Source organism: Pelagimonas varians (assembly GCF_003208435.1).
Taxonomy (GTDB): Bacteria; Pseudomonadota; Alphaproteobacteria; order Rhodobacterales; family Rhodobacteraceae; genus Pelagimonas; species Pelagimonas varians.
Genome location: NZ_QKMF01000007.1, coordinates 1 through 55,942, shown reverse-complemented (window position 1 = coordinate 55,942; position 55,942 = coordinate 1). Strand labels below are relative to the sequence as shown.

General features: G+C 55.2%; 56 protein-coding genes, 1 tRNA gene and 1 pseudogene (1 of these 58 cut by a window edge). 40 read left to right on the top strand and 18 right to left on the bottom strand.

Going from position 1 to position 55,942, the window contains the following annotated elements; translation table 11 throughout:
* The 4 genes from C8N36_RS11130 to C8N36_RS11115 all read left to right on the top strand — a co-directional run.
* A protein-coding gene (locus C8N36_RS11130; protein ID WP_097804628.1) for an ABC transporter ATP-binding protein crosses the window boundary here: on the top strand, positions 1-1,665 show its 3' portion. It extends 180 nt beyond the left edge of the window; the window shows 1,665 of its 1,845 coding nt (coding positions 181-1,845); its start codon lies beyond the left edge, outside the window; it ends in the stop codon at positions 1,663-1,665.
* A 66-nt stretch (positions 1,666-1,731) separates the two neighbouring features.
* The gene (locus tag C8N36_RS11125; RefSeq protein WP_170125854.1) at positions 1,732-2,616 is read left to right on the top strand and encodes an endonuclease/exonuclease/phosphatase family protein; all 885 of its coding nucleotides are present in this window, start codon (positions 1,732-1,734) and stop codon (positions 2,614-2,616) included.
* Positions 2,617-2,689: 73 nt separating this feature from the next.
* Complete coding sequence (argE, locus tag C8N36_RS11120) at positions 2,690-3,847, top strand: acetylornithine deacetylase (RefSeq protein ID WP_097804630.1); 1,158 nt, start codon at positions 2,690-2,692, stop codon at positions 3,845-3,847.
* A gap of 178 nt (positions 3,848-4,025) precedes the next feature.
* Positions 4,026-5,189, top strand: a complete 1,164-nt coding sequence (locus tag C8N36_RS11115) for a M20 aminoacylase family protein (RefSeq protein WP_097804631.1) — start codon at positions 4,026-4,028, stop codon at positions 5,187-5,189.
* 111 nt (positions 5,190-5,300) lie between these two features.
* Here C8N36_RS11115 and rsgA read toward each other — a convergent pair whose 3' ends face one another.
* The gene (rsgA, locus tag C8N36_RS11110) at positions 5,301-6,329 is read right to left on the bottom strand and encodes a ribosome small subunit-dependent GTPase A (RefSeq protein WP_097804632.1); all 1,029 of its coding nucleotides are present in this window, start codon (positions 6,327-6,329) and stop codon (positions 5,301-5,303) included.
* A 245-nt stretch (positions 6,330-6,574) separates the two neighbouring features.
* On the opposite strand from rsgA, the gene C8N36_RS11100 reads away from it, so the two are divergent.
* The 3 genes from C8N36_RS11100 to mltG all read left to right on the top strand — a co-directional run bounded on the left by C8N36_RS11100 (position 6,575) and on the right by mltG (position 10,008).
* On the top strand, positions 6,575-7,375 hold the full coding sequence (locus C8N36_RS11100; RefSeq protein WP_097804634.1) for a glycosyl transferase: 801 nt from the start codon (positions 6,575-6,577) through the stop codon (positions 7,373-7,375).
* A gap of 212 nt (positions 7,376-7,587) precedes the next feature.
* Positions 7,588-8,850 carry a beta-ketoacyl-ACP synthase II gene (gene fabF, locus C8N36_RS11095; RefSeq protein WP_097804635.1) on the top strand — a complete coding sequence of 421 codons (1,263 nt, stop codon included), beginning with the start codon at positions 7,588-7,590 and terminating at the stop codon, positions 8,848-8,850.
* Positions 8,851-8,856: 6 nt separating this feature from the next.
* Positions 8,857-10,008 carry an endolytic transglycosylase MltG gene (mltG, locus tag C8N36_RS11090; protein WP_097804636.1) on the top strand — a complete coding sequence of 384 codons (1,152 nt, stop codon included), beginning with the start codon at positions 8,857-8,859 and terminating at the stop codon, positions 10,006-10,008.
* A gap of 88 nt (positions 10,009-10,096) precedes the next feature.
* Here the strand turns inward: mltG and C8N36_RS11085 are convergent, their stop codons facing one another.
* From C8N36_RS11085 to soxR, 3 genes are read right to left on the bottom strand one after another with little or no spacing between them, the layout of a single operon-like run.
* Positions 10,097-10,789: an alpha/beta hydrolase gene (locus tag C8N36_RS11085; RefSeq protein WP_097804637.1), complete on the bottom strand. Its 693-nt coding sequence runs from the start codon at positions 10,787-10,789 to the stop codon at positions 10,097-10,099.
* Positions 10,786-11,130, bottom strand: a complete 345-nt coding sequence (locus C8N36_RS11080) for an MmcQ/YjbR family DNA-binding protein (protein WP_097804638.1) — start codon at positions 11,128-11,130, stop codon at positions 10,786-10,788. Before C8N36_RS11080 ends, C8N36_RS11085 begins: the two co-directional genes overlap by 4 nt.
* Complete coding sequence (gene soxR, locus C8N36_RS11075) at positions 11,127-11,600, bottom strand: redox-sensitive transcriptional activator SoxR (RefSeq protein WP_245910788.1); 474 nt, start codon at positions 11,598-11,600, stop codon at positions 11,127-11,129. The genes C8N36_RS11080 and soxR overlap by 4 nt, the downstream gene beginning before the upstream one ends.
* 84 nt (positions 11,601-11,684) lie before the next feature.
* Between soxR and C8N36_RS11070 the strand changes: the two genes are divergently transcribed.
* The 6 genes from C8N36_RS11070 to C8N36_RS11045 all read left to right on the top strand — a co-directional run bounded on the left by C8N36_RS11070 (position 11,685) and on the right by C8N36_RS11045 (position 17,916).
* Positions 11,685-12,074, top strand: coding sequence for a VOC family protein (locus tag C8N36_RS11070; protein WP_097804639.1), 390 nt, complete (start codon positions 11,685-11,687; stop codon positions 12,072-12,074).
* Between the two features lie 42 nt (positions 12,075-12,116).
* Positions 12,117-12,998 carry a DMT family transporter gene (locus tag C8N36_RS11065; RefSeq protein ID WP_097804640.1) on the top strand — a complete coding sequence of 294 codons (882 nt, stop codon included), beginning with the start codon at positions 12,117-12,119 and terminating at the stop codon, positions 12,996-12,998.
* Positions 12,999-13,199: 201 nt separating this feature from the next.
* Positions 13,200-14,672, top strand: coding sequence for a cysteine--tRNA ligase (gene cysS / locus C8N36_RS11060; RefSeq protein ID WP_097804641.1), 1,473 nt, complete (start codon positions 13,200-13,202; stop codon positions 14,670-14,672).
* Between the two features lie 129 nt (positions 14,673-14,801).
* Complete coding sequence (gene cimA, locus C8N36_RS11055; RefSeq protein ID WP_097804698.1) at positions 14,802-16,418, top strand: citramalate synthase; 1,617 nt, start codon at positions 14,802-14,804, stop codon at positions 16,416-16,418.
* Positions 16,418-17,137 (top strand): class I SAM-dependent methyltransferase, encoded by a 720-nt coding sequence (locus C8N36_RS11050; RefSeq protein ID WP_170125853.1) that lies wholly within the window; start codon positions 16,418-16,420, stop codon positions 17,135-17,137. Before cimA ends, C8N36_RS11050 begins: the two co-directional genes overlap by 1 nt.
* The gene (locus C8N36_RS11045; protein WP_097804643.1) at positions 17,134-17,916 is read left to right on the top strand and encodes a squalene/phytoene synthase family protein; all 783 of its coding nucleotides are present in this window, start codon (positions 17,134-17,136) and stop codon (positions 17,914-17,916) included. Before C8N36_RS11050 ends, C8N36_RS11045 begins: the two co-directional genes overlap by 4 nt.
* A gap of 31 nt (positions 17,917-17,947) precedes the next feature.
* On the opposite strand, the gene C8N36_RS11040 is transcribed toward C8N36_RS11045, so the two are convergent.
* The gene (locus C8N36_RS11040) at positions 17,948-19,231 is read right to left on the bottom strand and encodes an MFS transporter (RefSeq protein WP_097804644.1); all 1,284 of its coding nucleotides are present in this window, start codon (positions 19,229-19,231) and stop codon (positions 17,948-17,950) included.
* Positions 19,232-19,366: 135 nt separating this feature from the next.
* On the opposite strand from C8N36_RS11040, the gene C8N36_RS11035 reads away from it, so the two are divergent.
* From C8N36_RS11035 to C8N36_RS11020, 4 genes are all read left to right on the top strand, one after another.
* Entirely contained in the window at positions 19,367-20,056 is a 690-nt protein-coding gene (locus tag C8N36_RS11035; protein WP_097804645.1) for a precorrin-6A/cobalt-precorrin-6A reductase, read from the top strand.
* Complete coding sequence (locus C8N36_RS11030; protein WP_097804646.1) at positions 20,038-20,679, top strand: DNA-3-methyladenine glycosylase family protein; 642 nt, start codon at positions 20,038-20,040, stop codon at positions 20,677-20,679. Before C8N36_RS11035 ends, C8N36_RS11030 begins: the two co-directional genes overlap by 19 nt.
* Positions 20,676-21,341 (top strand): alpha/beta hydrolase, encoded by a 666-nt coding sequence (locus C8N36_RS11025; protein WP_097804647.1) that lies wholly within the window; start codon positions 20,676-20,678, stop codon positions 21,339-21,341. The genes C8N36_RS11030 and C8N36_RS11025 overlap by 4 nt, the downstream gene beginning before the upstream one ends.
* A 362-nt stretch (positions 21,342-21,703) precedes the next feature.
* Entirely contained in the window at positions 21,704-22,288 is a 585-nt protein-coding gene (locus C8N36_RS11020; RefSeq protein WP_097804648.1) for an HNH endonuclease, read from the top strand.
* A gap of 3 nt (positions 22,289-22,291) precedes the next feature.
* Here C8N36_RS11020 and C8N36_RS11015 read toward each other — a convergent pair whose 3' ends face one another.
* A complete protein-coding gene (locus C8N36_RS11015) occupies positions 22,292-22,966 on the bottom strand; it encodes a cupin domain-containing protein (protein WP_097804649.1) in 675 nt (224 codons plus the stop codon).
* Between the two features lie 5 nt (positions 22,967-22,971).
* Entirely contained in the window at positions 22,972-23,598 is a 627-nt protein-coding gene (locus C8N36_RS11010; RefSeq protein WP_097804650.1) for a glutathione S-transferase family protein, read from the bottom strand.
* Positions 23,599-23,700: 102 nt separating this feature from the next.
* On the opposite strand from C8N36_RS11010, the gene C8N36_RS11005 reads away from it, so the two are divergent.
* Positions 23,701-24,228 carry a TetR/AcrR family transcriptional regulator gene (locus C8N36_RS11005; protein ID WP_097804651.1) on the top strand — a complete coding sequence of 176 codons (528 nt, stop codon included), beginning with the start codon at positions 23,701-23,703 and terminating at the stop codon, positions 24,226-24,228.
* A gap of 42 nt (positions 24,229-24,270) precedes the next feature.
* On the opposite strand, the gene C8N36_RS11000 is transcribed toward C8N36_RS11005, so the two are convergent.
* Positions 24,271-25,926 carry a U32 family peptidase gene (locus C8N36_RS11000; protein ID WP_097804652.1) on the bottom strand — a complete coding sequence of 552 codons (1,656 nt, stop codon included), beginning with the start codon at positions 25,924-25,926 and terminating at the stop codon, positions 24,271-24,273.
* A 156-nt stretch (positions 25,927-26,082) separates the two neighbouring features.
* On the opposite strand from C8N36_RS11000, the gene C8N36_RS10995 reads away from it, so the two are divergent.
* Positions 26,083-27,687 (top strand): tryptophan halogenase family protein, encoded by a 1,605-nt coding sequence (locus tag C8N36_RS10995; RefSeq protein ID WP_097804653.1) that lies wholly within the window; start codon positions 26,083-26,085, stop codon positions 27,685-27,687.
* 125 nt (positions 27,688-27,812) lie between these two features.
* On the opposite strand, the gene C8N36_RS10990 is transcribed toward C8N36_RS10995, so the two are convergent.
* From C8N36_RS10990 to C8N36_RS10975, 4 genes are all read right to left on the bottom strand, one after another.
* Complete coding sequence (locus C8N36_RS10990) at positions 27,813-28,325, bottom strand: bactofilin family protein (RefSeq protein ID WP_097804654.1); 513 nt, start codon at positions 28,323-28,325, stop codon at positions 27,813-27,815.
* On the bottom strand, positions 28,315-29,628 hold the full coding sequence (locus C8N36_RS10985) for a M23 family metallopeptidase (RefSeq protein ID WP_097804655.1): 1,314 nt from the start codon (positions 29,626-29,628) through the stop codon (positions 28,315-28,317). The genes C8N36_RS10990 and C8N36_RS10985 overlap by 11 nt, the downstream gene beginning before the upstream one ends.
* A gap of 161 nt (positions 29,629-29,789) precedes the next feature.
* A complete protein-coding gene (locus C8N36_RS10980) occupies positions 29,790-30,620 on the bottom strand; it encodes a ferritin-like domain-containing protein (protein WP_097804699.1) in 831 nt (276 codons plus the stop codon).
* 73 nt (positions 30,621-30,693) lie between these two features.
* Entirely contained in the window at positions 30,694-31,158 is a 465-nt protein-coding gene (locus C8N36_RS10975; protein ID WP_097804656.1) for a peroxiredoxin, read from the bottom strand.
* A gap of 84 nt (positions 31,159-31,242) precedes the next feature.
* Here C8N36_RS10975 and C8N36_RS10970 point away from each other — a divergent pair, with 84 nt between their 5' ends.
* The 6 genes from C8N36_RS10970 to C8N36_RS10945 all read left to right on the top strand — a co-directional run bounded on the left by C8N36_RS10970 (position 31,243) and on the right by C8N36_RS10945 (position 39,659).
* Positions 31,243-34,527, top strand: coding sequence for a DUF3971 domain-containing protein (locus C8N36_RS10970; RefSeq protein ID WP_245910787.1), 3,285 nt, complete (start codon positions 31,243-31,245; stop codon positions 34,525-34,527).
* Positions 34,528-34,551: 24 nt separating this feature from the next.
* Positions 34,552-35,601: a tRNA preQ1(34) S-adenosylmethionine ribosyltransferase-isomerase QueA gene (gene queA / locus C8N36_RS10965; protein ID WP_097804657.1), complete on the top strand. Its 1,050-nt coding sequence runs from the start codon at positions 34,552-34,554 to the stop codon at positions 35,599-35,601.
* 104 nt (positions 35,602-35,705) lie between these two features.
* Positions 35,706-36,965, top strand: coding sequence for an MFS transporter (locus C8N36_RS10960; protein WP_097804658.1), 1,260 nt, complete (start codon positions 35,706-35,708; stop codon positions 36,963-36,965).
* Between the two features lie 118 nt (positions 36,966-37,083).
* Positions 37,084-37,668: a DUF924 family protein gene (locus C8N36_RS10955; RefSeq protein WP_097804659.1), complete on the top strand. Its 585-nt coding sequence runs from the start codon at positions 37,084-37,086 to the stop codon at positions 37,666-37,668.
* Positions 37,669-37,819: 151 nt separating this feature from the next.
* The gene (lpdA, locus tag C8N36_RS10950) at positions 37,820-39,214 is read left to right on the top strand and encodes a dihydrolipoyl dehydrogenase (protein ID WP_097804660.1); all 1,395 of its coding nucleotides are present in this window, start codon (positions 37,820-37,822) and stop codon (positions 39,212-39,214) included.
* A 16-nt stretch (positions 39,215-39,230) separates the two neighbouring features.
* The gene (locus tag C8N36_RS10945; protein WP_097804661.1) at positions 39,231-39,659 is read left to right on the top strand and encodes a DUF1801 domain-containing protein; all 429 of its coding nucleotides are present in this window, start codon (positions 39,231-39,233) and stop codon (positions 39,657-39,659) included.
* Between the two features lie 9 nt (positions 39,660-39,668).
* Here C8N36_RS10945 and C8N36_RS10940 read toward each other — a convergent pair whose 3' ends face one another.
* From C8N36_RS10940 to C8N36_RS10930, 3 genes are read right to left on the bottom strand one after another with little or no spacing between them, the layout of a single operon-like run.
* Positions 39,669-40,259, bottom strand: coding sequence for an HD domain-containing protein (locus C8N36_RS10940; protein ID WP_097804662.1), 591 nt, complete (start codon positions 40,257-40,259; stop codon positions 39,669-39,671).
* 42 nt (positions 40,260-40,301) lie between these two features.
* The gene (locus C8N36_RS10935) at positions 40,302-40,583 is read right to left on the bottom strand and encodes a hypothetical protein (RefSeq protein WP_097804663.1); all 282 of its coding nucleotides are present in this window, start codon (positions 40,581-40,583) and stop codon (positions 40,302-40,304) included.
* Positions 40,584-40,642: 59 nt separating this feature from the next.
* Entirely contained in the window at positions 40,643-41,296 is a 654-nt protein-coding gene (locus tag C8N36_RS10930) for an alpha/beta hydrolase (RefSeq protein WP_097804664.1), read from the bottom strand.
* Positions 41,297-41,491: 195 nt separating this feature from the next.
* On the opposite strand from C8N36_RS10930, the gene iscR reads away from it, so the two are divergent.
* The 12 genes from iscR to C8N36_RS10870 all read left to right on the top strand — a co-directional run bounded on the left by iscR (position 41,492) and on the right by C8N36_RS10870 (position 50,332).
* A complete protein-coding gene (gene iscR / locus C8N36_RS10925) occupies positions 41,492-41,959 on the top strand; it encodes a Fe-S cluster assembly transcriptional regulator IscR (RefSeq protein WP_097804701.1) in 468 nt (155 codons plus the stop codon).
* Between the two features lie 63 nt (positions 41,960-42,022).
* Entirely contained in the window at positions 42,023-43,066 is a 1,044-nt protein-coding gene (locus C8N36_RS10920) for a cysteine desulfurase family protein (protein WP_097804665.1), read from the top strand.
* 14 nt (positions 43,067-43,080) lie between these two features.
* Positions 43,081-44,601, top strand: coding sequence for a Fe-S cluster assembly protein SufB (gene sufB / locus C8N36_RS10915; RefSeq protein WP_097804702.1), 1,521 nt, complete (start codon positions 43,081-43,083; stop codon positions 44,599-44,601).
* A gap of 102 nt (positions 44,602-44,703) precedes the next feature.
* Entirely contained in the window at positions 44,704-44,886 is a 183-nt protein-coding gene (locus C8N36_RS10910) for a hypothetical protein (RefSeq protein ID WP_170125852.1), read from the top strand.
* Positions 44,887-44,900: 14 nt separating this feature from the next.
* Positions 44,901-45,104: a hypothetical protein gene (locus C8N36_RS10905; RefSeq protein ID WP_097804667.1), complete on the top strand. Its 204-nt coding sequence runs from the start codon at positions 44,901-44,903 to the stop codon at positions 45,102-45,104.
* Positions 45,105-45,162: 58 nt separating this feature from the next.
* A complete protein-coding gene (locus tag C8N36_RS10900; RefSeq protein ID WP_097804668.1) occupies positions 45,163-45,756 on the top strand; it encodes a hypothetical protein in 594 nt (197 codons plus the stop codon).
* Positions 45,757-45,778: 22 nt separating this feature from the next.
* Complete coding sequence (gene sufC / locus C8N36_RS10895) at positions 45,779-46,534, top strand: Fe-S cluster assembly ATPase SufC (RefSeq protein WP_097804669.1); 756 nt, start codon at positions 45,779-45,781, stop codon at positions 46,532-46,534.
* On the top strand, positions 46,534-47,814 hold the full coding sequence (locus C8N36_RS10890) for a SufB/SufD family protein (protein WP_097804670.1): 1,281 nt from the start codon (positions 46,534-46,536) through the stop codon (positions 47,812-47,814). Before sufC ends, C8N36_RS10890 begins: the two co-directional genes overlap by 1 nt.
* Positions 47,815-47,850: 36 nt before the next feature.
* Positions 47,851-48,330 (top strand): Yip1 family protein, encoded by a 480-nt coding sequence (locus C8N36_RS10885; RefSeq protein ID WP_306456915.1) that lies wholly within the window; start codon positions 47,851-47,853, stop codon positions 48,328-48,330.
* Complete coding sequence (locus C8N36_RS10880) at positions 48,327-48,908, top strand: YIP1 family protein (protein ID WP_097804672.1); 582 nt, start codon at positions 48,327-48,329, stop codon at positions 48,906-48,908. The genes C8N36_RS10885 and C8N36_RS10880 overlap by 4 nt, the downstream gene beginning before the upstream one ends.
* Complete coding sequence (locus C8N36_RS10875; protein WP_097804673.1) at positions 48,901-50,121, top strand: cysteine desulfurase; 1,221 nt, start codon at positions 48,901-48,903, stop codon at positions 50,119-50,121. The genes C8N36_RS10880 and C8N36_RS10875 overlap by 8 nt, the downstream gene beginning before the upstream one ends.
* A gap of 134 nt (positions 50,122-50,255) precedes the next feature.
* Positions 50,256-50,332 (top strand) — tRNA-Arg (locus C8N36_RS10870).
* 1,094 nt (positions 50,333-51,426) lie between these two features.
* Here C8N36_RS10870 and C8N36_RS24865 read toward each other — a convergent pair.
* Together C8N36_RS24865 and C8N36_RS10860 are read right to left on the bottom strand one after the other, a co-directional pair.
* A complete protein-coding gene (locus C8N36_RS24865) occupies positions 51,427-51,864 on the bottom strand; it encodes a recombinase family protein (RefSeq protein ID WP_211318236.1) in 438 nt (145 codons plus the stop codon).
* Positions 51,865-51,938: 74 nt separating this feature from the next.
* Complete coding sequence (locus C8N36_RS10860) at positions 51,939-52,181, bottom strand: hypothetical protein (RefSeq protein ID WP_097804674.1); 243 nt, start codon at positions 52,179-52,181, stop codon at positions 51,939-51,941.
* 709 nt (positions 52,182-52,890) lie between these two features.
* Here C8N36_RS10860 and C8N36_RS10855 point away from each other — a divergent pair.
* On the top strand, positions 52,891-53,412 hold the full coding sequence (locus C8N36_RS10855) for a hypothetical protein (RefSeq protein WP_141468059.1): 522 nt from the start codon (positions 52,891-52,893) through the stop codon (positions 53,410-53,412).
* Positions 53,413-53,969: 557 nt separating this feature from the next.
* Positions 53,970-54,917 (top strand): retron St85 family RNA-directed DNA polymerase, encoded by a 948-nt coding sequence (locus tag C8N36_RS10845; protein ID WP_170125851.1) that lies wholly within the window; start codon positions 53,970-53,972, stop codon positions 54,915-54,917.
* Between the two features lie 206 nt (positions 54,918-55,123).
* Here the strand turns inward: C8N36_RS10845 and C8N36_RS24860 are convergent, their stop codons facing one another.
* On the bottom strand, positions 55,124-55,768 hold the full coding sequence (locus C8N36_RS24860; protein WP_425451776.1) for a recombinase zinc ribbon domain-containing protein: 645 nt from the start codon (positions 55,766-55,768) through the stop codon (positions 55,124-55,126).
* Between the two features lie 65 nt (positions 55,769-55,833).
* Here C8N36_RS24860 and C8N36_RS10835 point away from each other — a divergent pair.
* Positions 55,834-55,942, top strand: a pseudogene (locus C8N36_RS10835) (IS5/IS1182 family transposase); the annotation flags it as partial.

The window sequence follows — 55,942 nt, the reverse complement described above, 5'->3', positions numbered from 1 at the left end:
TCCCTGTCTTTGATGCGCCTTGTCGAATATGGCGGTGGTGAAATTTCAGGCGGTCGCCTGCTTTTTGATCGCCGCAATGGCGAGCAGATTGATCTGACAACCGTTGACCAAAATAAAATGCGCGGGATTCGCGGCGACGAGATCGGGATGATCTTTCAAGAGCCGATGACTGCCCTGAACCCCGTGTTCACCGTTGGCCGCCAACTGACCGAGGGGCTCCGGGTGCATTTGGGTCTCAATAAGGATGATGCAAAAGAACGTGCGTTGGACCTTCTGCGCCAAGTGCGCATTCCGGAGCCAGAGCGCCGGTTGGATCAATACCCGCATGAATTGTCCGGCGGTATGCGCCAGCGTGTTGTGATCGCCATGGCTTTGGCCTGTAAACCGCGCCTTTTGATTGCGGATGAGCCGACAACAGCCTTGGATGTGACCATCCAAGCAGAAATTCTGGCGTTGATGGATCGTTTGAAACGCGAAACCGGCACGGCTGTGATGTTCATCACCCATGACATGGCGGTTGTGGCACAGATGGCGGACCGCGTTGTTGTCATGTTCCGTGGCAACAAGGTCGAAGAGGGGACAGTCGAAGAAATCTTCGAGAACCCGCAGCATCCCTATACTCAGGCGCTGTTGGCCGCGGTTCCCAAACTGGGCGAAATGACAGGCAAGGATCTGCCAGAACCCATGCGTCTGGTCGGGCAAGAGGACCATGTTCCTCAGCCCATCGTCGGTACCAATGAAACCTTGCTGAAAGTATCAAACCTGACCACACGCTTCGCGGTCAAGGGGGGCTTTTTCCGCCGCACCGTCGCCAATGTGCATGCGGTCGAGGATTTGTCATTTACCATCAACAAGGGCCAAACCCTAAGTCTGGTTGGCGAATCCGGCTGCGGAAAGTCCACGGCTGGCCGCTCGATTTTGCGTCTGGTTGAACCGCAGTCCGGTCAGGTTGAATTTGACTGCTGTGATGTGATGTCTTTGGACAACAAGGCCCTGCACAAAGTCCGTCAGGATATGCAGATGATCTTTCAAGATCCGTTTGCCTCGCTGAACCCGCAGATGTCACTGATTGATCAGGTTTCCGAACCGATGCTGAATTATGGCACCGCTTCGGGCAGTGAATTGCACGACCGCGTTGCCAATCTGTTTGACCGGGTGGAACTGCCGCGCAGCTTTATGCGCCGGTATCCGCATGAATTGTCCGGCGGGCAGCGTCAGCGGATCGCCATTGCGCGCGCCCTTGCCCTGAACCCGAAACTGATTGTCGCCGACGAAGCCGTGTCCGCTCTGGATGTTTCGGTGCAGGCTCAAGTCATTAATTTGATGATGGAATTGCAGGCGGAACTGGGGCTTGGCTATTTGTTTATCAGCCACGATATGGCGGTTGTTGAACGGGTCAGCCACCATGTTGGAGTGATGTATCTTGGCCGTATTGTCGAACTCGGACCGCGCCGCGCCGTGTTCGAAAATCCGCAACACGCTTATACCAAAGCTTTGATGAGCGCGGTTCCCATTGCAGATCCGCGCAAGCGGAAATCGGAAAAAGATCTGAATTTCAAACCGATTCCGTCCCCCATTCATCCGGTTGGCTATCAGGCCGGACCGTCTGAATACAAAGAGGTCAGTCCGGGGCACAAAGTCTTGATTTCGGATAGCGGATATTGAATATATTTCCGTGATCTAGTCACGGGGCATGACCAAATGCGCATTTTTCAAAAAGTCAGGGGGGCAATGACCTACCTGACCTTTTGTTTTGTACTCGCTAGTTGTGCGTCCTTGTCACCGCCACCGCAGGGCCCTTTGGTGCCCGATCGGGTGGCAGACAGTCTTCGGCTCGCATCGCACAACGTGCATTTCATCCGGTCGGATCGTGACAATGGTGCATGGTCGCTTGCGGATTGGGACCGCCGCAAAGAGGCGCTGGATGCGACGTTCAAGGCCATGGATGCGGATATCGTCGCCTTTCAAGAGATGGTCAGCATGGGGGCCACCGAAGACCGGTCTGTCAATCTGGCGCAAGAGTTTTTGCAAACGCGCAATTCTGACTATGCCATTGCTGCCACCGGTGACTGGCAGGTCTTTCCAACACGTCAGCCGATTTTCTATCGCAAAGACCGGTTGACGCTGCTGGATCAGGGGTGGTTCTATTTCGATGACCCGTCTGAGATCGCGCAGGAAACTGCGTCGCCCGCTTTTTGGATATACTATTGTTCATGGGCCAAGTTTTCGGACCGACAGAGGCGAAATTTCTACGTCTATAATCTTCATTTTCACTATCACGACTCAGACAAACGCCAAACTGCGGCGCATGCCCTTGCGCAGCGGATTGCGCCCGCCTTGGAACGCGGCGATCCGGTGTTCGCCATGGGCGATACCAATGCGCTGAGCGATGGTGTTGCTGTTCATATTCTGCGCAGGGCTGGTCTGAAAATAAGCGAAGCGGTTGGGGCAACCTTTCACTTTAATGCCGGTCTTGGCCTGTATGGTGCGATTGACCGGATCGGCAGCGCCCCGCAGATCGAACAAATTGGCGGACCGTGGGTGGTGCGCCAAAAATTTGAGGGGGACTGGCCCTCGGATCACTATCCAATTGTTGCGGATTTCCGGCTGCCTTAGGTTTTGCCCCCCCTTTGCGTGACACCGGCCTGCAAAGGCGTAAGGTGCGACCACAATGCGAATAAGGATTCCCATGACCGACACTTTGACACCGCGTGCGATTTTGGAGCGGTTGGTTGCTTTTCCAACGGTCAGCAGCGACAGCAACCTTGATCTGATTGACTGGGTTGAAACCTATCTGACTTCGCACGACATCATCTGTCATCGCCATTGGAATGACACGGGTGACAAGGCGGCGCTGTTTGCCCATGTCGGGCCAGAAATCGAGGGTGGGGTAGTTTTGTCAGGCCACACGGACGTGGTTCCGGTCGCAGGGCAAAACTGGTCCAGCGATCCGTTCACTTTGGTCGAGCGCGATGGCAGGCTGTTCGGGCGCGGATCGACTGATATGAAAGGGTTTGACGCCCACGCGATCTGGGCCATGGTCGAGGCGCAAAAGCGCGGCATCAACCGCCCATTGCAAATCGCGCTTAGCTTTGACGAAGAAATCGGCTGCACCGGCGCCGAAGGTCTGGCCAAAGCCATGCAGATATTGCCCAAGGCCAGCGACGTGATTGTCGGCGAACCGACAGAGCTGCGCACCGTTCTGGGACACAAGGGTTTTGTCAATTTTGAAGTGCATATCCAAGGGTTTGAGGTTCACAGCTCGATCCTTGCCACCGGTGTCAGCGCCATCATGTATGGTGCGAAATTGATCGAATGGTGCAATCAGGTGAACGAAACCCAAGCCGCAGCGGTGCCGCAGGGCATGGCCGCCCAGTTTGACCCGCCTTACACCAATGTTCATGTCGGAATGATCAGCGGCGGCACAGCCCATAACATCACGGCCAAAGATTGCCGGTTCGGTGTTGGCTTTCGCGTTGTCCCCGGTGAAACGCTTGATCAGTGGCGTGATGCCTTTGAAAAAGCCCGCCGGTCGCTTGAGATAACGATGCAGGCCGTGCGCCCTGAAACCGCGATTGTCGCCACCGAGACCTTTGGACTGCCTCCCTTTGCACCGGAACAAGACAACAGCGCAGAGCAATTGGTGCGTCAGTTAACGGGTGATAATTCTGATGGTTTTGTCAGCTATGGAACCGAGGCCAGTCACTTTCAAAACGCAGGCTACAATGTGGTGGTCTGCGGGCCGGGCAACATAGACGTGGCCCATCAACCAGATGAATTCATCACCCTTGCCCAGTTCACCGAAGGGCACCGGTTTATGGAACGGTTGTTAGATAGGTTGACCTAAGGTTAGGCATTGTTGCCGTTTAAAAATTGGGCACTGGGCGGGCGCGGGGGGCCGGGTTTTCAACGCAGGGGTAGACCACTTGCGTTGTTAAGAACAGGGTGTCACAGTGCATCCACCGGTCCCCGAGGGGGTCGTGGGCGCCGCTGGCGCAAACCCACCCGAATTCATGGAGCACTTCATGCCCGTTAAGAACCGTTTTGCCGAGTTGCAGGATGAAATTACCCTATGGCGCCGCGACCTGCACGAGAACCCCGAGATCTTGTTCGACACGCACCGTACATCGGCGCTGGTCGCTCAAAAGCTACAAGAGTTTGGCTGTGACGAGGTCGTCACCGGCATTGGCCGCACCGGCGTTGTTGGTGTGATCAAGGGGCGCGAAACCGGATCTGGCAAGGTTATTGGCTTGCGGGCGGATATGGACGCGCTGCCAATCTTGGAAGCAACTGGCCTGGACTATGCGTCGAAAACACCGGGCGCGATGCATGCGTGCGGTCACGATGGCCACACGGCCATGTTGCTGGGGGCTGCGAAATACCTGTCCGAAACCCGCAATTTTGACGGCACTATTGTTGTAATCTTCCAACCCGCCGAAGAAGGCGGCGGCGGCGGCAAGGAAATGTGCGACGACGGCATGATGGATCGCTGGAACATCCAAGAGGTCTATGGCATGCACAATTGGCCGGGGCACCCTTTGGGCAGTTTTGCGATCCGTCCCGGGTCCTTTTTTGCTGCAACAGACACCTATAGCATCACCTTCGAGGGCAAGGGCGGCCACGCGGCCAAACCGCATGAGACAATTGATACCACAGTGATGTCGGCGCACGCTGTATTGGCGTTGCAAACCATTGCGTCGCGCAATGCCGATCCGGTGGATCAAGTCGTGGTTTCCGTGACCTCGTTCGAGACCTCCTCCAAGGCATTCAATGTGATTCCGCAATCGGTTGAGCTGAAGGGCACGGTTCGCACCATGTCCAAGGAGATGCGCGAACTGGCTGAAAAGCGGATCAATGAGGTCTGCCAAGGCATCGCGACCACTTTTGGCGGCACGGCTGAAGTGACCTACAACCGGGGCTATCCGGTGATGGTCAATCACGAGGCGCAAACCGAATTTGCAGCAGATGTGGCCCGTTCGATCTCGGGGCAATGTGATGAGGCACCTCTGGTCATGGGCGGCGAAGACTTTGCCTTTATGCTCGAAGAGCGGCCCGGTGCCTATATTCTGGTCGGCAATGGCGACACTGCAGCTGTTCACCATCCTGAATACAATTTCAATGACGACGCGATTCCCGCTGGCTGCAGCTGGTGGGCTGAAATCGCCGAGAAGCGTATGCCAATCAGTTGATCAGACATTGAAGCGGGCGCACCTTTTGTGAAACTGGCGCGCCCCGAAGTTACAAAGACAAAAGGCGGCCCAATCAAAGGCCGCCTTTTGCATGTTCAATAGTCTGGGGTGTTACCGGCCCTTGCGCTTTTTCGCGCCGGTCATGGTTTTTTTCACCATTTTCGAGAACGCTTTGCCCCGAGCCCGCTGCCGCGCCACGCTTTCGGTGTTGATCGCATCCTCGCGCAGCAATTTGCGCCAGCGTTCCAAACGGTCCGTTTCCAACTCTCCGGCTTCGATGGCGGTGCGCACGGCGCAGCCCGGTTCCGATTCATGGTCGCAATTGTTGAACTTGCACTGGATTGCCAACTGTTCGATGTCATCGAAAACGGCACTGATGCCGTCCTCCATCCCTGCCAATTGCAATTCGCGCATGCCGGGGGTGTCGATCAGCCAACCGCCATAAGGCGTCGGAACCAAGGAGCGATGTGTGGTTGTATGACGTCCGCGCGCATCGTCTTCGCGAATGTCTTGGGTGATGGCGTTTTCGCCCGTGAGCGAGTTGCGCAATGTGGTTTTGCCAACCCCCGAAGATCCGATCAACGCAAGTGTTTGGCCGCCGCGGCACCAAGGGATCAACTGCGCCACGTCCTCCACATCTGTGGCATTCAGCGCAATCGCTGTCACCAGTGGTGAAATGCGTTCAGCTTGCCGTTGATAATCGCGGGCATCTTCTACGCGGTCGGCTTTGGTAAGTAATACCAAGGGCATAGCGCCAGCACTGCTGACCATGGCCAGATATCGCTCAAGCCGGGGCACGTTGAAATCGGCGTTGCAGCTAGTAACAATGGCGATGGTGTCGATATTGGCAGCGATGCGCTGTTGATACGACACATGGCCCGCCGCCTTGCGAGTCAGATTGGAAAACGGTTCAAGCCGGTGAAGTGCTTTGACACCATCGTTCAAAACCCAATCCCCGACGGCATATTCACCTGCGGATTCGGTTGGGATCAGCGATTTTTGGCCGTCTTCGGTCAGAACCAACAGCAGGTCACGTTGGACTTCGTAGATGCGGGCAGGGTGCAAATCTTTGGTATCTTCGCCGATTTGCCGTGCGAATTGATCCGACCAGCCAAGGTCGGAAAGAGTAAAATTGGTCAATGTTCTAGTCCCGTAAAGGCATGCATAAACCCTCCGCCGGATTGGCGGTCGGGCAGGCTTGCTCGGGCGGCACGATCAGTGATGTGCGGCCCGGAGGATGGATACAATCTCCAAAAAACCTCCCATTTGGCGGGTTGCGTTGAACGTGAGGTAGCCATTTGCATCGCTTCAAGCAAGGGGTTCTGGCAAATTGCCGCGCCTGTTGTTATGGCAAAGCCACGCATTCAAAACCGCCGAGGCAGCAGATGAGCGATCCAGTCAATATCATGTGCATCAAATGGGGCACACTGTTTGGGCCCGAGTACGTCAATCGGCTCTATTCGGGGGTGCGCCGGAATATGTCGCGACCCGTGCGGTTTTTCTGCATGACCGAGGAAACCGACGGGTTGCATCCCGACATCGAGGTGTTGCCGCTGCCGATCGAGCCCTTTCTAGAGCCGATGAATGCGGCCTTGGCAGTTGCCAACCGGCAAGGGGCGATGCGCAAGGTGTCCTTGTTCAAACCGGATTTGGTGCCCGATTTGAAGGGGCCGGTTCTGGGTTTTGATCTGGATGTGGTGATTACGGGGTCGTTGGACGAGATCCATGATCTCAAACCGGGAACAATTGCGATGCGCCATGATTGGGTCGAAGCCCGCAAAGGACGGCCCACGGGACACGGTTCGGTGTTTCGCTTCGATCCTCAGGCGCACCCGTTTTTGTACAATGATCTGGCGGCAAACCCCTATGATGAGGTCGAAAAGGCCCGCGGGTCCGAGCAGCGGTACACATCGCACAAGGCGATGGATAACAATGTGTTCACTTATATTCCCGGCGATTGGGTGGTTTCCTTCAAATATGATTGCAACCCTTTTCCGATGAATTACCTGCGTCCCGCGTCGTTGCCAGCGGCCGCGAAAGTGGTTTGTTTCCATGGCCGGCCCAAGATGCCAGAAGCCATAGAGGGATATAGCGGATCATTCATTCGCCGTGCAAAACCCTGCGATTGGCTGCAAGATCACTGGGTCGATCGGGCCCGCGCGGATTTGGGTCCGGACTGGGCCTAAGCTGCTTTCGCTTTGCCATCGTCCGGGCTGCGATTTTTCGACGAAAAATCGATCAGCGGTAGGGATCGACCCTGTGCTATTTGTCGGGCCGTAGATGTTTCCACAGTCGCTAAATCGGGCAGCAAACTGCCAGCAAACACAGCTCACCCTTGCCCCGCATCCGCAGGACAGGCTAAGAGCTACGCAAGATACATTGAGGAAAGGACGTTCATATGGCGCGTCGTGTAGTTGTCACAGGACTTGGACTGGTTACCCCGTTGGCTGATGGGGTTGAAGAAAGCTGGTCGCGGCTGCTCGATGGGCAGTCCGGCGCAGGCACAATCCAAAAGTTTGATGCAAACCATTTGGCGACCAATTACGCCTGCGAAGTGCCATATGGCGATGGATCTGACGGGACATTTGATCCCAATGCCTATCTGACGGGTAAAGAGCAAAAGAAGATCGACGAGTTTATTTTGTTTGGCATGGCTGCCGCGATTCAGGCCGTTAAGGATTCCGGATGGGAACCCGAAGACGAAGAGGCGCGCTATCGCACCGGTGTAATGATCGGCTCTGGTATCGGCGGGCTGAATTCCATCGCGGAAACCGCTGTTTTGATCAAGGAACGCGGCCCACGCCGTGTCTCGCCGTTCTTTATTCCGGGCGCTTTGATCAACCTGATATCGGGCAATGTGTCGATCAAGTTCGGCTTCAAAGGCCCCAACCATGCGGTTGTGACGGCCTGTTCAACCGGGGCCCATGCCATTGGCGACGCAGCCCGTTTGATTAAATACGGTGATGCGGACGTTATGGTTGCCGGCGGCGCGGAAGCGGCCATCGGAGAGATCGGCATCGCAGGTTTCAACGCCTGCAAGGCGCTGAGCACAAAACGTGCTGATGATCCCAAGGCCGCCTCGCGGCCCTATGATGCGGACCGCGACGGCTTTGTTATGGGCGAGGGAGCCGGTGTTCTGGTTCTCGAAGAATATGAACACGCCAAAGCGCGCGGTGCGAAAATTTACGCCGAGGTCTGCGGTTACGGTCTGTCAGGCGATGCCTATCACATCACTGCACCGTCATCCGACGGCGAGGGCGGCGAACGGTCTATGCGCGCAGCGCTCAAGGATGCGGGCATTGAACCCTCGGCGATTGACTATATCAACGCCCATGGCACATCGACCATGGCTGATACCATCGAGTTGGGCGCTGTCGAACGGATGATGGGCGATGCCGCGGCCAAAGCGACAATGTCATCGACCAAATCTGCAACCGGCCACCTTTTGGGCGCGGCTGGCGCAATCGAAGCGGTCTTTTCGATCCTTGCGATCCGCGATCAGGTTGCCCCGCCAACATTGAACCTTGAAAATCCAGCGGTGGAAACGCCGCTTAATCTGGCCCCCTTGGTGAAACAAGAACGCTCGATCAACTACGCATTGTCCAACAGCTTTGGCTTTGGCGGCACCAATGCCAGCGTTGTCTTCGGTAAGGTGGAGTAACCTCAGATGTGGCGCAGCCTTGCTTCGAACGCGTTGACCTTTTTGGTCGTCGCGATCTTCGTCCTTGCCGGCGTATTGATCTGGGGGCAAAACCAGTACAGCGCAGATGGCCCTTTGAGTCAGGCGATTTGTGTTGAGGTGCCGCGCGGCACCACAATGCGCAAAGTTTCGCTGGATCTGGAGGACCAAGGCGCGATCAGCAGCGGGGCCTTGTTCCGTATTGGTGCCGATTACACCAAGAAAACCCAAGCCCTAAAGGCGGGGAGCTATCTTGTTCCCGAAGGGGCCTCGATGTCAAAGATCACCGATGTCATCACGCGGGGCGGGGCCTCAACCTGCGGTACCGAAGTGGTGTTTCGTATCGGGGTGACCCGCTCGCTTGTGCAGGTGCGCGAAATTGATCCAACTTCTGGCCGGTATGAAGAAAAAGCGAATTTCAATCCGGCAGAGGGGGATGCGCCTGCAGCCTACACTGCGGTTTTGGACAAATCCGACACCCGCTATCGAATTGCTTTGGCCGAGGGTGTGACCAGCTGGCAGGTGCTTGATGCGCTCAAAAGCGTGGATTTGCTGAAAGGCGATGCCGACCTGCCTCCGGAAGGGGCTTTGGCCCCCGACAGCTATGAGTTTTCGCCGGGCGACACTCGTGCCAGCGTGCTTGGACGTATGCAAGATGCACAAGAGCTGATCTTGGCACAGGCATGGGGGGACCGGGCTGATGGTCTTCCTTATAAAACGCCTGAAGAGGCCTTGGTGATGGCGTCTATCGTGGAAAAGGAAACCGGCGGCGACGAAGAACGCGAACTGGTTGCCAGTGTGTTCGTCAACCGTCTGGATCGCGGTATGCGCCTGCAAACCGACCCGACGGTCATCTATGGCATCACCAAAGGCGTAGGCGTGTTGGGGCGTGGATTGCGGCAGTCAGAATTGCGCAAGGCCACGGCCTATAACACCTATGTCATTCCGGCTTTGCCACCGACGCCAATTGCAAATCCCGGCCGCGCAAGCATTGAAGCGGCGCTCAATCCTGTGGATAGCGACTTCATCTTCTTTGTGGCTAAAACGCTTGATCCTCGCGATGGGCATAATTTTGCAGAAACACTCGAAGATCATAACCGCAATGTCGCGGCGTATCGGGCGCTTGAGCGGGCAAACTAACAGCAACGGGCGACGTGTCAGCGCGTCGCCCGACCTACATGACCGGAGTGTGCAAATTTCATTTGTGAAATTTGGGATCCGGCGAATCTCAGTCGTTTTGAATAGCTGATAAAACATGCCGCAGAGTTCCAAAGTGCCCGGCGGTATCCAATACTTCCAGCTGTGCGTCGGGTAGGGCGCTTTTAAATGCATGGGCCATGGCCAGCGGGGCCCACGTGTCCTGTTGACCATGTATGAGATGTACCGGACACTGAACGTAGGGCAGATGGTTGGCCCATGGTCTGACATAGGCGGGCAATTCACGTAGGTATGTACCTTTGTGTTTGGTCAGGCCTTCATGCATGGCTCGGTAAACTGGCGCACTGGTGATCAACGCCGCTTCTCGCGGAGAACATCCGCGCGCGAGCATGCGAGCCATCAAGCCGGATGACAACCGGCTTAGAGTGGATTGAACCGACGTGAGGGCGGACAGTTGGCTGTGTGAACGCGCGGCGCGAAACACCGAAGCCCCGGCCATATCAGGCAAAAAATCACCCAGCTCAAGCGGTGCAGCGGCCGAAATCAAAGTCAGTTTTGCGACCTTATCCGGAGAGAGGGCTGCCAACCGCAAGGCGCAGGCAGCCCCCAATGAAAACCCGATCAAATGTAAAGGGCCAGACGGCAGGCCTAGGGCCATTTGCGCAAAGCTGGGGGCGCTGCGGTCCAACACACTCCAATCGCACCCACCAAGGGCCAGTTCCGCCGCCGAACCTGGCAATCCGTGCAGGTAGAGCGGTGTCATTGCCCGGAAATCTTAAGCTGCTTTTTCTTGGTCAGCCCAGAAAAGATGATCTTGTAAGAGGTTTCTATCCGGTCCCTAAGTTCATCTTCGGGCACCTGTGTCCAATCCAGTCGCAGCCAGCTGCGGTGAAAATATGGGGCTCTGACGCCGCGCCCCAAGTCGATCAGCAGTTGCGCATCTTCGACCGAGGGGGTTTTGACTGAAACGCCATCATTTTTCACGCCGATACTGGCGAACATCTTGTCGCCGACTTTCCACGCATCGTGCCCGCCGCCCCACGGATCGGAATTCACCGCGCCGGGCAATGCGCTGCAAATTTCATTCACAAGGTCCCGGTTCATTTTTCCACTCCTGCGTTGCCGTCCAAATTGTCTTGGATCACCAGACGCGGGCCGGTGCCGGTTTTTGCCGCGCGGTCGTCGTTGTTATACAGGTGGCAGCTGTCCAGCGACAGGCATCCGCATCCGATACACCCATCCAGACGGTTGCGCAGCCGCTGCATCATGGCAAGGCGCTGATCAATCACCCGTGCAAACCGCCGCGACATTCGCGTCCAATCCGATTTGTTCGGACCGCGTGTTTTGGGCAGCGGGGCCAGCTGTTCGCGGATTTCGGATAGGGTAAAGCCCATTTGCTGCGCGATCAGGATAAACGACAGACGCCGGATGTCTGTCCGCACAAACCGGCGCTGGCCACTATCTGTCCGGTAGGGATGCACCAAGCCTTCGGATTCGTAGTGTCGAATTGCCGACGGGGCCAGTCCTGTTCGGTCGGCCACATCACCAATTGTTAAATCCCGCGCCTTCATCATATTGTTTCCAAACGTTTCTTATAGTTTGCCCTCAAGTGTACTTGAGCCATTAGATTAAAGCCATCACACATTAGGAGAAAACAGATGCAAGCCAAACTCGAACATATCAATTTTACCGTTCCCGATGCCAAAGCCACCGCTCAATTCTTGCAAACCTTGTTTGGTTGGAAGACCCGCTGGGAGGGCAAGGCGCTCAATGACGGGTACACCGTGCATGTTGGCGGCGACGACAGCTATTTGGCTCTGTATAGCCCCAAACCCGCGCTGAAAGGGCGTGCGCCGCGCTATGACCACGAAGGTGCGATGAACCACATCGGTCTTGTGGTTGATGATCTGGACGGGGCAGAAAAAAGCGTTGTTGCCTTGGGGTATGTCCCGCACAATCATGGCGATTATGAACCGGGACGGCGGTTCTATTTTGATGGCCCTGATGGGGTTGAATACGAATTGGTCGAATACGACCGCGCCTCATAAGGGGCTTGTGGTCAGAGGTGCAGATGTGAGACCTCTGACCACATGTTTGCGATAACAGTTTCCGAGTTTCACAAGGGTATCGGGCTGCGGCTGCTGGCTGCGTTCCTGATGACGGTCATGTCTGCGGCTGTGCATGGCGCTGCCCAACACGCGCCGGTTGGTCAGATCATCTTTTGGCGCTCGGCTTTGGCCTTGGTCCCAATCGTGGTCTATATGGCGTGGCTGGGGGATTTTCCGCAGGGGCTGCGCAGCAAGCGCCCCGGACTGCATATCACCCGCAGCCTTCTGGGTGCGTTTTCCATGGCGATGTCCTTCTTGTCACTGGCCTACCTGCCGGTCGCCAATGCGCAGGCGCTGGCCTATCTGGCACCGGTTTTGTCCTTGCCCTTGGCGGCGTTGATGTTGGGCGAAAAGTTGACCCGAGCCATAGTCTTGGCCGTTGGTCTTGGATTTGCGGGGGTGATTGCACTGCTGTGGGACGCGCTGGGTCTGGCCGGAGACGGGACACTGATCGGAATCGGGGCAGGGCTGGCCTATGCGCTGACCATGGGTTTTGTCAGGGTGCATACCAAACGCATGACTGTGACCGAAAGCAGCACGACTATTGCGTTCTATTTCGCCGTCGTTTCTGCCGCCGTTGGGGCCGCAAGCCTGCCGTTTGGCTGGGCCCCTTTATCTGGGGGCACCATGGGCTGGCTGATCTTGGCGGGTCTGGCTGGAGGGATCGGCCATATCGCCGCCAATGAGGCAACGGCGCGGGCACCGGTTAGTGCCTTGGCTCCGTTTGATTTTACCGGACTGGTTTGGGCGCTTGGCTTTGATGTTGTGATTTTTGCAGCAGTGCCCGGGCCTTTGGGGCTGCTTGGGGCATTGGCGATCACCTGCGCTGCGGTTTTGGTCAGCTTTCGTCCTGCGCGGCCTTGACCGGCGCGCGCGCCTGCGCCACACTCACCTAATGAAGCAAACAGCCATTCAGACCTGCTGTATTATCACCTGACATCGTCGGGCACCCTTCCGCTGGATGGGCCCGATTTTGGCGGGCCGGCAATCTTGGTGCGAAGCTTCTATTCCAAATCCGAGCCGAAGTTGGTAAGCCCGCCGCGACCCCTGTTAAGGACGTGAGCCATGGACACTCAGAACCCGATTTTTCTGACCAACAGCAAGACACGCAAAAAGGAACGCTTTGTTCCGATTGATCCGAAAAATGTGCGGCTCTATTTGTGTGGACCGACGGTCTATGACCGTGCGCATTTGGGCAATGCCCGTCCGGTTCTGGTCTTTGATGTTTTGCAACGTCTGCTGCGCCACGTCTATGGCGCGGATCATGTGACCTATGTGCGCAATTTCACCGATGTGGACGACAAAATCAACGCAACGGCGATGGCGCGGAAAGAGGCAGGCGCGCAAGGCACACTCGAAGAACTGGTGCATGAACGTTCAAGCGAGACCATTGACTGGTATCATCAGGATATGGATGCACTAGGGGCGGCGCGCCCGGACCATGAACCGCGTGCTACCGAATATATCGATCAGATGGTTACAATGATTGCCGACCTCATCGCCAAGGGGCATGCCTATGAGGCAAAGGGCCATGTTCTGTTCCGCGTCCGGTCTTACAAGGATTATGGTCAGCTGTCAGGCCGGTCTGTTGATGACATGATTGCTGGCGCGCGGGTCGAAGTGGCCCCGTTCAAGGAAGACCCGATGGATTTTGTGCTATGGAAGCCGTCCACGGATGACCTGCCGGGCTGGCCGTCCCCTTGGGGCAGGGGCCGCCCGGGTTGGCATATCGAATGTTCCGCTATGGCGGATGATTTGCTTTGGAAAAAACCGTTGAAGCAGGGCCGCTTGTCTGATGCCGCCTTGGCCCGGCCACATGAATTTGACATTCATGGCGGTGGCAATGATCTGACTTTTCCTCACCATGAAAATGAAATTGCCCAAAGCTGCTGCGCCCACAGCGACAACGCGAACGAAGTTGGTTTCGCCAATGTCTGGCTGCACAACGAGATGTTGCAGGTCGAGGGCAAGAAGATGTCCAAGTCGCTGGGCAACTTCTTTACCGTCCGCGATTTGTTGGATCAGGGCATTCCGGGCGAAGTGATCCGCTTTGTGATGCTGTCGACGCACTACCGCAAACCGATGGATTGGACTGAGAAAAAGGCTCAGCATGCTAATAGCACTTTGGACAGTTTTGTAAGCCAAACAGTTAACATGGAACCTGCAAAAGACATTCCTGTCGAATTTTTAGAAGCCCTAGCTGATGATCTAAACACCTCCAAAGCAATTACCGTTTTGTACAGTTTGGCCAAGGCAAAGAGATTTGATGAATTGCTCGCGTCACTTTTGTTCTTAGGGTTTGATTTTTCAACCTTGGACGGTGGTTGGGTTGGAAACAATACGAGCCGCGCCTTGGAAGAACTGGTATTTGAATTGGAGAAGCTTAGAGCCGAAGCCATGGAAACCAAGGATTTCTCCCAAGTCGACCGGTTGAAAACCGCCTTGATTGACGCAGGGGTCGAAGTACGGATGTCCAAAGCCGGCGTAGAGCTGGTGTCGGGTCCAAATTTCGATGCGGCCAAGTTGGAGGGGCTGTAATGGGGGCGTTCTGGAATGTAAGACAGGGCTTGGCTGCGGGTGGGCAAGAAGCGCCCGCCCATGGGGGCGGTCGGGCGCTGCCCGGCGGTGCCGCCGGGCGAACCAGTTCCGGTGGGCAGGAGAAAAATCATGACACGTGAAAAGCTCTACCTCTACGACACCACCCTACGCGATGGCCAGCAAACCCAAGGTGTGCAATTCTCGACCGAAGAAAAGCTGCGGATCGCCGCTGCGCTGGACGATTTGGGCGTAGATTATATCGAAGGCGGCTGGCCGGGGGCGAACCCCACCGACAGCGCCTTTTTTGACGATGTGCCCAAGACCCGCGCGCAGATGACGGCCTTTGGCATGACCAAACGCGCCGGACGCTCTGCTGAAAATGATGACGTGCTGGCAGCTGTGTTGAATGCGGGCACTGCAGCGGTCTGTCTGGTTGGCAAAAGCCATGATTTTCACGTCACCACGGCGCTGGGCATCACGCTTGAAGAAAATCTTGAAAACATCCGCGCCTCGATTGCCCATATCGTATCTCAGGGCCGCGAGGCGCTGTATGACGCCGAGCATTTCTTTGACGGCTACAAGGGCAACCCGGACTATGCAATTCAAGCGCTTAGGGCGGCGCTGGATGCAGGTGCACGCTGGATTGTGCTGTGTGACACCAATGGCGGGACTTTGCCGCATGAAGTTGGTGAAATCACCCGCGCCGTGATCACAGCGGGCATTCCGGGGTCGAAACTGGGTATTCACACCCATAATGATACCGAAAACGCCGTGGCATGTAGCCTTGCCGCTGTTGATGCCGGTGCGCGCCAGATCCAAGGCACCCTGAACGGGCTGGGTGAGCGCTGCGGCAACGCCAATCTGACCACGTTGATCCCGACCTTGCTGCTCAAGGAACCCTATGCGTCGCGTTATGATATCGGTGTGAAACGCGAGACGCTGGAAAGCCTGACGCGGGTCAGCCGAATGCTGGATGAAATCCTCAATCGGGTGCCGATGAAACAGGCAGCCTATGTCGGGGCATCGGCCTTTGCCCATAAGGCCGGACTGCATGCCAGTGCCATTTTGAAAAACCCGACCACTTATGAACATATTGACCCTCGTATCGTTGGCAATCGCCGCATTGTGCCGATGTCAAATCAGGCAGGGCAGTCCAACCTGCGCAAACGTCTGGCCGAGGCAGGCCTTGAGGTTCCAAAAGACCATCCGGGCCTCAGCCTGATTTTGGATAAGGTCAAAGAGCGCGAGGCCATGGGGTATTCCTATGACACCGCACAGGCGTCGTTTGAGCTTTTGGCACGTGAAGTTCTGGGCCGGATGCCGGATCTGTTCGAGGTCAAACGCTACCGCGTCACGATTGAACGCCGCAAGAACAAGTACAACCAGATGGTATCGCTGTCCGAAGCGGTTGTTGTGGTCAAAATCGGCGACGAGAAAAAGCTGTCCGTCAGCGAAAGCATGGATGAATTCGGGTCGGACCGCGGTCCGGTGAACGCTTTGGCGCGGGCACTGGCCAAGGATCTTGGTCCCTACCAAGAGATGATCAATGACCTGCGCTTGGTCGATTTCAAAGTGCGCATCACCCAAGGTGGCACAGAGGCGGTGACCCGTGTCATTATCGATAGCGAAGACAAAAACGGCCAGCGATGGTCAACGGTGGGCGTCAGTGCCAACATCGTAGATGCCTCGTTCGAGGCGCTGCTGGATGCGGTCCGGTGGAAGCTGATCCGCGACGGGGCCTGCTGATGGCGGCCTCTCCGTTCTTTACATTGCACCGCGATTTGCCGCGCGAAGGGCCGGGAAATCGGGCTGAGCTGGATGCCGCTTTGGCGCAAGTCACCTTGCCCGATGCACCGCGTATCCTGGACGCCGGATGCGGGCCGGGGGCAGATATCGAAGGTCTGCTGGATCATGCCCCAGACGCGCAGTTGACGGCGATCGATGGCCAAGAACATTTCATCGCACAGGTTCGGGCGCGGTGGGGCGATGATCCGCGCGTGACCGCCTTGTTCGGTAACATGCTGGACGCTGAAGGACCGTTTGATCTGATCTGGTCGGCTGGGGCCTTGTATTTCCTCGGGATCGAGACAGCGCTTGCAGAAATGCACAAGCGGCTTGCCCCCGGCGGGGCATTGATTTTTTCCGAGCTGGTGTTTCTGACACAAGATCCCGATCCGGAGCTACACAAACAATGCCTGATCGACTATGCGGCGATTGCCCATGTCTGTGAGCTTGAGGACAAGGTCCGCGCAGCCGGTTATAGGCTGGTGTCTTGCTCTGCGGTGTCTGATGCTGCGTGGGAGGCTTATTACACCCCGATGGACGCGCGAGTGAAACTCTTGCGCCTTGATGCCGGAGCAGAGCTGACCAAAGTGCTGGATGAGGCCGAAGCGGAATCTGCGCTTTGGCGCAAATACAAACGGCAATTCGGCTATGCGCAGATTGTGGCAGTGAGAGAAACATGAGCGATCCCTTTACCGACAACCCCGATCTGGTGGCCTGCGCGTCGCTGGTGCAAAAAGGCGATGCGGACCGGTTTGCCGCTGCGATGGCCGTGCCGGTTTCTGCCCGCGCAGTGCTGTTCCCGATTTATGCGTTTAACATCGAAGTGTCCCGCGCCGCATGGGCCAGCAAAGAGCCGATCATCGCCCAGATGCGGCTGCAATGGTGGCTGGACACTTTGGATGAGATCGAAGCTGGCGGCATGGTGCGCCGCCACGAAGTGGTGACGCCATTGGCCTTGGTCTTGCAGGGGCAAGATTTGCGCCGCCTTAGGGATTTGACCCGCGCCCGTGAATTGGATCTTGAAAAAGCCCCTTTTGCGGATGCGGATGCGTTGGACAGCTATCTGGACCAGACCGCCGGATTTCTAGCTGTTCAAGCTGCCGATGCCTTGGGTGCGCCGAAAGCGGTGTTTCCAGAAATCATGTATTGGGGACGTGCGGCCGGATTTGTGCGCTACTTGCAAGCTGTACCGGAACTTGAAACACGCGGGAAACTGCCTTTGCCAGATGGCCGGCCCGAAGCATTGGTGGCGATGGCAACTGCGCAACTGGACAGTTTGGCCAAACACCGGTCCTTGCGGCGCTTAAAGCGCGCTATGGGGCCGGCAGGGGCGGCAGTGCAAGAGTTTTGGCAGGCAAAACCCTTGCTGCAGCAGATTGTTCGTGACCCCAATTGTGTTGCCGAAGGTCGCTTGCAACTTAGCGAATTTTCCAGACATTGGCGATTGTTAGCGACCTAAGACTTGTGATCCAAAGGCGCGCGATGAGGCCTTAGGCCTCGTTCAAATCCTTAGGGCGCAAGACCAGCCAGATCAGCGCAGCCCCGGCCAAGGCCAAAAACGGCACCATGGCGATATTGACAGCAGCCCAGCCTTGCTGGGCAGATCCGCCGGAGCAATTCATCAATCCGCCTGAGCTGAGCGAGGCAAAGGTCACGCCGCCAAAGACGATAAGATCGTTCATACCTTGCAGGCGGCCACGTTCTTCTGGCGCATGCGATCCTGCCAACATGGCCGTGGCCCCGATAAAGCCGAAGTTCCAGCCAATTCCTAGCAGGACCAGTGCGATAAAGAAGTTTTCCAGCTCAACCCCTTGCAAGGCGACCAGACCGGCCGCGCCCAAGATGACCAAACCTGCCGCAATCACTTTTTCGACGCCGAATTTGGCGATCAAATGACCGGTAAAGAAACTAGGGGCAAACATGGCCAACACGTGGGCGGTGACAACATAACCGGCGATGAATTGGAACTGTTCGCGCAATGTGCCTGCGGGGACCAGATTGCTGATATAGTCTGGCACTTCGGTGTCGCCAGACAATCCACATCCCACGACCGCCAAAGGCGTTGAGGTCATCACAAGGTTCATCAACGCGTAGGACACCATAGCTGCAATGATCGCCACAGCGATACGCGGCGTGCGCAGCATTTCCATCCGCGTCCGGCCTTTTGGCGAATCCGCAGTTGGCGCGGGCGGCTTGGGGATATCGAGAAAGAAGAACAACCCGGCCCCGACGGTGTTGAGGATAGCAACCATCAGGTAGGTGCCAAAAAACGGGATCGGGCCAAAGGCCAGTGATGAAAAGTTACCAAGCTGCGGCCCGATCACAGCCGCCAGCAAGCCGCCCGCCATCACATAGGAAATCGCTTTTGGGCGAAATTCGTCCGAGGCGGTGTCCGCAGCCGCAAAGCGGTAAAAGCCCTGCGCCGACATATAGACACCTGTGACCAAGCTGCCCATCAAGAAGATGGCGAAATTGGCTTGGTAGAGACCAAAGGCGGCGATGGCAGCCCCCAAAGCGCCCATAAAGGCCCCAAGCAAGAATCCGGCTTTGCGTCCGTGGCTTTGCATAAAGCTGGAAACCGGCGTGGCCGCCAGCATAGAGCCAAGCACAATCAACGAGATTGGCAGCGTGGCAAAACAGGGGTTCGGGGCCAGCTGCAAACCGGCCAAACCGCCGATGGTAAAAATCATCGGCATTTGCGCACCCAAAATGGCCTGAGCCAATACGAGAACGGTTACATTGCGGCGGGCGCGGGTATCATCAACTTGGGTCATTCGGGAATGGGTAAGGGGATGTGACGTTCATCACAAGACCTGAATATATGTTTCAAAGGGATGTGATTGCCGCGGAGGGGGATCGGCGCAAAGCACCGGCTTGGGTTTTGCGCGGGGCATGGCTATCAAGGGCGCATGCACACAGTATTCATCATAGGTGGGTCGGCTGAAGCGTGGCGGTTGGCGCGGGCCTTGCCCGAGGCCGTGGTTTGGCTTCCCGAAGCCGAGCGGGTTCCGCGTGCCTGGCCCTGTCCGGTTCAAACGGGCGACATTCAGGTTCCAGCGGCGGCGGCAGCGGTTGTTGTGGCCCCGCATCCATGTGATGCGCGCGCGGCCTGCCTCGGGGTTGCCGCGGCGCGGCGGGCAGGGGTGCCATGTCTGCAGGTGCAGCGCCGGGGTTGGAGCGCGGGCCGAAATGACCGCTGGACGTTTTTACGCCTGGAGGCCGACGCGGCGCAGGTGATTGAGCCCGGCGCGCGGGTTTTGACGACCTTGGGGCGGGGTGGCTTGCCCAAACTGGCGGCGCTGAACGCGCATGTTCTGGCACGCCGATTGCGTCCAGATGATGGGAATTTTCCGCTGAAATACGGACGGTTCATTGATGCACGGGGGCCTTTTCATCGGGCGCAAGAACAGCGTTTTTTGCGCAAGGAACGGATTGATTGGCTGTTGCTGCGCAATGCAGGTGGGCCGGGCGGGCGCCCCAAACTGGATGCAGCACGCGATCTGGGGTTGCGCGTGGCCATGGTGGCACGCAGCCCGTGGCCCGGCGGCGCTCGGGTTGGAACCATACAGGAGGCACTCAGATGGCTGGACCAGATATAGGGCGGATCATCACGTCGGACGCCTGCGTATCCGAGGGCGCGGCTTGGCTGGCGGCTCAAGATCCACGGTTTGCACAGGCCTTGGCAGCGACAGGCCCCTTGCCGTTGCGGCTGCGCGAAGACGGGTTCGGGCAATTGCTCAGCGCGATCATCAGCCAGCAGGTCAGTGTGGCCTCGGCGCGGGCGATCTGGGGGCGGCTTGAGGCTGCCGGTATGGTGACCCCCGAAGCTGTGGCATCGCAATCCGAAGAAAGCCTGCGCACCTTGGGCCTGTCGCGGCAAAAGGCGACTTATGCCTTGGCTTTGGCCGACGCGCAGATCGACTATGCCGCGCTGCGCAAGATGCCCGACGCGGAAATCATCAAGACCTTGGTGGCCGTCAAGGGCATCGGCGTTTGGACCGCGGAAATCTATTGCATGTTCAGCTTGGGCCGCGCGGATGTCTTTGCGCCCGGTGATCTTGCCTTGCAAGAAGCGGCGCGTGTTCTGTTTGATCTGCCCGAGCGTCCCAAAGAACGCGCCCTGCGCCAAATGGCCGAAGCCTGGAGCCCGTGGAGAGCGGTTGCGGCCCGCACTCTCTTTGCCTACTACCATGTTGCAAAGGATCGAGAGGGCATTACATGACACGAGTTCTAAAAGCAGAGCGCCGCGCGCCAGTATCGGGCGAGACACGCTCTTGTGTCGTGTTTCTGCACGGCTACGGGGCCAATGGCGCAGACCTGCTGGGGCTGGCCGATCCGTTGGGTGAACACCTGCCGGACACGATGTTTATGGCACCTGATGCGCCCGAAGATTGCGCCGGTGCACCCATGGGGTTTCAGTGGTTCCCGATCCCATGGATCGATGGATCATCCGAAGAAGAAAGCATGGCCGGCATGAACCGCGCGGTTGAAGACGTGAACGCGTTTTTGGATGCCTTGATGGTTGACGAAGATCTGCTGCCCGAACAGGTTGCGATCTTTGGCTTTAGCCAAGGCACAATGATGGCGCTGCATGTCGCCCCGCGCCGTGAAGACCCGGTTGCCGGACTTGTCGCCTTTTCCGGTCGTTTGTTGCAACCCGAAACCCTTGCTGATGAAGTGGTTAGCAAAATGCCGGTTTTGTTGGTGCATGGCGATCAAGATGACGTGGTGCCGGTGCAATCGCTGCCCGAAGCCGCCGAAGGTCTGCAAAACGCTGGTTTCAAAGAGGTGTTTGCGCACATTCAAGAAGGCACGGCCCATGGCATTGCCCAAGATGGTCTGTCTGTTTCGCTGGCCTTCTTGCGCGACAAATGTGGCTTCTAAAGCGGTTTAAACACTTGTAAGTTATGAAAACGCCGCGCCGAAGAGTGCGGCGTTTTTTATTCCGCCAGCTCTATTCGCTCAACCTGCTTTGGGGCTCTCTGGACAAACCGGTCACAGGTCTGGTCTGTCTGCCCAAGCTTTGGGCAGGGCCAGACGTAAACGGCAGGCTTTGACGGATAGTGCGCGAATTCCCGAGATAAAGTCACACAGCTGTCACCTCAGAGTGTAACCTTGGGTGCGACCACTTCATATTGCGGGACTTGCCCTAAGGCAAACACGAGATATAGTGGTTTTCAAGGTTGGGGCGGCGCTCCCGTCCCGGTCGCTTTTAGCAAGCTGACACGGCGAGGGAAGAGTCCCAAATGGACGGTGATTTTAAGGCAGAGTTTGTAAGAGAACCGGGCGCGCTTCGGCACAATCCGGCACTGGTGTTGAACGCGGATTACAGGCCCTTGTCCTATTATCCGCTCAGTCTTTGGTCATGGCAGGATGCTGTTAAGGCTGCATTTTTGGACCGGGTAGACATTGTCGCCGAATATGACCAAGTGGTCCGAAGTCCCAGTATGACGCTTAAAATTCCCAGCGTTGTTGTTCTCAAAGACTATATCAAACCTAGAAAGCGCGTGGCCTTCACGCGCTTTAATCTTTTTTTGCGGGATGAATTCAGGTGTCAGTACTGTGGATCCAAAGGTGATTTGACCTTTGATCACGTGGTGCCGCGCGCCGCTGGGGGGGTGACCAGTTGGGAAAACGTTGTGGCGGCCTGTTCACCGTGCAACCTGAGAAAGGGCTGCAAAAGCCTGCGCGACACCAATTTGGCCCTACGCAAAATCCCGCGCCAACCAGCAGCAGGCGAGTTGATGAACATGGGCCGGAGGTTTCCACCCAACCATCTGCATGAAAGCTGGGTAGATTTTTTGTATTGGGACGCGGAACTGGACGCCTGAGGTTTAGACCTTTGGGGCGCTGGGGGTGGTTTTCAAATGACCGCGTTTGATCCAGACTTTGGCCCCATCCGGACCTGCTTGGGCTGTGCTACATGCGTCTTGCGGGAGCCGCAGCCAGCTTTGCGGGGCAAAGGTTTCGCCGCCTTCGTTAAAATCACCGTCCAGTACCAGAACCTCTAACCCGTCTGGCGCATCCAGCGTGACCTGTGCGCCGGGGGCCCAGCGTTCCATCACCACGTCTTCGTGGTCATCATGGAAGAGCGGCAGGGTTTCAACACCCTTTGCTGTCTGTGTGTAAGCGCCATCGGTTGTTTCGGTGCGTACATGGGTGCGATCCGCCAAATCAAATTGCCAGAGTTTGACAAAGATCGTACAGCCCGGTGCGCTTGCGGGCGTATGAGAGGATTGCGGCGGGTTGCGGATATAACTGCCGACGGGGAAATCCCCGTGCTCATCCTGAAAGACGCCCTCCAGCACCAAAAACTCTTCTCCGCCGGTGTGGACATGTGGGGAAAATGCGCTGCCGGGCGCAAAACGGACAATGGTGGTGGCGCGGGCCACTTCGCCGCCGATCCGGTCTAACATGCGCCGGTCAACCCCTGCCATAGGTGAGGCCACCCAAGGTGTGTCCGCTGCATGCGCCGAGGCGCGTTTGTCGAAGTCTGCGTTTATATTCATATCCGTTATCCCAATGCTGCAACCGATGGCCGCTGCGCCATGCGGTCTTGCCAGTTTCTTAAATTAGCACAGGAGTCGGGAACGCCAAGCTGTGCAAACCCCGCAAAGATCAATCCGGCAAAAGCGGTGATGTCAGCCATCGAGAAATCGTCGCCAGCCAGCCAAGGTTGATTTTCCAATACGCCATCCAGATACCGCATTCCGGTCAAGGCGGTTTCTTTTTGATGGTTGCCCCAGTCCGGGCATTGATACCCTTCGACATCCGGTCCCAAACCCGGTGTCGCGTGATGGAAGTAGGTGGCGACGGCATCCAGCAGGCCGGCTTCGGCGCGTCGCTGCATCATGTGAATTCGGGCGCGTTGTCTGGGTGTCGATCCGGTCAGGGTTGGCGAACCATCAAGATGGTCGAGATATTCGGTGATCGCGGTGCATTCGGAAATGCAGGTACCATCTTCAAGTTCAAGCATCGGGACTGTGGCAGACGGGTTCTTGGCGCGAAAGGCGTCTGATTGGTGCTCTCCGTCCGGTACATTTACCGAAATAAACTCTGCCTGATCCAGCATATCCTTTTCGGCCAAAGCAATGCGGATGCGGGCAGGGTTGGGAAAGCCTCGGAATTCGTAAATCTTCATGGTGTGCCTCTCAAGCCTATCTAGTGGTAGGTAGATTGATAGGCGTTGCTATTTGCCAAAGTCAAGCTATCTATCGACAGGTCAAAAATTCGTGAGACAGGCATGGACACCAAAACGCAAATTCTGGATTCGGCGGAACGCGCCATGCGAGTGCGTGGATATCACGCTGTCAGCTTTCGCGATTTGGCCGATGAACTGGGCATTAAATCCGCAAGCATCCATTACCATTTTCGCCACAAACATGACTTGGGTTCGGCGGTGGTGCAGCGCTATTCCGATCGCGTGGCGGCTGCGGTTGGGGATGCGCGGGGACATGATTGGCCCAGCGGTGTCGCAGTGTTTTGCGAAGTTTATGTCAACGCGATCAAGGGGGAAGGGCTGCAATGCCTGTGCAGCATGCTATCCGCCGAAAGTCGCGGCTTGCCGGACGAAGTCGCCGTGCCGGTGGCCGAGTTTTTCGAAGCAAATCTGGCATGGCTGCGCGCCGCTGGCGGCAGCGAAATACAGGCTCTGCGGGTGCAAGCCGAGGTGCAAGGTGCAATGACCTTGGCTGTTAGTCTACAAAATGAACATGTGCTGGAGCGTCTGGCGGCGCAAATCTGCGCCGATGCAGAAACACCGAAGGCTTAGTAGTGCCTGAACCAGACCAGCGGCCCCCACAGTCAAATTACACTATGCAGGCTTGGGCAGCTTGAATTCTGTCGCTTCTGACTTGCTCAACTGTTCACCTTGCTTGCGTTTCATCAGTATCTCGCGGGCTTTGGCATATTGATCGTCTTGCCAAAAGATCAAACAGCCGTTGCACCCTTTGCCGCAACAGCCTTCGACACCAACACGATTGGTTTTGAACCGGCGGTCCGTGCCGCCTTCGCCAATCTCTTCGACAAGGGTGTCGCGGCGTTTCTCATAGGCTTTGTCATTGCGTTGGCCCTTCATCTCCAAACCTTGGGTTAGTTTGTCAAACCGGATACGGGCCCATTGTTCTTCGGTCAGGGGCCGCTCTTTGCGCATCACTGAATAGACGGGGAACCGTGCTTTCAGGTCTTCGACGTCTTCGTGATCAAACAAGGCAAAGGGCAGGCGGATTGTGGTTTTGGTTCCGCCATGCACCACGTTCAAACGCTTGCCATTGTCCGCGCGTTCAAAGTCATAGACTCGCAACAGGACTGTTTCACGTGATGAAGGGGACACGAACTCCATGACGTCCCCCGCTTCAAGCTTGTTTTTTGCCTCGATAAGGAAAGCGTCTTCCGTCACTTCGGTTACAACACCGGCGTATTCCCATTGGGCAATAGGGGCGGTGTGTTCGTAGTCATGGGCGTAGTTGGTCAAACGGCCTTCGTGAAACGCCAATGTGTAGCCGCGATTTCCAACTGATTCCAATTCGCGCATATAGGGTTTGGGATCCCAGTTTTCGGGATCGGCAAAGTAGTCGTCAATCGCCATCCGGTAGGCCCGTGCGACGACGGCAGCGTAATATTCGGACTTGCCGCGGCCTTCGACCTTGAGGCTGTCGACACCGATTTTCAGGTATTCGTCCAGTTTAGGCATGATGCACAGATCGCGTGAATTCAAAATGTAGGACCCGCGATCATCTTCTTCGATCGTCATCAGGTCACCGGGGCGGCAGCCCTCTTCAAGCAGGAATTCGAACAGGTCCGCATTGTCTTCGGTGATGGTCAGCTCCTCGCGTGTCCCGTCCTTAAGACGCAGTTTTAGGCTATAGTTCCACCGGCATGAATTGGCGCAATTTCCTTGGTTTGAGCCGCGTTCAGCCATGAAGTTCGACAGCAAGCAGCGCCCCGAATAGGTCATGCACATGGCACCATGTACAAAGGCTTCTAGTTTGATATCAGGGCATTTTTCGCGGATTTCCACCAGTTCGGGGTATGACACTTCGCGGGCCAGAACCACCAATTCGGCCCCTTGGTCTTTCCAAAAATCCACCGAAAGCCACGAACAGATATTGGCCTGTGTCGAGATGTGCAAAGGCAATTCAGGTGCGCGGGTCTTCACGTATTGAAAAACACCGGGGTCTGCGATGATCAACCCATCCGGTTTTACCTTGCGGACTGTGTCGATGTATTCATCCAGCTTCGGGATGTCTTTGTTGTGACTAAACAGGTTCAACGTCAGATAGGCGCGTTTGCCGTGGGCGTGGCAAAATTCTACGCCTTCAATGACCTCTTCGAGGCTGAATTCAGACTTGGTGCGCAAGGACATATCGGGCGTACCCAGATAGACCGCATCCGCACCATACAAGATTGCCACCTTAAGTTTGCGCAGATTGCCCGCAGGCATCAGCAGTTCGGATCGATGTTGGGTCATTTGGGCACCAAAGCGTTGAACAAGGCTGCGGTTTACGGGATTTTACCGGACTTGTGAACCGGTTGGACGCCATGTCGCAGACATTGTACGTAGATGACAATCCCGGTGTTATGCGATTTAACTGGGGATCAGAACGGGGTTATTTCGGGGGCAGTCATGGCGAAACCAATTACATCTATCACCATTGTTGGCGGCGGTACGGCAGGGTGGCTGGCAGCGACGTTTTTGCGCAGCAAATGCAGCAAAAAGATCGACATTACCCTGATTGAAAGCCCCAATGTCCCGACAGTTGGCGTCGGCGAGGCAACAGTGCCCAATATGTCCGCCACCCTGCGTGAGTTGGGTATCAACGATCAGCAGTTTTTTCAGCGGTGCAATGCCTCGATCAAGATGGGGGTGATGTTTCGCCAGTGGAATGTTAATCATCGCGGTGATTTTTTCGACTATATGAACCCTTTCATCACGCCACCCAGTCTGGACAAGATGGAAATGGGCTATTTCTACCATGCCTACGGTGCCGGAAAACGCGATTTCATCCAAAGCTTTTCACCCTTGATGGAGCTGCTTGAGGCTGGAAAATGCCCGTTGTCGTTTGGCGGTAAAGAAGATCCGATGCCGCGTGTTGGCTATGCCTATCACCTTGATGCTGTGAAATTTGCCGGCTTGCTGGCAGAGGTCGGGACAGAGCGCGGCGTGACCCATATTCTGGATGATGTCGAAGACGTCGAGCTGGACAATCGCGGCCATGTCGCGGCATTGCAATTGAAAGAACACGGACGCCACGAAGTTGAATTCGTCATTGATTGTAGCGGTTTCCAAGGGCTGATCACTCAAAAGGCTTTGGGTGAACCCTTTGAAAGCTATGGCGACTATCTGGCAAATGACCGGGCGATGGCCCTGCAAATTCCGCATTCGGAAACGACATCTATTCCTGCCGCAACCAGCTCAACCGCGCTTGGGGCAGGGTGGAGCTGGTCTGTGCCGCTGTTTAACCGGACAGGCACTGGTTATGTGTTTTCCAGTGCCCACCGGACAGACGAACAGGCACGCGATGAATTCATGGCACATCTGGGCGATCGGGCCCCCAAAGGGGCCGAACCACGGGTGATCCCGATGAATGTTGGCAGGACGCAACGGGCTTGGGTCAAGAACTGCCTGTCCTTGGGGTTGTCAGGCGGGTTTATCGAGCCGCTTGAAAGCACAGCGATCCATATGGTGGACATGGGCCTGCGCTGGCTGTTGATGTGTTTCCCGACGCAGGACTTTGATGATGCGACGCGCAACCGGTACAACCAAACGGTCGATGCGATGTATAACGAAGTGCGCGACTTTATCTGCCTGCATTACCGTCTGGGGAATCGCACCGATGACCAATATTGGATTGATGCGCGCACACAGCTAAAGGTGCCGGACCGGTTGGCCGAAAATCTTGAACTGTGGAAACACAGATTGCCCAGCCCACTTGATTTGCAGACCCAGTTTTTGTTCACCCACCACACCTACCAAGCGGTGTTGTTGGGCAAACAAGTTTACCGCAATGGGTATGGCGATGGTAGCTTTAGCCGACCCTACGCGATGAGCGAGAAAAACTGGAAAGAATATCTGCGCAAATCCGCAGCCCATACCCGTGCCACAGTCGCGTTCAAGGCGGATCACCGTCAGATGTTGTTGGCTTTGCGCGGCGAACTTGGACCAGGCGGCGTGCAAATCAAAAAGCTAGGGACAGTAGAGCCTGACGATTCCACAATGGCGTTGTTCTAGCTCGGGTACTCGGGCAGGGCGGCGAGCGCGCTTGCTCTGCCCCCGCATTCAAATTGGCAACATCATGCAAAACGGGCACCACGATCTCTCGGGTGCCCGTTCAAACCAAATGCTAATCAGAGGTGTTACTCTTGGGCAGGGGCCTTGGGGGCTGCTGCGGCTGCAGCTGCGGCGCGGGCTTTGCCACCGTTCAAAGGATCGTCCTGACGCTGAACCGACCCTTCAAAATGGGCACCGGATTCAATCGCGATTGTCTTGTGGATAATGTCGCCTTCGACGCGCGCTGTTGCGGTCAAACGAACCTTCAGACCACGGACACGGCCAACAATACGGCCATTGATCACAACATCGTCAGCGATGACTTCGCCTTTGATCGTAGCGCTTTCGCCGATAGTCAGCAGATGGGCGCGAATGTCACCTTCGATAGTGCCTTCGACCTGAATATCACCTGTGGTCTTAATATTGCCAGTGATGTGCAGATCCGGGCTTAGGATCGACGCGGCCGGCTTGGCCTTGGGCGTAGAGGGTTTGAAATCACCAGATGGCGCACGGGGCGCGTCAAGAGTCGCGGGCTTGGCCGCGCTTGGTGCATCTTCGGGTTTTTGACCCGGTTCATTGATTTTGCTTTTAGAAAACATCGTTTGCAGCCTTGATATAGATCATCGGGTTGACGGGTTTGCCGCCGACGCGGACTTCGTAATGCAAATGGGTCCCGGTCGACCTTCCAGTGTTCCCCATATCACCGATCCGTTGCCCGCGCGAGACCCTTTGGCCGACCTTTACGCGAATCTTGGATTGGTGTGCGTATCGTGTTTCGATTCCGAACTCATGCTGGATCTTAACCAATCGGCCATAGCCCGAAGACCAGCCGGCATGAGTGACGACGCCATCAGCCGTTGCGTAGATGGCGGTGCCATGCGGCGCTGCGAAATCAGTGCCAGCGTGCAGGCGGCCCCACCGATAGCCAAAGCCCGACGTGAAACGGAACTTGTCTTTGAGCGGGCTGGCGAAGGGGGCCTTTTCTGCCGCGATCCGGTACAGGTTCAAGCGGTCCATCTGGCTGAGAATTGAATTTGCACGTTTGGTGTCTTCGGCCGGAGCACCGCTGCCGCTGGTCGAAAAGGACAGTGGGGTCAACGGGCCGCCTTGGCCAGAATATCCCTTGCGAACCTGGTTCAGAATGTTGTCCGGGTTCATACCGGCTGCCTTGAACATCTTGTCCAAAGGCGCGACAGAAACGGTCATGGCTTCTTCGAGCTGACGGAAGATGCGATCGTTTTTGTCTTCCATGGCTTCGATAGAAGCCTGCATTTCGGCCGCACGTATAAGCGCGTCTTGGGCGTCGGCTACAACCTGATCGCGTTCTTGAGCCGTGCGGGCCAAAGCGTCGGACAGAATATCAAGCGTTCCATCGGATCCGGTGTTTGTCGAGGCGACGGCAACGCCGCCTTCGATCTCACCCTCAAGCGCGGCAAGCCGGTCTCCGACCAATTCGCGCTCTTTCATCGTATTGCGCAAGGTCTCTTGAATGACATCGATGCCGGTTTCCAGCTCGCGGCGGTGGGTTTCGCTGTCCAGAAGTTCCGATTGCATCACCGAAATCTGACGCAGAGCCGCGTTAAAGCGCTCTTGAGCAGCAACAGATTCGCCTGCGCGCATGTCCCGTTCAGAGGAAAGCGCATTCAAACGTTGTTGATAGGTTGTTTGTTCGCGCCGGGCCTGTTCACGGAAATTGCCGGACCCGATTGAATCCATAAGCAAGATGGCAGTGGCGATAATCGTCCAGGAAACGATGCAGCCGGCACCAACAAAGGCGATGGCCTGCGTGCCGGACTTTAACCGTATAAAACGTGTGTCACTATCCGAGCGCAGAAATAACCGCCGCTCCGGAAAAAAGCGCTCTAGCAGCGCGTGTGTTTTTATCGCCAGACGTGTTCTCACCTGTCTGTCCTTATGTGACCCATCCCAAAATGGCACCCGGTAGTCCCCCGCGGGCGCCAACGCGACAGGCTTAGCGGGGGGGGGGCACATTCGCAAGAATTTTAGGCACGTGATTCGCTCCTATTGGCGGGCTGTGGCTCAAATGGCAAAAATCCGCCGATTCAACGGGTTCTTGCAGGCTTTTGATCTGCCAATGGCCAGTAAAAGTCGGGTGGAAGCCCGGCATCGGCGCGCTTTTCCTCATTGAACGGAGGTTTCAAGGCTCCGTGGAAATATTGTCGAACAAGAGTGTGAAAGGTGTCTTTCGGGTCATGGTTGTGGCGTCCGCACAGGAAATTGAACCACTTCGAGCCATACGCGACATGGCCGACTTCCTCTGAGTAGATCACTTCGAGCGATTCAACCGCTTTGTCTGCGTTTGCGCGGCGGAAGATTTCAATCATGCCCGGTGTCACGTCTAGACCGCGTGCTTCCAGAACCATTGGAACCACGGCCAAACGGCCCATCAGGTCATCAACAGTATCTTCGGCCGCTTTCCACATGCCAGCATGGGCAGGCAGAGCCCCGTAAAAACTGTCCAGCTCCTTAAGGCAATCGCATATCAGGTTGAAATGTTTGGATTCTTCGTCGGCAGCTTTTACCCAGTCATCATAGTAACCAAGCGGCATGTCTATGTGCGCAAACCGCGGGATAATGTCCCAATGCAGATCAACGGCATTCAATTCGATGTGGGCGACTGCGTGCAAAAGGGCGATGCGCCCTTGCGGACTGCCAGGTTTGCGCTTGGGTACGTCGCGCGGGCTCAACAGCTCCGGCTTTTCGGGGCGTGACGGCCGCAGCGGCGGCACGGAGCGACCTACATCAATAGGCGCTCCGGCCTCGCGGGCAGCAAACCAAGCGGCGGCATAGGTGCGGGATTTCGCGGTTTTTTCAAAACCATCGGCTGTGGTCAAAACATCCACGGCCATTTCACAAAGGGTCAAATCAGGCATAGCAAGCGGTTTGCCACGAAGCGCCGCCCAAGCCAAGTGCCCCGATTTTTCGACGAAAAATCGCCGCTAGACTTCAAAGGTTGCGCAGCGCCTCCAGTACCTCTTGAGCATGGCCCTTGACCTTTACCTTCCGCCAGGTCCGGGCGATGTGTCCGTTTGCATCTATCAAAAACGTTGCGCGTTCGATCCCCATAAAGACTTTGCCATACATCTTTTTCTCGACCCAAACGCCAAAATCTTCACAGGTTTGGCCATGTTCGTCGGACAAAAGCGGCACTGACAGCGCCTTTTTGCTGATAAACTTTTCGTGGCTGGCAAGGCTGTCTTTGGACAGGCCGAAAACAGCACACCCCAAAGAAGAAAAATCAGGGTAGAGGGCTGTAAAGTCAAGGTTTTCGGTCGTACATCCTGGCGTGTTGTCCCGAGGATAGAAAAACAGCACAACCGGATTTCCGCGCAATTGGGACAAGGTCACATCCGAGCCTGCGCTAGAGGGCACGGTAAAATCGGGGGCCAATTGCATTGGGGTTTCAGACATCTATGTCTCCTGCGTGGGAATGCTTTATAGTGGCCCAAACGACCAGTTCATGGACAATAATAGAATGAAAAATCCGGGCAGCAAGTGAGCGACGACAAAGACCTTAGAAAGCCCCAAAAGGCCCTGCGTCGTGGCGGCCTGATTGTGCTTGCCGCATTGCTTTTGATCCTCACAACAGCCGCTGTCGGTGCTTTCTTCATGGCGGGTCGTCCTGTGGATGCTCCGCCTTGGTTGCGGGCCAAAATTGAAGAACGCATCGCGCAAACAATTCCCGGCATAGACGTGCAGTTTGGCCGGATGAGTCTGTTGGTACAACGCACCGGTCTGGCGCGGATAATCCTGTGGGATGTCAATATCTTGAATGAAAGGGGCGGGCAAATCGCTGCCCTGTCCGATATTGAGGCTGGTCTTTCGCCTGCGGCTTTGTTGCGCGGCAGGTTCGAGCTGCGCGAGGCGCAAGTGTCGGGTGCCTTTGTGACCTTGCAGCGCGATGAAGATGGCCGTGTCGGTTTGGCGCTTGGGGATGTCTTTTCAAGCAATACCAGTTTTCCGGGCATTCCGCAGATTTTGGCGCAGGTTGACCGGGCACTGATGGATCCGCGTCTAGCGCATCTCAAACTGTTTGAAGCCGACGCTTTAACCTTGCGATTTGAGGATATGCGGGCCCGGCAAGGGTGGACCGCGGATGGCGGCCGCTTGCGGCTGGAACGCAGGGACGGCAATCTGAGCCTTACGGCCGATGTGGCGCTCTTGGGCGGCGGCGACGGAGTGGCAACGGTCGAATTAAATGCCCAAAGCAGGATCGGAGCCAATGATCTAAGCTTTGGCTTGCTGCTTAGTGATCTCGACGCCGCCGATATCGCAACCCAAAGCCCGGCCTTGGCTTGGCTTGTGGAATTGCAGGCCCCGATTTCCGGCCAGTTGCGATCCCAGATGCTGGACGATGGGACATTGGGGCCGCTCTCTGCCTCGCTTGAAATTGGCAAAGGCGTCTTGCAGCCCAACTCTGCCACCCGGGCTGTGCCATTTGATGGCGCGCGCACATCCTTTACCTATCTGCCGCAGCAAGCGATGCTTAGCTTTGATGAGATTTCAGTTCGCTCCAAGCTGGGGCGGATCAAGGCAGAGGGCACTGCGCAGCTGCAAGGGGTAGACGCGGGATGGCCATCGGCGCTGATCGGGCAATTCCGATTGTCGGATATCGCGCTGGCCAAGGGGACGCTGTTTGAGCGCGCGCTTGATGTGTCGGGCGCTGACATGGCCTTTAAGTTGCGGCTCAAACCGTTCCGACTCTCATTGGGGCAATTGCAGGTGACGGACCCGGATTTTCCGCTGTCCGCCAGCGGTGAGTTGGTGGCGCGCCCAAACGGCTGGGCGATCTCACTGGATGCTTTGGCGGACCGTACAGATGTGCAACAGGTCATGTCTTTCTGGCCGAAAAATTTCCGCGAAAAACCACGCAAATGGGTGAGTGAAAACGTCAAGGCAGGGACGTTGCGAGATGCGGTATTTGCGCTGCGCGCGGAACCTCAGGAAAAACCCGGAACTTATGTCGATTTCCGGTTTGAAGACGGCCATTCCACCTATAACCGCGCTCTGGCCCCGATCACCGGCGCAGAGGGGCGCATATCGATATACGAAGGGCGGCTCAGCACGCGGCTGGATGGCGGCGCAATCGATATGGGGGCACATGGCGTTCTGCAATTGGCGGGATCGGAATTTGTCATCCCGAATGTAAAACAAAAACCGGCAACGGGTGTGCTTGACCTGCAAGCGTCGGGTCCTGTCAAAGCGGCTTTTGCCTATATCGACAATGATACTTGGCAGGTCCTACGCAAGGCTGGCAGGTCGATTGAAGTGGCCACGGGGCAGGCCGAAGTCACAGGCCAAGTTGTCTTGCCGCTTGTCAAAGGCACAAAGTTCAAGGACGTCTCACTGGACCTGACCGGCGTGGTCCGGGATGTCAAAAGCGATCGGTTGGTTCCCGATTTGGTTTTGGAAGCGGACCGTTTGGCACTGCAGCTTGATAGCCGCTCGGTGTCTCTTGAGGGACCGGTCCAACTGGCTGGCGTAGAGGCCACTGCGCGTTGGGAGCAATCACTGCAAGGCGGTGGCGGATCGGTTGATGCAACCGTCACCATAACAAATGATGCGCTGAAGCGATTGAAAATCACCTTGCCTGACGGGATGGTGACAGGGCAAGGACCGGCGCAGCTCACTATGGCGCTGACCAAAGGCAAGCCGCCAGAATTCGCGGTGACCAGTTCGCTTGACGGTATTGGGCTGGCACTGCCGTCTTTGGGATGGAGCCTACCCCTTGAAGGCCGAGGAGCCTTTGAAATCACCGGCCGGTTCGACAAGCCTGTTGAGATTGATGCACTCTCTCTCCAAGCTGCAGGGTTGGACATGCAGGCCGGTTTGAAACTTGCCGCGACGGGAGGATTTGAACGTCTGACATTTGCCGCTTTGACGCTGGATTCATGGTTGGATGTTGCTGGGGTCTTGCGCAGTCGGGGTGCGGGAAAAGCCCCCGCCATAGAGGTGACATCCGGTTCTGCGGACCTGCGACAAGCCGCGTTTGGCGGCGGAGGCAGTCAGTCAGGATCAGGGTCGGGAGGCGTGAAAGGTGGCCCGCTGGCGGTTACACTTGAAAAATTGCAGATCACGGACACGATCGTGTTGCAGAAATTTCGTGGAAATTTCGATTTGGCCAACGGGCTAGAGGGCCGTTTTGATGCCAGCCTTGGTGACGGGGCCGACATTCAGGGCCGAGTGGTGCCGCAAAATGGTCGCAGCGCGTTTCGCATCTCCGGCGAAGATGCGGGAGATATTCTAAGGCAGGCAGGTTTTTTGAAGACAGTGTCGGATGGCACTTTTAATCTGGATATGGTGCCAGTCAAAGGCACCACCGGAAGTTATGATGGCAAATTGGTCATCAAAGAAACCCGCCTGCGCCAAGCGCCTGCTATTGGGGCCCTGATTGACGCCATCAGTATTGTCGGGATTTTGGATCAATTGAACGGGCAGGGGATTTTCTTTTCCGATGTCGAAGCCAACTTTCGTCTAACCCCAAGTCAGGTAATCTTGCGCGATGCCAGTGCCGTTGGCCCGTCGATGGGGATTTCCATGGATGGGTTTTATGATCTAGGGTCTGGAAAAATGGATATGCAAGGGGTGCTGTCTCCGATCTATTTCGTCAACGGGATCGGACGTTTGATTTCGCGTCGGGGCGAAGGGTTGATTGGGTTCAACTTTAATCTCAATGGCTTGATCCAAAACCCACAGGTTGCTGTCAATCCGCTTTCGGTCTTCACCCCGGGGATGTTCCGTGACATTTTCCGCAGGCCGCCGCCACAGGTGTCGCAATAACCCTTTAATCCGCATGGACCTCCGATGAACCTTAGCGATTTTGATTTCGACCTTCCCGAATCCCTGATTGCGACGCGGCCCGCCAAGCCGCGCTCGTCGGCGCGCTTGTTGGTGGCCAAGGGCGGGCAGGTCACCGACGGTGTGGTCACGGATCTGGTCAATTGGCTGCAGCCGGGTGACCGACTGGTATTGAACGACACCAAGGTAATCCCGGCCCGTTTGAGCGGAATTCGCAAACGCACGTCGGCGCAGGGCGATACCGAGGCCAAGATCGAAGTCACCTTGCTGGAGCCGCGCGCGGACGGGTGTTGGTCGGCCTTGGTTAAGCCTTTGAAAAAGCTAAAAGAGGGAGAAGAGGTTCGCTTTTCCGACGATTTGGCCGCCGTTCTTGAGGCTAAGGAAGACGGGCAGGGCCACCTGCGTTTCAATCTGATCGGTGATGATTTTGATGCGGCGTTGAATGCCGCAGGGGCGATGCCCTTGCCACCCTATATCGCCGCAAAACGGGCGGCGGATGCCCAAGATCACGAAGATTACCAAACGGTGTGGGCCGCCAACACCGGCGCTGTCGCTGCGCCCACCGCATCGTTGCATTTTGACGAACCTTTGTTGGCACAGCTGCGGGACATGGGCGTGCAGTTTTCGCATGTGACGCTGCACGTCGGCGCGGGAACGTTTCTGCCGGTCAAGGTCGACGACATCACCACACATAAAATGCATGGGGAATGGGGCTCAGTTTCGGCCCAAGCCGTCGAAGAGATCGAAGCCACCAAAGCGGCAGGGGGGCGGGTGATTCCGGTCGGCACCACAGCACTGCGGTTGATTGAAAGCGCGGCGCGCGGTGGCCAGATTGCCCAGTTTGAAGGCGTCACGGATATTTTCATCTATCCGGGCTTTGATTTTCATGTTGCCGATGCATTGATGACCAATTTCCATTTGCCAAAATCAACTTTGATGATGTTGGTGGCAGCACTGGTTGGGCATGACCGCATTTTAGGCATCTATGATCACGCCATCCGCGAAAACTATCGCTTCTTCTCCTACGGAGACGCCTCCTTGCTCTTTCCGGGCTAACCAGTCTCGGGGCGATATTGACCAACGGGATGTCGCTTGTGGATCAGAACCGAGCGCGGCGGCCCCCTAGATCAAGGGCTTCTTGGTAAGAGAGTGAGGGCGACATGCTACACGTTTTGAAAAATTCCTGGCCTTTGTTGCTGGGCATGTTGTTGTTGATGCTTGGCAATGGGTTGCAAGGCTCCTTGCTTGGGGTGCGCGGTCCTCAGGCCGGGTTTTCGACAGGCATGATGGCGATCGTCATGTCGGGCTATTTTGCCGGTTTCCTCTTTGCCAGCCGTATGACGCCGGGGATGATCCGGCGGGTGGGGCATGTTCGGGTCTTTGCGGCGCTGGGGTCCTTGGTCTCTGCCGTTTTGATCTTGTTCCCGGCGGTTGTTGATCCAATCGCTTGGACAATTGGCCGTGTCATCATCGGGTTTTGTTTTTGCGGGGTCTATGTGACGGCGGAAAGCTGGCTCAACGACAGTGCGACCAACGAGACACGCGGACAGACGCTTTCGGCCTACATGATTGTGCAAATGGCAGGTGTTATCGCGGCGCAAGGACTGCTTTTGGTGCCTGATAGTAGCGGTTTCTTGCTGTTTGTGATCCCGTCGGTGCTGGTGAGTGTGGCTTTTGCGCCGATTTTACTATCGATTTCGCCGACTCCGGCCTTTGAATCCACCAAACCAATGACCCTTCGTGAGCTATACAGCCATTCGCCCTTGGGCGTTGTTGGCATGTTTTTGCTAGGAGGCGTTTTTGCGGCACAATTTGGTATGGCAGCGGTTTATGCCGCTGAAATCAACATGAGCCTTGGAAAAATCTCCTTCTTCATTGCGTCGTTTTATATTGGGGCTCTGGTGCTTCAATACCCTTTGGGGTGGTTGTCTGACCGTATGGATCGCCGGTTTCTTGTCTTTGTCGGGGCGGCCACGGGCGCGGCGGCTGCGCTGGTCGCAATGGTGTTTGGCAGTAATTACGTGGTCTTGGTTGCAGCCGCATTTATGATCGGAGGTTCAGCTAACCCGTTGTATTCACTTCTTATTGCCCATGCGAACGACCAGCTTGAAGCAGCGGACATGGCCAGTGCATCAGCGGGGATGCTGTTTGTAAATGGGCTGGGTGCCATTGCCGGTCCTCTGGTGATTGGTTGGGTGATGGGAATGGTCGGGCCGCCAGGGTTTTTTCTACTTATCCTTGTCTTGCTGTCTCTGATGGCGGCCTATGCGCTGTTCCGCATGTCCCAAAGCGAAGCAATCGAAGACACGGGCCTCTATACAGCCTTGTCCCCAAATGCGACGCCGGTCGCGGTTGAGGTTGCGCAAGAATACGCCATCGACGTTGCAGAGGAGTTGGAAGAAGAGGCCAGCAATCCCTAAGTGAGATGGAGTTCTGTCAGAAAGTGACAGAATTCGTGACTTGGATTGTAGATTCATTGCGCGTTAACGTTTTTGTAACGCAAAAATGTTGCGCGGTGTGAGTGCAGGAGGAAGAGATATGTCATCGCCCGAAGAAGTTTTGGCATTTTGGCTCGACGAAGTTGAACCAAAAGCATGGTACGTTCAGGACGAGGCGCTGGATCAGGAAATTCGTGACCGGTTTTTGGACACTTGGCAGCAGGCGATGGACGGAAAATTTGCGCTTTGGCTGACCTATCCGAGCGGTGCGCTGGCCTATGTTATTCTGCTCGACCAGTTTTCGCGCAATATGTTCCGTGGCTCAGGCAAGGCGTTTGCGGCTGATCGGGTGGCCTTGGCCGCGGCAAAGCAGGCGATCAAACGCGGTTGGGATCTGAAGATAGACGAGCCGGCGCGGCAGTTCTTTTATCTGCCATTGATGCATTCCGAAAACCTGTGCGATCAGGACCGCTGCGTGCGGTTGATGAAAGAGCGGATGCCGAAGGCGGGTGATGGCAACCTGTTACACGCGCAGGTGCACCGCGAAGTGATCCGCAAGTTTGGCCGCTTTCCTTATCGCAACGATGCGTTGGAGCGGCGTTTCACTGAAGCAGAGCGTGGCTATGTTGACGCGGGCGGCTACGGCCAGACTTTGCGTGCAGTCCAAGAGGCCCTTGCTGCCTGAACATGAGGAGGGCTGCCCCCGCTTTGGGGAACGCCCACCCACCCACCCCGTCCCCCAAAGCGGGGGCGATCAGCCCCTGAGGCGCATCCGTATTGCTCCCGGACAAAGGCTGCGTTAGCGTTCTAAGGGAATGCCAATGCAGGAGGGGCCCATGGGCGCGCAACAATTTGATATGATTGTCATCGGGGCGGGACCGGGCGGCTATGTGGCTGCGATCCGAGGCGCGCAATTGGGCCTGAAGGTGGCGGTGGTTGAACGCGAGCATCTGGGCGGTATTTGTCTGAATTGGGGCTGCATCCCGACCAAGGCCTTGTTACGGTCTGCCGAAGTTTTTCATCTGATGCACCGCGCCAAAGAATTTGGGCTAAAGGCCGAAGGGCTGGGCTATGATCTGGACGCGGTTGTGAAACGATCGCGCGGCATCGCCAAGCAGTTGGCGGGCGGTGTTGGACACTTGTTGAAAAAGAACAAGGTCACTGTGATTATGGGCGAAGCCTCGATCCCCTCAAAGGGTCTGGTATCGGTCAAGACGGACAAGGGGACTGATCAACTCTCCTCGCAGAATATCGTATTGGCGACAGGTGCACGGGCACGAGAATTGCCGGGCCTTGAGGCGGATGGCGATCTGGTTTGGGCCTACAAGCATGCGCTGAACCCGCCGCGGATGCCCAAAAAGCTGCTGGTCATTGGATCTGGCGCGATTGGGATCGAATTTGCGAGTTTTTTCAATACGCTGGGGTCTGCTGTGACCGTAGTTGAGGTGATGGACCGTGTTTTGCCGGTGGAAGACGGGGAGATCAGTGCTTTTGCTAAAAAACAATTCGTCAAACAGGGGATGGATATCCGCGAGAAGGCCATGGTTAAAAAATTGGACCGTGGCCCGGGGAAAGTGACCGCTCATATCGAGCAAGGTGGTAAAACCACAACTCATACCTTTGATACTGTCATTTCTGCTGTCGGAATTGTTGGAAATGTCGAAGGGTTGGGGTTGGAAGCCTTGGGCGTCCGCGTCGAAAAGACCCATGTAGTGACTGATCCATATTGCCGGACGGGCGTTGACGGGGTGTTTGCGATTGGCGATGTGGCCGGTGCACCATGGCTGGCGCATAAGGCCAGTCACGAGGGGGTTATGGTGGCCGAATTAATCGCGGGCGGCGCGCCGCATGCGGTAGATCCAGACAGTATCGCCGGGTGCACCTATTGCTTCCCCCAAGTTGCCAGTGTTGGCCTGACCGAGGCGCAAGCCAAGGAAAAGGGATATACGATCAAAGTTGGTCGTTTTCCCTTTATTGGCAACGGCAAGGCCATTGCACTTGGAGAATCCGAGGGGCTGGTGAAAACGGTGTTTGATGCCCAAACCGGAGCACTTCTGGGTGCGCATATGGTTGGGGCGGAGGTGACCGAACTGATCCAGGGCTATGTGGTCGGCCGCCAGCTTGAGACCACGGAAGAGGATTTGATGAACACGGTGTTCCCGCATCCGACACTGAGTGAAATGATGCATGAAAGTGTTCTGGATGCCTTTGGCAAGGCGATCCATTTCTAACCCGATTGAGTGCGTTATGGCTGAAAACAAAACACAAGCGACCAACGCGTCGGTGTCTGCGTATCTCGCGCAGGTCTTGCCGGATCGCAGGCGCAAGGATGCTGTTGTGCTGGATACTTTGTTCCAGAAAGTCACAGGCTGGCAGCCACGCATGTGGGGGACAAGTATCATCGGCTATGGACAGTACCATTACCATTATGAAAGCGGCCGCAGCGGAGATTTTCTGGCAACCGGATTTGCGCCGCGCAAAGCGAACATGGTTTTGTATATCATGCCCGGCTATGCTGATTTTTCGGACATCCTGTCGCGGATTGGCCCGCACAAACTGGGGAAATCCTGTCTGTATTTAGGGGCGCTGGACCGCGTTAATCTAGATGCGGTCCAAGAGCTGATCCAAGCCGGTTTGCACGATTTGGGCGCGAAATGGCCTGTTCAACCAAGCTAGCGCCCTGTCTTAAGACACATTCAATCGATCTAAAAACGCCTTGGCGCGCGGTGCGATCCAAGCCCAAAGGCCGGGGGCACCATTATCGATCTTGTGGCCAACGCGGCTTGCGAACCTGTCCCAATCGACGCCGTAGTCAATCCAAGACCCACCGCCAGAGTGCAGGTTTTGAACCGGTGCAACCATGCGGTCCAAGGATTTTGCATATTGCGCTTCGGGCGATTGGTTGGCTTCGAACTCGTCCCAGATGGCACGGAATCGCGCGGCTTGCTCGGTGGGTAAAAGGCCGAAAATCCGGTCTGCTGCGAGCTTTTCAGCAGCCTCAATGGCTTGATGATCATGGTCGCCGAACACAGGAGCATCTCCAGCATCGATTTCGACCAGATCATGCAGCAATAACATTTGAATAACGCGGTTTACATCGCAGCCTTCGGGCGCTTGGTCGGCCAAAGTCATTGCATAAAGCGCTGCGTGCCAGCTGTGTTCGGCACTGTTTTCCGGCCGGGATCCATCGCACAGCGTTGTGGCGCGGTTTACCGATTTAAGCCGGTCCGCCTCAACCAAAAAGGTCATCTGTGCGTCTAAGTTACAGTCACTCATATCCCGTCCTTAAGTCGTCGGGCGGGGGCTGATGTCCCCAGCCTAGAGGTGTTCGTTATCAGTTCCGGGCGCGATCGCTTTGGGAATAGCTTCGCCTTGTTTTCTGGCGGCGAGCGCGGTCTTGACATGTTCGTTCAGGAAGTTACGAGCGCGGCGCTCTGCCAGCCGAATGCGGACTGCGGCGCGAAAAATGTCTTCGGAACTGGGGGAAGAAGCCCCAAGCACATTCGCGACCTGTTCGGGCAATTGTTCATCCCCAAGGGCGTCCATTGCCTTGATCACATCTTGCGCAAGCTTATCCGCGAGGTCGTCAACAACAGACATGAGGGGGCCTTTCTGATCGTCATCTGGGCCGCGTTAAGTTCGCGGCCCAAGTGTTTGTACTAGCGGGTGTTTTCGGTCAGGCGACGTTTGACATAGCCAGAGACGCTGTCAATCATTGTGTCCATGTGCGGCTCTTCAAAAAAGTGGCCGGACCCTTCGACTTCTTGGTGGGTGACAGTGATGCCTTTTTGTTCGTGCAGCTTGTTCACCAGCGCGGTTGTGTCCACGGGCGGGGCGACGCGGTCTGCTTTGCCGTTGATGATCAGGCCAGAAGCCGGACAAGGGGCCAGAAACGAAAAGTCGTACATATTCGCTGGCGGCGAGACCGAGACGAAACCGGTGATTTCAGGCCGGCGCATCAGCAGTTGCATGCCGATCCAAGCGCCAAAGCTGAATCCTGCGACCCAGCAATGCTTGGAGTTGTTGTTCATCGATTGTAAATAATCGAGCGCCGACGCAGCATCCGACAGTTCACCGACGCCTTGGTCATATTCACCTTGGCTACGGCCAACGCCGCGGAAATTGAACCGCAACACGGTGAAACCCATGTTGTAGAAAGCGTAGTGCAGATTATACACAACTTTGTTGTTCATGGTGCCGCCAAATTGCGGATGCGGATGCAACACAATGGCAATGGGGGCATCACGGTCTTTTTGCGGATGATAGCGGCCTTCAAGGCGGCCTTCGGGTCCGGGAAAGATGACCTCGGGCATGGGGCTGTTACGTGCTCCTGTTAGGGTGCAGTTGAATTCTTGACGAATTCGCTTGGGCACCTTAGAACTATTCTAAACCGGCTTGTGCCGGCTTCGGGCTAGAGTGCAGATAGGCAATTGCTGCGCCAAGGTCAATTGTTAGCGCGGTTTGGGTCTCAAATGATCAGGGAACTGTGGGAAAAAGGTGGGATTGGTATGAAGCTAAGTACAAAAGGCCGCTACGCGATGGTCGCTTTGACCGATATTGCGCTGCAGCCGGATGATCAGTTGGTGACTTTGGGAGATATTTCAAAGCGTCAGGACGTGTCGTTGCCCTATCTTGAGCAACTTTTTGTCAAGCTGCGCCGTGCCGGATTGGTCGAATCGGTGCGCGGGCCCGGCGGCGGATACCGTTTGGCGCGGGTGCCGTCGGACATTCGTGTGTCCGAGATTTTGGCGGCCGTAGACGAGACTGTGGATGCCATGCACAAGGGGGCCGGGGCATCGGGGGCTTTGTCCGGAAGCCGTGCGCAATCCTTGACCAACCGTTTGTGGGAAGGATTGAGTGCGCATGTCTATGTGTTTTTGCATCAGACGCGACTGTCGGATGTGGTGAAAAATGATTTGGCCCCTTGCCCTGCAGTTCCGAACCTGTTTGCGGTAGTGGACGATGAAAAGCTGTAAGGGGGCGCTGCCCCCAGCCGCAAAATGCGGCTTCCCCCGGGATATTTTTGGACAGAAGAAACCATGAGCCGTGTCTACCTAGATTGGAATGCCACCGCGCCTGTGCGCGATGAGGCGAGAACGGCAATGATTGCCGCTCTGGATGTGGTCGGGAACCCGTCTTCTGTGCACGGGGAAGGGCGGGCGGCGAAGTCTTTGGTCGAGAAGGCGCGCGGGCAGGTGGCTGCGGCCTTCGGGGCTGATGGAGCGGATGTTATTTTTGTGTCGAGTGCGACGGAAGCTGCGGCTTTGGCCTTGGCGGGGCGCGGGTTTGTCGGGGCGGAAGTTGAGCATGATGCGGTTGGGGCTTGGGCTGATCCAGTTCTAGCCGTTGATTGTAACGGGGCTGTGACGGTGACGGATCCTGCGCGTACGGCGCTGCAACTTGCGAACTCGGAAACCGGAGTTGTGCAGGTTTTGCCGCAGGGCCTTGCTGTGGTGGATGCCACACAGGCCTTTGGCAAGATCCCCGTGGCTTTCAACTGGCTTGAATGTGAGATGGCGTTGATTTCGGCACATAAGCTGGGCGGTCCCAAGGGGATTGGCGCACTGGTTTTAAAACGGGGCACTGAACTGGCGGCGCAGCTCAAGGGCGGCGGTCAGGAAATGGGACGTCGTGCCGGAACGGAAAACGTTCCCGGCATCGCAGGCTTTGGCGCAGCGGCCACTGCTGCGGCGGCTGAATTGGACCGCGGCGACTGGGCGCGGGTTGAAGAAATTAGAAACATTCTAGAATCAACTATTGCGGCCAGCGCGAAAGAGACTATTTTTGTCGGGAAAGCCGCTACGCGGCTGCCAAATACGTCCTGTTTTGCCGTTCCGGGCTGGAAGGGTGAGACACAGGTGATGCAGATGGATCTTGCGGGATTCGCCATCAGTGCAGGCAGTGCCTGTTCAAGCGGAAAGGTGCGGGCCAGCAAGGTGCTGACCGCAATGGGATATGACGAGGCGATTGCGCAATGCGCAATCCGGGTGAGCATCGGGCCCACCACCTCGGTTGAAGATGTGACGCGTTTCGCAGAAGCGTGGCTAAAGGCATACAAGCGGCATTGCGAACGGGCCGCATGAGAAAAGGAAATGAGATGACAGCTAAAGAAGAAGTGGTCGTCAAGGACGGCGTCGATCAGGAAACGGTTGACGCGGTTGCGGCTGTCAGCACCTACAAATACGGCTGGGACACCGAGATCGAGATGGAATACGCCCCAAAAGGCGTGAACCCCGATATCGTGCGTTTGATTTCCGAAAAGAACGAAGAGCCGGAGTGGATGACCGAATGGCGTCTGCAAGCGTTTTCGCGTTGGGAAAAGCTGGTCGAGCCGGACTGGGCGATGGTGGAGTATCCTGACATCAACTTTCAGGATCTGTATTACTACGCGCGTCCCAAGAGCATGGTTGAAAAGCCCAAGTCATTGGATGAGGTCGATCCGAAGCTTTTGGATACCTATAAAAAGCTAGGCATTCCGCTGAAGGAACAGATGATCCTTGCGGGTGTTGAAGGTGCTGAGGATATCCCCGCCGAGGGCCGCAAAGTCGCGGTTGATGCCGTATTCGATTCCGTCTCGGTCGGGACAACGTTCCAAGCCGAGTTGAAGAAGGCCGGCGTGATCTTTTGTTCGATCTCCGAGGCGATCCGCGAATACCCTGATCTGGTGAAAAAATATCTGGGAACGGTGGTTCCGGTATCTGACAATTTCTACGCAACGTTGAACAGTGCTGTGTTTTCGGATGGTTCGTTTGTTTATGTGCCGCCCGGTGTGCGCTGCCCGATGGAACTGTCGACCTATTTCCGCATCAATGCCGAAAACACCGGCCAGTTTGAGCGTACGTTGATCATTGCCGACAAGGGCAGCTATGTCAGTTACCTTGAAGGTTGTACCGCGCCGAAGCGGGATGTGGCGCAGCTGCACGCAGCGGTGGTCGAGATCATCATCGAAGAAGATGCCGAAGTGAAATATTCGACGGTTCAGAACTGGTATCCAGGGGATGAAAACGGCGTTGGCGGCATCTATAACTTTGTCACCAAGCGGGCTGATTGTCGTGGTGATCGTGCCAAGATTATGTGGACGCAGGTGGAAACCGGTTCGGCTGTGACGTGGAAGTACCCAAGCTGCATCTTGCGCGGCAATGAAAGCCAGGGCGAATTCTATTCGATCGCGATTGCCAACAACCATCAGCAAGCCGACACCGGTACCAAAATGGTTCATCTCGGTCGCAACACAAAATCGCGGATCGTCTCCAAAGGTATCTCGGCGGGTGTGGCGCAAAACACCTATCGCGGCTTGGTATCGATGCACCCCAAGGCCAAGGAATCGCGCAATTATACGCAGTGCGACAGCTTGTTGATTGGCGACAAATGTGGGGCGCACACTGTGCCTTATATCGAGGTCAAGAATAACTCGTCTCGGGTAGAGCACGAAGCCACGACCTCCAAGGTGGATGACGAGCAGCTGTTTTACTGCCGTCAGCGCGGCATGAACGAAGAAGACGCAGTGGCGCTGGTGGTCAACGGGTTCTGTAAGGAAGTGCTACAAGCCTTGCCAATGGAATTCGCGATGGAAGCACAGCAGCTGGTTGCAATTTCTCTCGAAGGGTCCGTTGGCTGATATTTGAAAACTGCGTTGAGCTTTGCGATCCGAATGGCACATGTCTGTTCACAGGGATCGCATAGCCGGCGCGATTGGAACGTGTGTTGAATGAAATCCGGTATGGGAAGCTCTTTGCTGATTACGGCCATTATGACCGGCGTTTTTTGCGCAGGGTTTTCCGTCGTTGTCAGTCAAGTCGCTGTTCAACTGTCGATGACTGCGGTGATTGCAGTGTCCTTCGTGTCCGGCTTTTTGGGCAGTACAGTGGCGCAACTGGTCCAGAAATGGCGCGGCGATGAATAAGGTAGGGGAGCGATATGTCTGACTACAACAAAGGCGGAATTTGGGATTTCCTGCCTTACGGTCTACCGGTTCTCGGGGGCGCGATTGGCATGTTTTATGTCCGATACGGCACCGACCACGGCAATCCGGTGTTTTGGGTCGCTGGTGGCGTGATCGCGGGGCTTTTGCTCGCGCGGGGATTGACCCATCTGGCAGACCGTTTCGGTTGGCGCGAGTAAGGAACGACATGCTCGGCTCATTCGACATATTGGCACCGCAGGCCGGGAGTCAGCAGGCATGACCGCTGTGCAGCGCCCTGAGCTGACTTTTCCATCGGCCGAGGCCGCGCTTTTGGCGCGGGCGTATCAAGGGGCGGATGTCATTCTTGAATACGGCTCTGGCGGATCCACCGTGATGGCGTCCGAATTGTCTAACACGCGTGTCATTGCGATCGAATCCGACCCGGATTGGGCAAAGATGATGCAAGGCTGGCTGGCGGAAAACCCACCCGCAGCGGGCACATCTGTCGATGTGATCTGGGCTGACATTGGCCCGACCAAAGACTGGGGCCACCCTGTTGATGACCAAAACTGGCGCGGCTATGCCGATTATGCGCTTCGGATCTGGCGGCAAGACGGGTTTGCGGCACCGGACGTGGTTCTGGTGGATGGCCGGTTTCGGCAGGCCTGCGCGCTGGCCACTGCGTTTTTGACCAAGAAGCCGGTCGATCTGTTCTTTGACGATTACAAAGACCGAAAGTTTTACCACAAGGTCGAGGACTACCTTGGCCAACCCGAAATCACTGGGCGCATGGCGCATTTTCATGTGACCCCAACCCCCATTCCACCGGAAAAACTGTTCCAGGTGGTCAAGTTTTTGCAGCACCCCTAGCGCTGCCGAGGAAGGAATAAACATGCTGGAAATCAAAAACCTGCAAGTGAAACTGGAAGAAGAGGACAAGCAAATCCTCAAAGGTGTCGATCTGACTGTTGAGGCTGGCAAAGTACACGCGATCATGGGGCCCAATGGCTCTGGCAAGTCGACTTTGTCTTACGTGCTTTCGGGTAAGGGTGGCTACGAAGTAACCGGCGGCGAAGCCACGCTGGCAGGCGAAGATCTGCTTGATATGGAAGCGGAAGAGCGCGCAGCAGCGGGCCTGTTCTTGGCATTCCAATACCCCGTCGAAATCCCTGGTGTTGGCAACATGACGTTCTTGCGGACAGCCGTGAATTCGCAGCGCAAAGCGCGCGGCGAAGAGGAAATGTCCGCCGCCGATTTCCTTAAGCTGGTGCGGGCCAAAGCCAAAGATCTGAAGATCGATGCCGACATGCTAAAGCGTCCGGTCAATGTCGGTTTCTCCGGCGGAGAAAAGAAACGTAACGAGATCCTTCAAATGGCAATGCTTGAGCCAAAGATGTGCATCTTGGACGAAACAGATTCCGGTCTGGACGTTGATGCGATGAAGCTGGTTGCGGACGGTGTGAACGCCCTGCGTGATGAAGGCCGCGGCTTCCTTGTGATCACCCACTACCAGCGTTTGTTGGACCACATCAAACCGGACGTGGTGCACATCATGGCGGCTGGCCGCATCGTCAAAACCGGCGGGCCCGAGCTGGCGCTGGAAGTCGAGAAGAACGGCTATTCCGACATCTTGGCGGAGATCGCATAATGGCGGCTCCTCAGGTGAAACAGGGACCAACGCAGGCGCGGGTTGACGCGCTTGAGTTGCCCACCGGCGGCTGGTCAACACCGGCGCGGCAAGATGCTTTGGCACGCGTTCAGGCGATGGGCCTTCCACATGCGCGCGACGAGTATTGGAAATACACCAAGCCCGCGTCATTGGTTGATGCTGCGGTGATCCTTGCGGCGGTGTATAGCACCGATGAGACGCCGATGTTTGGTGACATGGACCGCTTGAAAGTTGTCTTTGTTGACGGTGTGTTCGACGCCGATGCATCAGATGATCTGGCGCTGGAAGGTATCAGCATCGACCGGTTGGCCGATGTTAAAGATATCCATTGGGCCAAGGACTTGTACGGCGTTCTTGAAGCGCGTGGTCAGGATCCGGTGGAACGTCCTTTGGCAACGCTGAACACGGCTTTTGCAACAGACGGCGTGTTGATCCATGTGACCGGAACACCGAGCAAGCCGGTCAATCTAATCTATCGTCACGACTCCGAAACCTCGGATGCGATGCTGCATCATGTGATCAAAGTCGACAGTGGCGCAGTTTTGACATTGTTGGAAAACGGTCCGGCAGCGGCACGGTTCAACAAGTGTCTTGAGGCGGATATTGCAGATGGCGGCACTTTGCATCATGTGCGGACCCAAGGGCGTGATCATGAACGCCGCGCGGCGACGCATATCTTTGCTCGCCTGGGTGCTCAAAGCACATTCAAAAGCTTTACCTTGACAGTCAATGGCGTGATGACGCGCAACGAATGCGTGATTGAGCTGACTGGTGATGATGCCTTTGCGCATGTCGCAGGGGCCTGCATGGGCGATGGCGATTTCCATCACGATGACACGATCTTTGTTACCCATGACGCGGTGAATTGCGAAAGCCGTCAGGTGTTCAAAAAGGTGCTGCGCAACGGGGCGACTGGCGTGTTTCAGGGCAAAATTCTGGTCAAGCCGGATGCTCAGAAAACCGATGGCTACCAGATTTCACAGTCTTTGCTTTTGGATGAGGACAGCCAGTTCCTTGCCAAGCCAGAGCTTGAAATCTACGCCGACGATGTGGCCTGTTCGCATGGCTCAACATCGGGGGCCATTGACGATGATGCATTGTTCTATCTGCAATCGCGCGGTATTCCGCATTCGATTGCGCAGGACTTGTTGGTTCTGAGCTTTATCGCAGAAGCGGTGGACGAGATCGAAGCCGAGGCGCTGCGCGAGGAAATCCTGTCGCGGTCCGAGGCGTGGTTGTCGCGTCATCGCAACGACTGATGTAGCGGGAAACCTATGGCACTGAGCAGCGATATAGTGGCCACATACCGTCGGCCGGGCAAAGTGGTTGCCCGGTTGATGGAGATGGGCACGCGAGAAGACCGTGCCTTGGTCTTTGTGATGGGCGCGGCATTTGTCATGTTCATCGCACAATGGCCGGGTCTTGCAAGAGAAGCGCATTTGGCAGGCACGCCTTTGTCGATCTCAATCGGCAAAGCCTTTGTCATTGTGGTCTTTGGGCTGCCATTGGCGCTGTATTTTGTCGGGTTTGTCACCCATTGGATTGCGCGTGCTCTTGGCGGAAAAGGCACGGCATTCGGATCGCGGCTTGCGCTGTTCTGGGCCTTTTTGGCGATGAGCCCGCTGTTGCTTTTCTATGGTTTGGTGGCCGGTTTTGTTGGGCCGGGCACACAGGCCGAACTGGTCAAACTTTTGTGTTGGTTGGTGTTTTTGTGGTTCTGGATCGCGGGACTTCGCACGGTTCATCGTGCAGATCAAACAGGGCAGGGCGTATGAATCAGATAGCAGTGACGTTGGTCCTTCGAAGCCTGACCGAGCCGCGGAAAGTGGCGCGTTGGTTGATTGATCTTCACCTCAGCCGCGAAGCATTGCTGACCAGCTTTGCGCTGGTTGTGGTGCTGAACACGGTGTTGTTTTCGCTGTCCATGTTGCTTTTGGACGGGGCAATGCCGGGGCTTTTGGGGCGTCCTTCGATTTTTGCCCTTATGCAAGTGGCTTCGGTCGGGATTACGATTGTAACCTTTCAATGGGCTGGCCGGCTCATTGGCGGCAAGGGGCGGATGGCCGATATGGCTGTGCTGGTGATTTGGATGCAAGCGCTTCAAGTGCTGGTGCAGGCTTTGCTTTTGGTCTTGATGCCTGTCTCGAGTTTTCTGGGCGGCACGCTAGTCACCTTGACCACGGTCATCGGACTGTGGATTTTGGTGAATTTTATCGACGAGGCGCACGGGTTTGGCAGTTTGCTCAAATCTGCGGCGGCAGTGATTTTCGGAGTGATGGGAATGTCCTTTGTCCTGTCGCTTTTGTTGGCCCTGATCGGGGTCAATGCTACAGGGATAAACGGATATGTATGACGTCACCAAAATTCGCGCGGATTTTCCTATTCTTACCCGCGAGGTGAATGGCAAGCCATTGGTATATCTGGACAATGGGGCCAGCGCGCAAAAACCGCAGGTTGTGATTGATGCGGTTACTCGCGGCTATGCCGAAGAATACGCCAACGTGCATCGCGGGTTGCACTACCTTAGCAATCTGGCGACCGAAAAATACGAAGGCGTCCGCGGGATCATTGCCCGCTTCCTTGGCGTCTCGGACCCGGATGAGATAGTGTATACCACTGGCACTACCATGGGGATCAATTTGGTCGCTTATGGCTGGGCTATGCCGAACCTGCAGGCTGGCGACGAAATTGTTCTGTCGGTGATGGAGCATCACGCGAACATCGTGCCCTGGCATTTTTTGCGCGAACGTCAGGGCGTTGTGATCAAGTGGGTGGATGTTGATGACCAAGGCGTTTTGGACCCGCAAAAGGTGATTGACGCGATTGGCCCGAAAACCAAACTTGTTGCCATCACGCAGATGTCGAATGTTTTGGGCACAGAAGTGGATGTGAAAACGATCTGCTCTGCGGCGCGTGAAAAAGGCGTGCCGGTGTTGGTGGACGGGTCCCAAGGGTCAGTACACATGCCGGTCAATGTTGAGGACATCGGCTGCGATTTTTATGCGATCACCGGCCACAAGCTATATGGCCCCTCGGCATCCGGTGCGATCTACATGAAACGTGCCCGTATGGACGAGATGCGCCCGTTTATGGGCGGCGGCGACATGATCCGAGAAGTGCACAAAGAGACGGTTTGCTACAATGATCCGCCCATGAAATTCGAAGCGGGAACACCGGGCATTGTTCAGCAGATCGGATTAGGCGTGGCGCTGGAGTATATGATGCATGTTGGGATGAGTAATATCGCAGCGCATGAGGCGGATTTGCGTGACTATACGAGCTCACGCCTCGAGGGAATCAACTGGTTGCAGGTGCAAGGCAAAGCGCCGGGCAAGGGCGCGATCTTTTCGTTCACATTGGATGGGGCAGGGCATGCTCATGATATCTCGACCATTTTGGACAAAAAGGGCGTGGCTGTGCGCGCAGGCCATCACTGTGCGGGGCCGTTGATGGACCACCTTGGTGTCAGCGCGACCTGTCGGGCATCCTTTGCGATGTATAACACGCGCGAAGAGGTGGATATACTTGTCGAAGCGCTTGAACTCGCGCATGATTTGTTGGGTTGAATGCTGGCTCGGCGCTGTTTCCGCTGGAAATGCGCCCCGCCCACCATCCCTTTTGGATCGCACAAAAAAACTTGCGTTTGGGCTGTTACCCGCGTTGCACTGGCTGAACAGCCAGCCTATAACCCCGGAAGAATGCACCTGTAGCTCAGCTGGATAGAGCGCTGCCCTCCGAAGGCAGAGGCCAGAGGTTCGAATCCTCTCAGGTGCACCATTTTGCATTTCGATGTTTCTAGAAACCGTAACACCTTGAATGGAAAGGTGGTTTCGGGGGTTCGAATACCCTGATTTTTGCAAAACGCCAGCGGCTTTGCAAATACTAGTCGAAGTACGGTTCTTTGAAGGGGTAGGTCTGCTTTTGTCCAGATGTTATAAGGGCTTGCCAAAAACTGCATGCAGAGTTCGAACACTTCGTCGAAGTTTTTGTGTGGGTACGAGGTTTTCGATGCTTGCTCTCGGAACAAGGTGCTCTCACTCTGTAAACTGCTGATCTTCTGCTCGTATTTGTCTATGACAGAGTCATTGTCTGATCTGACAATACGCACTAGGTACTTCTCAATCTCTCTGTCGGTGCTTTCAGCACGACGCAACATTTGCTTTGAAGCCTTTTCGCCTTCTGCTCTTCGCTTATTCCAAGCATCGCTGAACATCCTATCTGCTAATTTGAGTGTACCCTCTGCTGGTTCCATGGATCTTAGAAGGGCTTCGAACTGCTCATGTACCCGATCTCGCCTAGTGGATTTTCCGTAAAACTGACAACCCTTCTTCCGACAGTGATAGTATGGATACTTCACGCCGGTATGGCTCGTGGACCAACAAGCTGTTAGCGCGATTCCGCACCGATCACACACAAGGAAACCGCGTAAAGGGAAGTCTCGGTCTATGTCCTTTCGGTCTGGTGCATGGCCGGTTTCTTGCAAACGCCTTTGTATTTTTAAGTGTGTTTCATAGCTGATTAGCGCTGAATGATTGCCTTTTGTCAGCGGCACGTCCCATTTTTTGTGCTCTAGGTATCCAGAGTAAACCAGTCTTGTCAGGATGTCGTTCACAGCTTGATTACGCACGGTTTTGCTTGGCATCGCCAGAACGTAGTCGGGACGTGACATCAAAAAGCGTCTTACTTCTGCTTGAGTCTGAAAGCGACCATCTGCAAACCCCTCCAGGGCTTCTTGAACAACTTGGGCCATTGGTTCATCGCGAACTAGTATTCTTCCACCCTGCTTTTGCTTCTCATACCGGTAGCCAACAGGGGCAGAAAAAACCCAATAACCGTTCATCAACCTCGCACGCGTTCGATTATGACATTGTTCACGGTTCTTTCTTCGCTGGTGGTCTGAAACAGATGCAAGAAGGTTTTCTACCAGCACAGAATCCGAGTCTTCGCCAAATTCCATTGAAGGACTCACCAATTTGCCTCCCGCAACGTGTATTCTCGTGCGTAGTTGTAGGTGGTTTGCCAAATCGCGGGCCAGACGTGAAATGATCATCGATCACAACTGCATGCTCGTGTGCATCATTGCTCTGGAGGAACAGCAGCATTGCCTTCATCCCGGGACGTTCCAAAGTGCTACCAGAGATTACGTCCGAAAATACTTCGAGCACGTCATAATTTCGTGAAGCTGCGTATTCTCGGCACCGTGTCTCTTGGCTGGCCAAGCCGTCTCCATCATTTACCTGCTTGAGAGACGAAACTCGACAATAAATTACGGCGTTCTGGACTGGTGGTGTTTTGTTTTCCGGAGTCATTTTTTCTCCCATTCGGATTTAGAGTGGGCAATTCCCGTTTTGGCCAAGTCAGGCTGACCGCAATGCTTTCATGATCAGTGGAAAGTCGGTTTGATGGGGTCGACTGGATGAACGTCGTAATTCAAGTTGATTAGCGCCCAAATCACCGCATGCAATGATCGGAGGAATTCGCGCTTTTGGACTTCGTTGAGTTCGTTTCCCTCAAAAATATCATTGTAGACGCCGACTTCAATTTCAATGGTCTCGACTGCTGGAACCTGTGTGCGGCAGCCCTGACTTTGCCCGCTTTTTGCTTGTACTGTTTCTGAGAACTCCATGTTCGAACCTTCCTTTCATTTAGCGATGATGACCTGAAAAGTGATCTCGTGATCAACCGTAACAGTAGGGTTCTAACTTGGTCAAGTTGCTGAAATTAATAAATAATGCCTCGATATGTGGCGCCCATTTTTGCCCAAATATTCTGCAAAAATCTAACCGTACAAGGGTGATGCAAACGGTGGTTTCGAATCTATCACAAGAGAAATTTTTGCTAGGCAAATATATGTGGCAGGACGCTGAAATGAAATCAGGGCAAATTCTGCGAATCAGTTTCCTGAGGTTCAGTGTTGTAAGAATAGTAAACTTGCACCTGCATGGAGCGACCTCAGGGGAGCGGCAAAAGTTTGAAACACACGCACGCTTAACTTGCTAAGTACTTCTGGGCAATCGGATGTCAGCGCCATTGTGGCCTATACTGGAGTGTTTCTAAATCAGCTCGCCATTGGTGAATAGGCAACGAGTTCGATTAGCATACCTATTTGACGGTTGGGTATGCCTTTTGGTTTGAGGTGTCCTTGATCCATCATTATCCATAGTTGCACAGGATTGGCCTGCTCAACATTAGTTCCTTGGAAGAAAACACTGGCTGTCGACCCACAACTCGTGGTTTAACGATCCCAACTACCATCGAGAGCGATTGAATTGGCTAAACCTACCGCTGGTCTACAACGCAGACTTAAAACAGAAGTATATAAGCGGGCAGCGCAAGTGGCTGAAATCGACTTTGTCGTGTTTCTTGCTGGTCCTTATATTGAGCCTGAGGATAAGTCAAAATCGAGCCAATCGGTGGCGTCTGTATTGAGGTTTGAGTTGTTTCACTCGCTCTCAAAAGAAGGCTACACGGTTAGCCTCGGTGAATACCATGAGTTGATTGACTCTTACAAAGAGGAGCTTGGCCCCCACCACAACGCGGCGGCTGCCGAGCTAGATCACGCCCAAGAAGTTGCATCTCTAGTTATAATGATACCTGACAGCCCGGGTTCTTTCGCTGAGATCGGTGCTTTCAGTATGAAGGAAGACATTTGCAAGAAGATGATAATTCTTTCTGACGTCACTCATGAGAAAAGCGATGGGTACCTAAATACTGGGCCTGTCAAATGTGCGGAATCTCTGGGGTCTGAAGTTGTATATGTAGACTACAAAGAAGTTGCAGACTGCTTCAGTATCGTGAAGAAATTTTCGGATAGAGTTAAATCCAAACTCATTCTTAAGTTGAGGCTGAAAACATGAGCGTCTTGGACCCACTGTTCTCATATCTTACGGTACTTTCTGTAATTCAGCCGGGCCGCGTCCAAGACGTGGAGCGATTTGCACCTGACATTCTTCCGCAGGGTACAGCAGAGGAGCTTATTGAAACGGGTGCGTTTAGAGAAGCCCACTATTTTGCAAGGGTTCACGGGCATATTAGTCCAGTTCGCAGGGGTACATTTTTCCTGACAGCTAAAGGTCGTGAGGTGGTTCGACGTGATGGTCTACATAAAGAACTGGATAATCTCAGATTGTTCTTGATGAAAGGGCAGCGGGGGAAGTACAAATGAAAGGCGGGTTGGCTGCAAAATCAGATTGTTCGCCGTTGCGGCGAGCAGGTAAACAGGTCAACTATATAAGGGCTCGTGGATTGAAAGGAAGCTCCGGATTTCCGGATCTTTCCGGAGATCCGGAGCTTCCTTTCAATCCACATGCTCAAGGCAGTCTTCTGGACTGGAATTTCTGAGATGCCAACCCGCTCCTATTTTTTCCCGCCAGACTTTCAACATATAGAAGCGATTCTTAGGTCTGATGATCCGATGGCAGATGAACTCCAATTTGAGAAATTTCGAGAGAGGGGCGTTGCACCGCTGTTGACCGAGTTTGACATAGCAACTGTTTTGGGTATTGGACCAAAACTGATTGTTTCGATGTTAAAAAAGCCAAACAGGCACTATCGAACGTTTCCCCTAACGAAAAAAGATGGAAGCGAACGTCAGATTTCTGCACCAAGAACGTATCTAAAAGTTGCCCAATGGTGGATTTTGGACAACATCGTAAGTCGGGTTCCAGCATCTGAAAATGTATTTGGTTTCTGTAGAGGCAGATCGATACAGGACAATGCTAGGTATCATCTTGGATCGACACACATTTTGAATGTTGACATCAAGTCATTTTTTGACAGTGTCACTTTCTCACAAGTTCTTCTTGTTTTCAAAGAGCTTGGATATTCACAACCGGCTGCTAAAACCCTTGCTGGCCTATGCACCTTGAACGGCAAACTTCCTCAAGGTGCACCGACAAGTCCCAATATTGCAAACATGGTATTGTCTAAAGTAGATCGAGAACTTGAGGCATTGGCCTCAAGCGTTGGGTCGAAATACTCAAGGTATGCTGACGATATAACCTTTAGCGCTGACGATTACATTTCAGAGCAGTTCCAAGTGCGGGTGGAAGATGTGGTTAAATCCGCTGGGTTTGAGTTGAAGGCGTCTAAAACAAGATATGCGGGCACTGGCAGTCGTAGGGAAGTTACGGGGTTGATTTGTGGGACCTTTGTTCAGCCACCTATCGAATGGCGCAAACTGAACCGTGCTCGACTACATAATTTGGGTAAGAAACCGGTGCTCGAAAAATCTGATATTGCATACTTGCTTGGACTACGGGGGTACTCGATGCAGTTCCCCGATGCGGTGCAAATGCAAGCGCTCTTAGCAGGGGCGGACAAGCTTCTTTTGTCGACCAAGAAGCCGGTGCCTGAGACATAAATTTGGGCTACATATGTTTGCGTTTCATCGAATGAATTTTCATGGAATTGGCGAAAATCTAGGCTCGAACTCTCGGATTTTGAAATTCCTGTAGCGCTTTTTCGCTGTCGTCACGCAAGGTAGTTACCAAGTTGATTGAGCGAGCCACTGATCAAACTCTTCAAAAAGAAGGTTCGAACTTTCTCTTCTCAGGTGCACCACTCCATTTAGATAGACGGAAAGAAACTGTAGCGCCTTGCAAGGCAAAGTCGTTTCTGCGGTCGAGGTCCTCGCTTTCGGTCAAACCGCAACCTGGTCGGGCAAACCAACCTCAGCACAGTTTTCTTCGCAGTCAAGTTCCCCTTTTTCCAGATTTCATAAGGGTTTGAGAGAAAACGCATTGCCAGTTCGAACATCTCGTCGAATTCTCTATGAGGTTTGGACAGCTTTTGGGCTTCCTCTTCAAAAAGAGCCATTTCGGACTGCAGTTCGGATATACGGTTTTCATAGGCTGCAACGGTTACATCATTGCTAGTTCGAACTATCCGGTCGAGCATAGCTTCAATCTCTTGCCCTTTTTGATCTGCGCGCTTTCGGAGACGCCTGGCCTCTGATCCGACTGTCGCTGCCCTTTGTTCCCAAGCATCTTTGAACATACGGGCAGCCAGCGCGTGTGTGTTACGGCTAGGTACTAAAGACTTGAGTTGGTTCTCGAACTGCTTCTCAACTTCCTCGCGCCTTGTAGATTTTCGATGTTCTGGGCAACCTTTGTGATGACAAAAGTAGTATGGATATTTACGTTTTGTACCGCTTGTCGACCAGCAAGAAGTTATACCGTAGCCACAACTTTCACATTCAAGAGTACCTCGCAGGGGCTTTGTTGCACAAATCGGCTGCGGGGATTCATGTCGCGAATCCAGTATGATAGCAGGCGGTCATGAGCAGCTGGAGCCCGACGAAGTACAAGACCACAAACTGGTCGTCTTACAATGACAGCTTGAAGCAGCGCGGATCGTTGTCGATCTGGTTTGATCCGGAGATGGCTT

What these genes read in the sequence shown, in the direction of transcription:
- sufC (WP_097804669.1), top strand. Translation starts at nt 45,779, where the DNA reads ATGCTGGAAATCAAAAACCTGCAAGTGAAACTGGAAGAAGAGGACAAG.
- sufB (WP_097804702.1), top strand. Translation starts at nt 43,081, where the DNA reads ATGACAGCTAAAGAAGAAGTGGTCGTCAAGGACGGCGTCGATCAGGAA.
- C8N36_RS11035 (WP_097804645.1), top strand. Translation starts at nt 19,367, where the DNA reads ATGCACACAGTATTCATCATAGGTGGGTCGGCTGAAGCGTGGCGGTTG.
- C8N36_RS10905 (WP_097804667.1), top strand. Translation starts at nt 44,901, where the DNA reads ATGTCTGACTACAACAAAGGCGGAATTTGGGATTTCCTGCCTTACGGT.
- C8N36_RS10995 (WP_097804653.1), top strand. Translation starts at nt 26,083, where the DNA reads ATGGCGAAACCAATTACATCTATCACCATTGTTGGCGGCGGTACGGCA.
- C8N36_RS11085 (WP_097804637.1), bottom strand. Translation starts at nt 10,789, where the DNA reads ATGACACCGCTCTACCTGCACGGATTGCCAGGTTCGGCGGCGGAACTG.
- argE (WP_097804630.1), top strand. Translation starts at nt 2,690, where the DNA reads ATGACCGACACTTTGACACCGCGTGCGATTTTGGAGCGGTTGGTTGCT.
- C8N36_RS24865 (WP_211318236.1), bottom strand. Translation starts at nt 51,864, where the DNA reads ATGACTCCGGAAAACAAAACACCACCAGTCCAGAACGCCGTAATTTAT.
- C8N36_RS10930 (WP_097804664.1), bottom strand. Translation starts at nt 41,296, where the DNA reads ATGCCCGAGGTCATCTTTCCCGGACCCGAAGGCCGCCTTGAAGGCCGC.
- C8N36_RS10920 (WP_097804665.1), top strand. Translation starts at nt 42,023, where the DNA reads ATGAGCCGTGTCTACCTAGATTGGAATGCCACCGCGCCTGTGCGCGAT.
- C8N36_RS10935 (WP_097804663.1), bottom strand. Translation starts at nt 40,583, where the DNA reads ATGTCTGTTGTTGACGACCTCGCGGATAAGCTTGCGCAAGATGTGATC.
- C8N36_RS11030 (WP_097804646.1), top strand. Translation starts at nt 20,038, where the DNA reads ATGGCTGGACCAGATATAGGGCGGATCATCACGTCGGACGCCTGCGTA.
- mltG (WP_097804636.1), top strand. Translation starts at nt 8,857, where the DNA reads ATGTGGCGCAGCCTTGCTTCGAACGCGTTGACCTTTTTGGTCGTCGCG.
- C8N36_RS10875 (WP_097804673.1), top strand. Translation starts at nt 48,901, where the DNA reads ATGTATGACGTCACCAAAATTCGCGCGGATTTTCCTATTCTTACCCGC.
- C8N36_RS11040 (WP_097804644.1), bottom strand. Translation starts at nt 19,231, where the DNA reads ATGACCCAAGTTGATGATACCCGCGCCCGCCGCAATGTAACCGTTCTC.
- C8N36_RS11070 (WP_097804639.1), top strand. Translation starts at nt 11,685, where the DNA reads ATGCAAGCCAAACTCGAACATATCAATTTTACCGTTCCCGATGCCAAA.
- C8N36_RS10860 (WP_097804674.1), bottom strand. Translation starts at nt 52,181, where the DNA reads ATGGAGTTCTCAGAAACAGTACAAGCAAAAAGCGGGCAAAGTCAGGGC.
- C8N36_RS10945 (WP_097804661.1), top strand. Translation starts at nt 39,231, where the DNA reads ATGGCTGAAAACAAAACACAAGCGACCAACGCGTCGGTGTCTGCGTAT.
- C8N36_RS11050 (WP_170125853.1), top strand. Translation starts at nt 16,418, where the DNA reads ATGGCGGCCTCTCCGTTCTTTACATTGCACCGCGATTTGCCGCGCGAA.
- C8N36_RS10975 (WP_097804656.1), bottom strand. Translation starts at nt 31,158, where the DNA reads ATGTCTGAAACCCCAATGCAATTGGCCCCCGATTTTACCGTGCCCTCT.
- C8N36_RS10980 (WP_097804699.1), bottom strand. Translation starts at nt 30,620, where the DNA reads ATGCCTGATTTGACCCTTTGTGAAATGGCCGTGGATGTTTTGACCACA.
- C8N36_RS11010 (WP_097804650.1), bottom strand. Translation starts at nt 23,598, where the DNA reads ATGAAGATTTACGAATTCCGAGGCTTTCCCAACCCTGCCCGCATCCGC.
- fabF (WP_097804635.1), top strand. Translation starts at nt 7,588, where the DNA reads ATGGCGCGTCGTGTAGTTGTCACAGGACTTGGACTGGTTACCCCGTTG.
- C8N36_RS10910 (WP_170125852.1), top strand. Translation starts at nt 44,704, where the DNA reads ATGGGAAGCTCTTTGCTGATTACGGCCATTATGACCGGCGTTTTTTGC.
- C8N36_RS10900 (WP_097804668.1), top strand. Translation starts at nt 45,163, where the DNA reads ATGACCGCTGTGCAGCGCCCTGAGCTGACTTTTCCATCGGCCGAGGCC.
- C8N36_RS11000 (WP_097804652.1), bottom strand. Translation starts at nt 25,926, where the DNA reads ATGACCCAACATCGATCCGAACTGCTGATGCCTGCGGGCAATCTGCGC.
- soxR (WP_245910788.1), bottom strand. Translation starts at nt 11,600, where the DNA reads ATGATGAAGGCGCGGGATTTAACAATTGGTGATGTGGCCGACCGAACA.
- cimA (WP_097804698.1), top strand. Translation starts at nt 14,802, where the DNA reads ATGACACGTGAAAAGCTCTACCTCTACGACACCACCCTACGCGATGGC.
- C8N36_RS11005 (WP_097804651.1), top strand. Translation starts at nt 23,701, where the DNA reads ATGGACACCAAAACGCAAATTCTGGATTCGGCGGAACGCGCCATGCGA.
- queA (WP_097804657.1), top strand. Translation starts at nt 34,552, where the DNA reads ATGAACCTTAGCGATTTTGATTTCGACCTTCCCGAATCCCTGATTGCG.
- C8N36_RS10990 (WP_097804654.1), bottom strand. Translation starts at nt 28,325, where the DNA reads ATGTTTTCTAAAAGCAAAATCAATGAACCGGGTCAAAAACCCGAAGAT.
- C8N36_RS11020 (WP_097804648.1), top strand. Translation starts at nt 21,704, where the DNA reads ATGGACGGTGATTTTAAGGCAGAGTTTGTAAGAGAACCGGGCGCGCTT.
- C8N36_RS10955 (WP_097804659.1), top strand. Translation starts at nt 37,084, where the DNA reads ATGTCATCGCCCGAAGAAGTTTTGGCATTTTGGCTCGACGAAGTTGAA.
- iscR (WP_097804701.1), top strand. Translation starts at nt 41,492, where the DNA reads ATGAAGCTAAGTACAAAAGGCCGCTACGCGATGGTCGCTTTGACCGAT.
- lpdA (WP_097804660.1), top strand. Translation starts at nt 37,820, where the DNA reads ATGGGCGCGCAACAATTTGATATGATTGTCATCGGGGCGGGACCGGGC.
- C8N36_RS10890 (WP_097804670.1), top strand. Translation starts at nt 46,534, where the DNA reads ATGGCGGCTCCTCAGGTGAAACAGGGACCAACGCAGGCGCGGGTTGAC.
- C8N36_RS10845 (WP_170125851.1), top strand. Translation starts at nt 53,970, where the DNA reads ATGGCAGATGAACTCCAATTTGAGAAATTTCGAGAGAGGGGCGTTGCA.
- C8N36_RS11080 (WP_097804638.1), bottom strand. Translation starts at nt 11,130, where the DNA reads ATGAACCGGGACCTTGTGAATGAAATTTGCAGCGCATTGCCCGGCGCG.
- C8N36_RS11045 (WP_097804643.1), top strand. Translation starts at nt 17,134, where the DNA reads ATGAGCGATCCCTTTACCGACAACCCCGATCTGGTGGCCTGCGCGTCG.
- C8N36_RS11115 (WP_097804631.1), top strand. Translation starts at nt 4,026, where the DNA reads ATGCCCGTTAAGAACCGTTTTGCCGAGTTGCAGGATGAAATTACCCTA.
- C8N36_RS11025 (WP_097804647.1), top strand. Translation starts at nt 20,676, where the DNA reads ATGACACGAGTTCTAAAAGCAGAGCGCCGCGCGCCAGTATCGGGCGAG.
- C8N36_RS10940 (WP_097804662.1), bottom strand. Translation starts at nt 40,259, where the DNA reads ATGAGTGACTGTAACTTAGACGCACAGATGACCTTTTTGGTTGAGGCG.
- C8N36_RS11065 (WP_097804640.1), top strand. Translation starts at nt 12,117, where the DNA reads ATGTTTGCGATAACAGTTTCCGAGTTTCACAAGGGTATCGGGCTGCGG.
- C8N36_RS11100 (WP_097804634.1), top strand. Translation starts at nt 6,575, where the DNA reads ATGAGCGATCCAGTCAATATCATGTGCATCAAATGGGGCACACTGTTT.
- cysS (WP_097804641.1), top strand. Translation starts at nt 13,200, where the DNA reads ATGGACACTCAGAACCCGATTTTTCTGACCAACAGCAAGACACGCAAA.
- C8N36_RS10880 (WP_097804672.1), top strand. Translation starts at nt 48,327, where the DNA reads ATGAATCAGATAGCAGTGACGTTGGTCCTTCGAAGCCTGACCGAGCCG.
- C8N36_RS11125 (WP_170125854.1), top strand. Translation starts at nt 1,732, where the DNA reads ATGACCTACCTGACCTTTTGTTTTGTACTCGCTAGTTGTGCGTCCTTG.
- C8N36_RS10960 (WP_097804658.1), top strand. Translation starts at nt 35,706, where the DNA reads ATGCTACACGTTTTGAAAAATTCCTGGCCTTTGTTGCTGGGCATGTTG.
- C8N36_RS11015 (WP_097804649.1), bottom strand. Translation starts at nt 22,966, where the DNA reads ATGAATATAAACGCAGACTTCGACAAACGCGCCTCGGCGCATGCAGCG.